Here is a 43,975-nt window from a genome sequence, read left to right on the forward strand (position 1 = left end):
GCTAATGCTATAGACGGTAATTTAGATACCTATTGGGAAACAAACACATATAATTCAAATGAGTTTACAAATGAAGTTGAAGTAGAATTTAATGAAACTGTAGAGTTAAATAGAATAGTATATGGAGCAAGAAAGTCTGATAATAAAGGATTTGCTAATGAGTTTGAGATATATGCTTCTACAACATCTGCAGGAGAGACATATCAACTTGTAGCAACTGGTAATCATGATAAAGTATCTGGATTAGTTGAAGCAAAGTTTAATCCAACTAAGTTTAGAAGAGTGAAATTTAAATTTAAAGATTCAGATCAGAATTGGGCTACATTATCAGAAATAGCATTTTACAAACAAGATAAAGTGGCTGATAAGGTTGAAGGATTATTTACTAATGAATTAAAGAATGAATTATCAGCAGAGTTTAATACTAAAGAAAAATTACAGGCTTTAGAAGAGGAAACAAAAACTCATCCTTTATATGATAGATTTAAAGAGAGCTTAGAGAATGCTAATGAATTATTAAATCAACAAAAGATAGAACCTACAAAAGCAGTTACTCAAAAGTTTGGCTATTATTCTAATGAAGAATACTCAAGCTTATTTAAAATGGATAATAGCAATATAAAAGGAATCAAAAATAATGGAAGGCATTATAATTCACAAGTAATAACTAATGCTATAGACGGTAATTTAGATACCTATTGGGAAACAAACACATATAATTCAAATGAGTTTACAAATGAAGTTGAAGTAGAATTTAATGAAACTGTAGAGTTAAATAGAATAGTATATGGAGCAAGAAAGTCTGATAATAAAGGATTTGCTAATGAGTTTGAGATATATGCTTCTACAACAACTGTAGGGGATACATATCAACTTATAGCAACTGGTAAACATGATAAGGTATCTGGATTAGTTGAAGCAAAGTTTAGTCCAACTAGGTTTAGAAGAGTGAAATTTAAATTTAAAGATTCAGATCAAAAATGGGCTACATTATCAGAAATAGTATTCTATAAACAAGATAAAATTGCGGATAAGGTTGATAGCTTATTTACTAATGGATTAATGAATGAACTATCAGAAGATTTTAATACTGAAGAAAAATTACAGGCTTTAAAAGATGAAGCTAAGGGACATCCTTTAGAGGATTTATTTAAAGAATCATTTGAATTAGCTAATAAAGTACTTAGAGGTGAAATAGAAACTGTAAAAGTTATTACAGCAGAGCAACATGGAGATATGGTTGCACATGCTAAAAATAACTTAAAGTTTGGATTTGGTAATAATAATCAACCAACAGGTATATCTGCAAAACCTGGTGATGAGATAATTGTTTATGTAGATGCAAATCCAACAGATCCCCTACCCAAATTAGTGTTCTCTCAACAAGAAGGTAGCTTTGGTAACTGGTCAAAAACTGTGGATTTAAAAGTAGGAGAGAATATATTAACGGTTCCAGACATTCCAGTAGATAATTGGTATAACCATGATGTAACTAGGGGAGGATCAATATATATAACAAATCCATATACAAGTGAAGAGCAATCTAAGGCTCCAGTTATAAGATTTGCATCAGGAGATAAGTTCCCATTCTTTACAGCAGATACTAATGTAGAAGAATTTAAGAATTTCTTAATAGAATATAAGAAAGCTATTGACGAAGATATAGAGAAACATCCTGATGTTTTAGATAGAGAGGTATTAGATGTTTTTGAATTTGTAAGTGATCATATAGTATGGACAGGTACAGCAACTGGTGCATATGAAGCATATATAGAGCAAGATGTAAATCCTATGGACACAATAGATATGTACAACACTCTTATGAAAGAGATTTTTAGATATTATGGATTAGATAGAAGCAATGAGAAAAATGATCCTAAGTATATAAGAGAAAATGTTAGATTGGCACAACCATTTGGATATATGTATGCAGCTTATGGACATATAGGGGTGCAAGGAGATACTATGACTGGCTTATTAGTTCATGAACCTGGTTGGGGATTAATTCATGAAATAGGTCATAAGATGGATGTATATGAAAGATTATATGGGGAAGTTACAAATAATATGTTACCTATTCATATGTCTGTATATTACAATAATTTAGATAACAGAACACCTTTTGAAAGTGAAGTTTATAAAAATGTTATAAGTGAAAATTCTAATAAATATTCTGAAGGTGGATTAGGTGAAAATTTAGCTGTATTCTGGCAGTTAGAAATGTATAAGCCTGATTATTGGGGGAAATTAAATAAAATATATAGAGAAAGACAAGTTACCTTAGATAATGAAAACCTTGATAATTCTAAGATGCAATATTTAGTGAAGTTTTCTTCAGAAGTATTAGGTGAAGACCTAAGTGAATACTTTGCTAGACATGGATTTGAAGTTAATGCTGAAACTAGGGAAGAAACTAGTCAATATCCAAAACCAGATAAGAAGATATGGTATTTAAATAATAGCAAGGTTGGTTATGAAGGAAATGGATTTACTCAAAATACTGATTTAGATGTTACATTAAGTAGAGTGGAAGATGGAATTAAGTTAGAATTTGCTGTAGATAGTAAAGTTAAATCAGATTTACTAGGATATGAAATATTTAGAGATGGTGAATTAATAGGATTTACTTCAACTAGTACATTTATAGATACTAATGCAGATATAACTAAAAATTCTAAGTATGAGGTAATACCTTATGATATTAACTTAGGAACAGGGGATTCAGTTTCGGTTGATTCATTTGCACCAAGTATTATGCTTCAACAAAGAAAGATAACTTTAAAATTAAGAGAAGAATTTAATCCTATGGATTATATAAAAGCATTAAGTTATGAAGGAAATGTTATAAGCTCAGATGTTAAGGTTGAACATAATGTAGACACTAGCAAACATGGGGTATATGAAGTTAAATACACAGTAATTGATAATGAAATGGAAGTTGAAAAGACTGTAGAAGTTGAAGTGGTAAGTGATTATGAGTACTTATCAGATAGAGAGTGGACATCAGCAGAATCTCAATGGGGAAATCCTAGAAGAAATACTACTATTAAGGGTATGGTAAATGGACAAGTTACAGACTTTGAAAAAGGTATTGGAATCCACGCAAATGGTACAATAACTTATGATTTATCAAATGAAGACTTTGATAACTTTGAAGCTTTACTTGGAGTTGACGGAGGAATAGAAGCCCAAGATACATCTAGTATAAAGTTTGAAGTATTAGGTGATGGAAAAGTTTTAACTACTACTGAGACTTTAAAATATAGCAACAATATGGTTTATATAAATGTACCAGTAAAAGGTGTAAAACAGTTAGTAATAAAGGTTACTGATAGCGACAATGGAAATACTTTAGACCATTCAGTAATTGTTAACCCTAAATTAACTACCAATAATGCAAAACCAGTTATTAAAGTTGAAGATAAAATTTATAAATTAGGTGAAGCTGTAGATTTTATGGCAGGTGTTGAAGCAATGGATGCCGAAGATTATGAGTTAACTCCTGCAATTGAAGTTGTTTCAAATAACTATGAAGAAGGCAAGATTGGTAGATTTGAAGTTGTTTATAGAGTAAAAGATAGTGATAACAACACAGTAGATAAGAAAGCATATGTTACAGTATACGAAGATTTCATAGTAAATAAATCTAAGTTTGGTCAATTTGATGGCTTAAATGAGTATAATGAAGAATTTAAGATACCAGTAGCTTCAGTAACTAATAATGGAGGTAATTACCCACATAGTTTTATAGATTATGCTATTGATGGTAATCCAAACACACACTGGGAAACTAATAAACCAAACAGTGATACCTTTAAAAATGAAGTTATATTTGATTTAGGTGAAAGTAAGGAAATAAGTAGAGTAGCCTATAAAGCAAGAAATGGTGGAAAAGGATTTGCTAGAAAATTTGAAATATATACTTCTAATGAAGCAGAAGGAAATGACTTTATATTAGCAGGGAAAGGTGATTATACTGGAAGTGTTAATGACGTTATTGAATTCAAAATTAATAAAACTACAGCAAGAAGAGTAATGTTTAAATTTATAGAAGCAAGTGAAAATTGGGCTAGTATAGGGGAAATGTCCTTCTATAAAGAGGATGTTTTAGCAAATAAGATGGAAAATTTATTCACTGATAGTACTAAAACAGAGGTAACTGATAGCTATAATACTTTAGAAAAGGTACAAGCTTTGAGAGAAGAGGTTAAAAATCATCCAGCAGCTAACTTGTTTGAAGAAGGTTTAGTCAAGGCTGAAGAAATTATAAGAGCTAAGTTCCCAACAATAGATGTTGAAAATATAACTTATATTAAATTAAACAGTGAGTTTGACTTAACTTCTGGCGTTACTGCAAATGACCAAGAAGATGGTAATATAACTAGCAAGGTTACTATAGATAAGGGTGACTTTAATGTAAGTAGACCAGGGGAATATACTTTAACTTACTCTATAACAGATAATGATGGAAATGTAACAACTAAAGATAGGGAAGTTGTGGTTTATAGTGAAAGTAATTATTTATCTGATTTAGAATGGGAATCTGCAGTATCAGGATGGAAGAATGTAAATAAAGATTCAGCAGTTAATTTAAGTGAAAAAATAAAGCTTAAGGTTAATGGCGAAATAAAAGAATTTGATAAGGGTATAGGAGCTGCAACAAATGCAGAAATAGTATATAAATTAGATGGAAATTATACTAATTTCTCAACATATTTAGGTACTGATAAAAACTACGATGATAATAGAACTACTATAATATTTAAAATATTTGCAGATGGAGAAGAAGTTTATTCTTCAGATGTAATAAGAAAAGATAGTGAAGCAGAATTTGTGAATCTAGATGTTACAGGAGTAAAAGAACTTAAACTAGTAGCAGATGATGCAGATAAAAATGGTCTTGGAGATTTTGCTTCATGGGCAGACACTAAAGTGTATACCACAAATGCAAAACCTAAGTTAACTATCCCAAAATCCTTATCAACTAAGCTTGGAGAAGAAATTGATTTAAATGAAGAATATAGTGCAATAGATGCTGAAGATGGAGATATAACTGATAAGGTTGAAGTATCTGGCAAAGTAAACTTTAATAAAACAGGAAAGTATCCAATAACTTATAAGGTAACTGATACTGATGGTAATGAAGTAGTTAAAACTAGAACTATAGCAGTAATTGATATGAATGATTATAGCTACTTAACAGACTATGACTGGAAAGCTGCTCAATATAACTATACTGTACCTAAAAAGGATATATCTATAAGTGGTAATGCTTTAAGATTAACAGATGAAAATGGAAAAGAAGTGTCATTTGAAAGAGGGGTAGGAGCTCACTCAACTTCAACAATAACATATGATTTAACAGATAAAGATTATGGATACTTCAGTTCATATGTAGGTGTAGATAGACAAATGCATAATACAGTAGGATCAGTTTCATTTGAAGTATATGTAGATGGTGCGAAGAAATTTGATAGTGGATTAATGACTTCAAAGGAACCAATGAAGTATTTAGAAGTTGATATAAATGGAGCTAAAGAATTGAAGCTTGTAGTAACTGATGGTGGAAATGGAAATGGATCGGATCATGCTACTTGGGGAGATGCTAAACTTCATTTTGCAAATGATGTACAAGGTAATTATGAAGAATTAGAGTCGTTAGTAAATGAAGTTAAGGATTATGAGCAAGATATATATAGTGAGGAATCTTTTAAGGTATTACAGGAGGCTTTAAAGAAAGCTGAAGAGATGTTAGCTGATAAAATAAGTACTCAAGATGAAATAAACTTAATGGTTGATGAATTAAAATTAGCTATATCTAACTTAGAGGAAAAGATAGATTTAAATGAGATTATAACTATTAAAGATAAGTCTTTAAAAGATAGTATCAAGAAAGAACTTAACTTATTAAGCGATAATATAACTATTGGTGATATGTATAAATTAACAAAGCTATCAGTGTCAAATGCATGGATTTCAAGCTTAGAAGGCTTACAATATGCTAAAAACTTAGAGCAATTAGATATATCATATAACGAAATTAAGGATTTATCACCACTTAAAAATCTTAAAAAATTAACTGATTTAAATGGAAATCCTCAAATAATAACAGAGGGTATGCTTTATGCAAAAGATAATACAGTAACTTTAGATTATAAGGTTTTAAACAGAAATGGTGAGAGATTAAAACCAAGAGAAATAATTATAAGAAGTAATGAAAACTTTGAAGTTGTTAATTTAACTTTAGAAGAATTAATAGATGAAAATGGAGTTATTTCTTTTGATGTTTCAACATTTGATAGGGCTGTTTATAGTATGTATCTAGTATATGAAGATAAAGAAGATAATTTCTTATCTCAATCACTTTATATGTTTGATGTAGAATAGTAAATATACAATCCCACTTAGATTATATAAGTGGGATTGTAGTTAATTGCGGTATGAATTAAAAAGTGACTTCTTCGCTAAAGGGTGGAGGGGTCACTTTTTTTATGATATTATAAAGTGAAAAATAAAGATATTTAAAATAAACAAAGGAGGAAGTTTGTTAATGGGAATAACAAGTTTTTTTAGACTAGTAGAGATTCAAACAAAGGTTGCAAGTGTAATCCCATATATTTTAGGTACAGTTTTTGCATTATATAAATTTGATAATTTTAATGCAAAACAAGCTGTGTTATTCTTTTTATCAATGATAGTTTTTGATATGACCACTACAGCAATAAACAATTATGTAGATTATACGAAAGCTATTAAAAAAGAAGGCTTTGGATATGAAGAGCATAATGCTATAACTAAGTATGGATTAAAGCCAAAAAGAGTTTTAGGAATTATAATAACAATGTTAATAATATCAGCTACTTTAGGAATAATGTTATTTTTAAATACTGATATAGCAATTCTTATAATAGGAGTAGTATGCTTTGGTATAGGGATATTTTATTCATTTGGTCCTATTCCAATTTCAAGAACTCCATTTGGTGAAATCTTTTCAGGCTTAACAATGGGATTCTTTATAACATTTTTAGCTGTATATATACATATATTTGATCAAGGTGTATTAAATATTAATATAAGTAATTGGAACTTCAGTGTATTAATTGATATAAAAATGATAATGTCTATTTTCATAATTACTATTCCAGCAATTACAGGTATATCAAATATAATGTTAGCAAATAACATTTGTGATATAGATGATGACTTCGTAAATAGAAGATTTACATTACCAATATACATAGGCAAAGAAAAAGCGTTAAAATTATTTAGAGCATTATATTACATAGGATTTATAGGTATAGTTGTTGGTGTTGTTCTTGCAATTTTACCAATAGTATCAATCCTGGCATTAGTAGCTATAAAGCCTGTTAATGCAAATATTAAAAGATTTTTTGAACTACAAACCAAAAAGGATACTTTTGTATTAGCTGTTAAGAATTTTGTAATAACTAATGTTATTTATATAGCTACAATAATTATAGGATGCCTAATTTAAAATAAATGTTGCTATTTGGAAAAGAACATGATATACTAAACAAGTAGCAAAGATGCTAACAAAAAAAGTTTTATATAGATAGATAGTTTCTCGAAAATTAGAGATTATTATATCCATGTACATTCTTTAATTTTAGGAGGAATATTTATGACAGATAAGACATTAGTATGTAGAGATTGTGGAAGTGAATTCGTATTTTCAGTAGGAGAACAAGAATTCTACAAAGAAAAAGGATTCGAAAATGAACCAACAAGATGCGTAGCTTGTAGAAGAGCTAAAAAAGAACAAAATAGAAGATAATTTTAGATTTTTCAGGTTGTAGTTTAAACTACAACCTTTTTTGTTTTTTAGAAAATTATAATTATAATTGAAATCACTAACTTTATTTAATCTATTCCTTCTCCTTATTTTTCTCTATTCCACATGAAACCCAAGGATAGTCAGGATTGCTTGGATCACATGGCTTTGATGTATCAGCCTTCTTTTCTTCTTCTAAAACTTGACCGTAAAAATTAGATTCATTTAAAGTTTCTTTATCCTTCATAAAAAACATCTCCATTCATTTAAAATCTAAATATATTTTTCCTTTAATAATATTATATTCAAAAGAATAATCGTTGATTAATAATTATAAAGTTTATAAAATACTTGTATTTATGAAGAACTGAATTACATCTTATTCCATAAAGTCATGGCTGTAGTTAATTCATATGAGCTACATATTAATTTATGTTTTATAATGATGGGTATAAATGCTTAAATTACTACAAAGACTAAATTAAGAAATTTAATGAAATGGAGTTGTATAGTGGATATGAAGAAAGTTCAATCAACTTGTAATTATTGTTCAATAGCTTGTAACATTGACTTCAATGTAGAAGATAATGAAATAGTCTCTGTAGTACCAACACAAGGATATCCAGTAAATAATGGTTTCTGTTGTATTAAGGGATTAAACTTAGATAAACAAAATACTAAATTTCCCAATCCTGTTTATCCTTTAGTAAGAGGAAAAGATGGAGAGATGGAACAAATATCTTGGGATGAAGCATTTAAGGTAATGGCTTCTAAAATAAAAGAACTTCAAGATAAGTACGGAAGAGAAAGTGTAGCATTTATAAGTACAGGTCAGCTTACAACAGAAGAAATGGCTTTGTTAGGTCATATAGGTAGAAACTATCTTGGAATGAATGGTGATGGTAATACACGACTATGTATGGCTACTTCAGTAGTTGCACATAAGCAAAGTTATGGTTTTGATGCACCACCATATACCTTTGATGATTTAGAATTATCAGATACTTTAATATTCATTGGAGCAAATCCAGTTGTAGCTCATCCTATCCTTTGGACTAGAGTTAGAAATAACAAGAATAATCCAAAGATAATTGTAATAGATCCAAGACAATCAGAAACTGCAATTAGAGCAGATGAATGGGTAGATATTAAGCCGAAAGCAGATTTAAGATTACTTTACACATTAGCTAATTATCTTATAGAAAAAGATTGGATAGATAAAGATTATATAGAAAAGTATACAGAAGATTTTGAAGGCTTTAAGGAGCATGTTAAAAAATATACTTTAGATGATGTAGAAGAAAAAACGGGAATATTAAAGGGAAGAGTTGAAAAATTAGCAGAAACAATCCATGAAGGAAAGAGAGTATCTTTCTGGTGGACTATGGGGGTAAATCAATCTTATCAAGCAGTTAGAACAGCACAAGCAATAATTAATCTTGCAATTATGACTGGAAATATTGGAAGGCCAGGAACAGGGGCTAACTCTATAACTGGTCAATGTAATGCTATGGGTTCAAGATTGTTTAGTAATACCACAGGTTTTTATGGTGGTGGAGATTATGATAATGAGAATAGAAGAAAGGCAATATCTAAAGCTTTAGATATGCCTGAAGAAATGCTTCCAACAAAACCAACAATTCCATATGATCAAATAATAGAAAGATGCATTACTGGAGAAATAAAGGGATTGTGGATTGTTGCTACTAATCCAATAGTTTCATGGACTAATAGTAGAAAGTTTAGGGAAGCTACTGAACATTTAGAGTTCTTTGTAGTTCAAGATATTTATGATAATACTGAAAGTGTTAAGATGTGCCATTTATTATTACCTTCTCAATCTGGACTTAAGAAAGAGGGCGTTTTAATAAATAGTGAAAGACGTTTATCAAGGGTGGTTCCAGCTTTAAGAAAGGAAGAGAATGAATATACTGATTATGATATTTTCTTAGGGGTAGGTAAGGCTCTAGGTATGGGAAAATATCTAGATAAGTGGAAAACACCTGAAGATGCCTTTAATACCATAAGGGAATGTACTAAGGGAATGCCTTGTGATTTCACAGGAATTGAGTATGATATGTTAAAAGACGGTGATGGAATTCAATGGCCATTTAAAAAGGGTGATGAATTAAAGAGTAATCAAAGAAGACTATATGAAGATAATAGGTTCTTTACTCCTAGTGGGAAAGCTAAGTTTATATATGAAGAGGTAGCAGAAGAAAATCCAAAGCCAAGTGAAGATTATCCATACTATTTTAATACTGGAAGAGGAACCGTTGGTCAATGGCATACACAAACAAGAACTAATGAGATTGAATTTGTAACTGCAATAGTTCCAGGGGAAGCTTATATAAATATTCATCCAGAACTAGCAGAAGAGTACGGAATTAAAGAGAATGATAAGGTTATTGTAGATTCACAAAATGGAGAAAGTGCTACATTTATAGCAAAGCTTTCTAGGACAGTTAAGAAAAATCATATATATGCTCCAATGCATTACATAGAATGTAATAAGCTTACTCCATCAGTTTATGATCCTTATTCAAAAGAGCCTTCATATAAATTTATTCATGTAAATATTAAGAAGGCAATATAGGAGGGAGAATAAATGAAAAGAATAAAAATAGATAGAAAGAAATGTATTGGATGTTTAACATGTACTACAGCCTGTATTGTTTCCCATGGAGGCCATGATACAAGAAATAGAATAGCTATTAATAGTGATGGAAGATATTCTCCTATTTTCTGTAGACATTGTGATAGACCAGAATGTGTTTATACCTGTATGTCTGGTGCTATGAGCAGGGATAATGAAACAGGATATGTTTTATATGATGAATCAAGATGTGCACACTGTTTTATGTGTATAATGGCATGTCCTTATGGAGTGCTAAAAACGGATGCTAGAACAAATCACGTTATTATGAAGTGTGATATGTGCAGAAATACTGAAGAAAAATATCCTCAATGTGTCGCAAGGTGTCCTACAAATGCTATTACTTTAGAGGAGGTACAAGAAATATGAGGTGTGTAGTAGTTGGTGCTTCAGCAGCTGGAATTAGCTGTGCAAAGACTTTAAGGGAATTAAATAAAGATGTTGAAATTACGTTGATTTCTAAGGATGAACATGTAGTTTCTAGATGTATATTACATCACTATATTGAAGATGTTAGAAGTATCGACGATTTGAATTTTGCTCCTTATGACTTCTTTAAAGTTTATGGTGTTAAGTGGATTAAAGGTAGAGAAGTAATAAAAATAGATCCAAAGGGGCATAAGCTTAGTTTAGACAATGGTGAAGAGGTTGAGTATGATAAAGTATGTCTTGCACCTGGTTCATCATCTTTTATTCCTCCTATTGAAAACCTAAGAGAAGCTAAAAATGTTGTAGGTCTTAGAAATTTAGAAGATGCTATTTTAATAAAAGATTTATTACCTAATATTAAGGATGTTATAGTTTTAGGTGGAGGGCTAGTAGGAATAGATGCAATAGCAGGTTTACTAAAGTATGATGTTAAAATTCATTTGGTAGAAATGGGAGATAGAATTCTTCCACTTCAATTAGATCATTATGCAGCAGATGCCTATAACAAAAGGTTAGAAGAAAGAGGAGTAGACTTAAGATTTGGTGTAAGAGCTGAGAAACTTATAGTTGATGAAGATAATAAGCCAAAGGAACTTGAGTTGAATACAGGAGAAAAAGTACCCTGTGATTTGGTAATTGTAGCAACTGGTGTTAGATCAAATGTAGGTTTCATAAAGGATGCAGGGATAGACTGTGATAAGTTTGGGTTAGTTATAAATGAAAAAGGTGAAACAGATACTAAAGATGTTTATGGTGCAGGTGATGTTACTGGACGCAATCCAATATGGCCAACTGCTGTTAAAGAAGGAATAATTGCTGCCAGCAATATGCTTGGTAGGGAATTATTTATGACAGACTTTTTTGGAAGCAAGAACACCATGAATATATGTAATTTAGCTACAATGTCTTTAGGTACAGTAATTAAGCCTGATGATAGTTATGAAGAAGTTATTGATGTTGAAGGTGAAGATTATAAGAAGATAATTCACAAAGAAGGAAAGATTTATGGAGCTATAATTCAAGGTGATTTATCTTATGCTGGTGTTTTAACCCAACTTATTAAAGAGAAAATAGATGTATCTAGGGTTAAGAAACCTTTATTTGATATTGATTATGCAGACTTTTTTAATATAAAAGAGAATTTGGAATTTACTTATTAAAAACTGGGCTTGCAATTAAAGAAATAAATTAAAAGTAAATAATATTGTGTTAAAAGGGAAGTTGTTAATAGCAATTTCTCTTTTTTTATGAATAGAAATATATGAGAGAAATAAGTTGGGGGAATTGGTATATGGATAAGTGTCAAAATGATTTAAATAGAATCCCTGTGGCAATAATTATTGAAGATAGGGCAGTAGAAGTAGAAAGATATATAACAGAAAAAATAATAGCCTTTGGAGGAGAAGTTATTAAGGAAGATAATTTATATAATAACTTTAATGGAACTATTATTTATACATCTAATTTAGATAAAGTAAGAAAAGAAGCAATTGATAAAAATTTTCATCAAGTTTTTTGGAAAAAAGATTTAAGTAAAACTGACAATATATTTATAGCTTTTGATTCAAAAAGATATATCTTAGGGCTTAGTGGGTGTTTAAATTCCCTAAAGAAAACTATGGATGAAAACTTAGAAAGTATGATAAAACAAATTAAATTAATGAAGGATGGTAAACATGTTGATAAAAAGGACTGCAATTATTCTATGTGGGGGAAAAAGTAGTAAAGGATATAAAAATAAAGCTTTTTTGAAGATAGGAGAGAAAAAGTTTTTGGACATTATTATAGAGAAAATATCAAATTTTGACGAAATTATAATTTCATGTAGTGATAAAAAATTATTTAGTAATTATAGTGGTATATCCAAAATAGTTGAAGATGATATTCAAGATATAGGTCCGATTTCAGGAATGTATAAATCTTTAAATGAAAGTAGAAACAGTAAGGTTGTAATACTTTCAAGTGATATGCCATTAGTACGGGAAGAATATATAAAAAAACTAGGTACATATGAATTTAATGAAGATGCTTTAATAACCTTTACTAATGGTTCATCTCAACCTCTTTGTGGAGTGTATGATAAAAAAGTAAATAATACAATAAGAACCTTAATTGAAAAGAAAAGTTATTCAGTAAAAGAACTATTAAAGTGTATAAGTGTTAGATATATATTTCCAAAGGAGAGTACTTTCTTTGGAAATGTAAACAATTTGGAAGATTACATAGATATTTGTTCTAAGAGTATGCAAATGAAAGGAATTAGGAATAATAGCTGATTTATAGTGAGATAATAGATATGTAACAGATATAATGATAAAAAATTAACATTTACAAATAATTATTTAAGATATACAATTAAGGAGAATTATTATTAATAGAAATAAATTATCCAAGGAGGAGAAACAATGAAAGTTGTAGTTGTAGGTTGTACTCATGCTGGAACAGCAACAGTAGTTAATTTAAAGGAAATGCATCCAGAATGTGATGTTACTATATATGAAAGAAATGATAATATTTCTTTTCTTTCTTGTGGAATAGCTTTACAAGTTGGTGGAGTAATAGCTGAACCGGAGAAATTATTTTATAACTCTCCAGAAAATTTAGCTAAGTCTGGTGTAGTAACTAAAATGAAACATGATGTCTTAGATATAGATTTTGATAATAAAAAGTTAAGGGTTAAGAATTTATTAAATGGAGAAGAATTTGAAGATTACTATGATAAACTGGTTTTAACTATAGGGTCTTGGCCAATAGTACCAAAGTTTGAAGGTGGAGATTTAGAAAATATAGTTTTATGTAAGAATCATGACCATGCAGAAGTTATTGTTAAAAAGACAGAACATGCTAAAAATGTAGTTGTTATTGGTGCTGGATATATAGGAGTTGAACTTGCTGAAGCCTTTGAATTAAAGGGTAAGAAGGTTACTTTAATTGATGCTGAAGAAAGAATAATGGCAAAATACTTAGATAAGGAATTCACAGATATAGCTGAAAATGAATTTAAGTCTAAGGGTGTTAAATTAGTTCTTGGAGAAAAGGTTGCAAGATTTGAAGGAGAGAATGGTAAAGTTCAAAAAGTTGTAACTGATAAGGGAAGTTATGAAGGAGATTTAGTAGTACTTTGTATTGGATTTGCTCCAGCAACTAAGATTGTTCAAGGTAAGTTAGATACATTAAAGAATGGTGCAATAATAATTGATGAATATATGAGAACAAGTAGAGAAGATGTATTTGCAGCTGGTGATTGCTGTGTTGTTAAATATAATCCTGCTAATGAAGAAAGATATATTCCTCTAGCTACAAATGCAGTTAGAATGGGGACTTTAGTAGCAAGAAATATTGAGAAGCCTACACTTAAGTATATGGGAACTCAAGGAACTTCAGGTATCAAAATATATGACCAATGTATTGCATCTACTGGAATGACAGAAGAAGTAGCTAAGGCTACAACTAATTTTAATGTTGCTTCTGTTTCCATTAAAGATAATTATAGACCAGAGTTTATGCCTACTTTTGAAGAAGCAATGGTTAAACTTGTATATAACAAAGATACGAGAGAAATATTGGGAGGTCAAATTATATCAAAGATTGATCTGACACAAATGATGAATACTTTATCAGTTGTAATTCAAAATAAAATGACAGTTGAAGAATTAGCAATGACTGATTTCTTCTTCCAACCACACTTTAATAAACCATGGAGCTTATTAAATGCTATTGCATTAGAAGCTTTATAAAATAAAAATAAATGGCTAGGATAAAAATCTTAGCCATTTTTTGTTATAATTAAATAAAAACTATGGAAGAGGGGGCTATTTATGATTAGGGAAGTGAAGTTGAGTGATGCAAAGGCGATAGTTGATATATACAATTACTATATATTAAACACAAATATAACCTTTGAAGAAAAGCAGTTAACGGTAGATGATATGGAAGAAAGAATAATTGAAAAGACGGCTAAGCATCCTTGGATTGTTTACGAAAGAGATGGACAAGTTATTGGATATGCATACTTAAGTGGATGGCATAGTAGATCTGCTTATAGATATTCAAATGAAGCATCTATTTATTTAGATAGTAATGAAAAGGGGCATGGGATAGGAAAGGAACTGTTTGGCCAGTTATTAGAGGTTTCTAAAGGTTATGGGGTACATACTATTGTTTCAGGAATAACAATTCCCAATACAGAAAGTATATCACTTCATGAAAAGTTTGGATTTAAAAAGATAGCAGAGTTTGAGGAAATAGGATTTAAAAATAATAAGTGGCTAAACGTTGGATATTGGCAAAAGCTTTTATAGAAAAGCGATGACGATAAAGAGAGAGCTTCAATTAGCTCTCTCTTTTAATATATTACGCTAGGAATCTGAACGTCCTATTACGCTATATTATAATTAAATTATATGCTTAAAAATAATAAAAAACAATAAAAAATAATAATAAACGATAATAAACAATAATAAACAATAAAATGTGATATAATTACATTAATACATTCAAGGGGATGATTAGATGTTTTTAGAAGAACGTTATGATAAAATAATCAAAATGGTTGAAGATAAAGGAAGGATGTCTGTTAAAGATCTATCTTCAATTTTTAAAGTGACGGAAGATTGTATCCGTAAAGATTTAAGAGAACTAGAAAAGCGCGGTAAAGTAAAAAGGGTTCACGGGGGAGCTATAACAAATAGAAGTCATAATGACATTAAACATATAAATGAGAGAAAAGAAATAAATAGTGGTAAAAAGCAAGAGATAGCCAAAAGAGCCTTTAATGAGATAGAAGATGGGGACATTGTATTCTTAGATGTTTCTTCAATAAATTTAGAGCTTTCCCAAATAATTGGGAGTGGCTCTAAAAAAGTAATTGTAGTATCTAATATGCCACAGGTAGCAACTGTATTAAATGATAGCAAAGATAATATTACTTTAATTATAGTAGGTGGAGAATTTAATAAAAAGGTTGGGGCAATGCTTGGGGCATTTACTAACCAATATATTAGTCAGTTTACCTTTGATAAGTCATTTGTAGGCGTTTGTGGAATAAATGAAGAGACAGGTTGGATGAGTACATTCAATATGGAGGACGGAGCTACAAAGAAAACCATAATAGATAATTCTAATAAGAGCTATTTAGTTATGGAAGAAGAAAAGTATAATTATGATGAATTCTATAAATTTGCTAAATTAGATGATGTTTCAGGAATAATAACTGAAGATAGAACTGTATATAATTTTTAATTAATAAAAGAAGACTGTATTAGAATTGCTACAGTCTTCTTTTCATGATTAAAAGCCTCGTTCATTACGATTTTTTCGTATATTACTAATAATTTTTTCTAAAACCTTATCTATGCATTCACCAATCATAATTAAAATAAATAGTCTTGGATACTTAAATAGTATATAAATAAATATACCGATAGCAACTAGGCAAAATGTAATTAAAAATATGGTGAATTTTCCTGCAGCTATAGATTCTTCTTCGGTTAAATCTTCATCTAAATCCTCATCAAGTAACTTTTCAATTTTCTTTCCCAAGAAAGGAGTTGTAAATCTTTCAACAACAAATAAAATCCAGAATCCATTCAATGAATTTTTATATAGATATATATATACAGGAAGTGTTAGAAGACATAATATAAAGGGTATGCTTGTCCTAATGTATTTCATCAATTTAACCATCTCCTACTAATAAGAAATACTAACACACAAGGTGATAAATAGGGAGTTACATTTGTAACTTCCTATTTATTTTTACTTAAATCTATTATAGTAATTGATCCACGGGAAAGTTTAACCATACCCTCTTTTTCAAAATATTTAAGCATTCTAGAAACAACCTCTCGTGCTGTTCCTAGGTCATTAGCTATATTTTCATGAGTAACTTTTATAACTTTTTTATTAAAGCTTTCAAGATATTTTATTAGCCTTTTATCAAAACTAGTAAAAACAATATCTTGCATAATCCACATAACTTCAGAAAATCTTGATTGAGTTAAATCTAAGATATATTGATTAAGTGACATGTTATTTTGAGAAAGCTTTTGCAAATATTCACTAGGGAATACTATTGCTTCTGTATGCTCTAAAGCATCAATATTTATATTAAACTGTATGTTTTTAAAAATACATGATGCTGATAATATACAGGAATAACCTTTTTCAAGTCTATATAAGGTTATCTCTTTACCTTCGTCAGAAGTTAAAAAGGCTCTAAGGGTACCACTTAATACAGTTATAAACCCATTACAATTTTTATCAGAAAAGTAAAGGGAATCATCCTTTGAATAGGTTACATGAATTGCTTTGGAATTAAAGAGATCTTTATCTTCTTTAGTTAATTTACTATAAAATTGTGTGTTTTTTTCTAAAAAGTCTATATCAAATTTATTTAGCATTATATTATCTCCTAATATTTAACTAATGTCATTATATGAATAAATAAGGAAAAACTCAAGCGTGAGGTTTGATATTTAACAGTAAAAACTATGATTGTATAGTAATTAAAGTTATAATACAAATAAGGGGGGATGGGAAATGGTTAAAAACATAATTTTTGATTTAGGTAATGTAGTTCTTAAATATGATAATTTAGCGTATTTGAAAAGTAAGATTGAAGATAGTGACAAGATAGACAAGCTACGTGAAATCGTATTTAGAGGACCAGAGTGGATTATGTTAGATGAAGGGACAATAACAGAGGAAACAGCTATTGAACAAATCTGTAGAAATAACCCTGAGTTAGAGGCGGATATTAGGAATGTTTTTGATAATTGGTATTCCTTGTTAGAACCAATAGAATCAACAGTAGAAATAATTAGTGAATTAAAAGAAAAAGGATATAAATTATTTTTTCTATCTAATTTTCATGATAAAGCATTTCAAGTTGTAGCTGAAGAATATCCATTTTTCACATTATTTGATGGTGGCGTAGCATCTTATAGAGAGAAAATAATTAAACCAAATTTAGAGATATATAGAATATTATTAGATGGATATAACCTAAAGCCTGAAGAATGTATATTTATTGATGATGTAAATGAAAATATTATTGCTGGAGAACAAGTTGGAATAAAAGGAATTCATCTTAGGGATGTAAGTATTTTAAGAGAAGAGCTAGAAAAATATTTAGTGGAATGATTAGGAGAAATGGCTGGGCCATTTCTCTTTTTGGTTAAGTTTTCTTATCTCTATTATTCCCAAAAATTATCTACACCACATTATAATGGCATCTTCGTTATTGTCTTTATAATATTTCTTACGTATACCTTCTTCTTTGAAATTATACTTTTTATAAAGATTTTGTGCAGGGGCGTTTGAAGCTCTGACTTCTAAAGTAAGAGAGTTACAACCCCAATTTTTACAATGTTCTATTAAAGAAGAAAGAAGTATGCTACCAATCCCTTTTCCTCTAAAGTTTGGGTGTACAGCAATATTAGTAATATGCCCTTCGTCAACAATAGTCCAAACACCAGCAAAACCAATAACCTTATTATTTTCTTTGGCAACAAGGTATTTAGCTAGGGGATTAGAAAGTTCCTTTTTAAAGGCTTCTTTGCTCCAAGATTCCTTTAAAGATAAAGAACTAACTTCTAAAACATCTTCTAAATCACATTCTTCCATTAAAGTAATAGATATATTACTCACTCATTCTCATCCTCTTTTCTAATTCTCTTTCAGCTTGAGGTTTCTTTAAATAAACAGGAGCAGAGTTTGGATCATCCTTAATTCCTTGTTTTAAAAGATTAAGGCCTAATTCACCTATAGATGAAGCTCTAGTTAAGCTTACATGGTTAGATGCAAATTTTGCATTAGGGAAGTTTGCCTTAATATATTCCTTATGCTTAAGTAATCCATCACCAGTAAATATAACTTCTTCATTTTTTTCTTTTAGCATTTCTAAAAGATCAGGAAGTTCCATAGGGGTTGGCTCCATTATATTTTTAAATTCTCCATCTTCATTTTTATAAAGAGCAGTATAAACATTTTCCCTTAATGCATCCATAATTGGACAAATGATTCCATTAAAGTAAGAAAGGCTATAAGCTAATCCATCAAGAGAAGAAAGGCTTATATAAGGCTTGTTTGCTCCAAAGCTTAATCCCTTAATTGTAGCCATACCTATTCTTAAACCTGTAAATGAACCAGGTCCTTTAGAAACAACAAATCCATCAATATCATTTATTGTTAATTCACAATCCTTTAAAAGATTTTCAATCATAGGCATTAATAAGACAGAATGTTCCCTCTTATCATTAATAACATATTCACCTAGTAAAGTATCATCATTAAGTAGTGCAACAGTAGCTACCTTAGATGAAGAGTCTATACTTAAAACTATCATATTTTTAGCTCCTTTACGTAATCATATCTATCTCCATAAGGGGTAACTTTAATGTTTCTAAAATCTTCCCCCTTAGATAAGTCCTTTGAAATGTGTATATGTATGTATTCTCTTGGTAATATTTCCTCTATGTAGTTAGCCCATTCTATAATAGAAACAGCATCTGAGAAAATATAATCATCAAATCCTATTGCATAAATTTCATCAGGATCGCTAACTCTATAAACGTCAAAGTGATTTAATTTTAAACGTCCACGTTCATATTCATTTACAATAGTAAATGTTGGACTAGTTATATTTTCGTTTATATCAAGACCTTTAGCTATTCCTTTTGTTATGTGAGTTTTACCTGTACCAAGGTCACCAGTTAAGCAAACAATATCACCAGGATTTAAAAGTTTGCCTAAGTTAAAACCAATTTTAGTAGTTTCACCTATACTTTTTACTTCAAAAATCATATGTAAAATCCCTTTCATAAACTATTCTATCTTATTATTCTATCCAAAAAGGAGATAAAAGAAAAGTCTTTATCCCCTTACCACATATTAAAGGTTGAAAATTTTTTGTGGAAAGTGTAAAATTTTTTTTATATGAACAGAAAATTTGTAGTAATTTTGTATACATTTTAATTTCATATGTTGATATAATATATAATAGGGAATTAACTGGTAAGTACCAGGGGGTGATATATTGAAGAAGGTTACCTTTGGAATGTTATTAATAACATTTCTACTATTTTTGGGGATAGGAGTTTCTTCTAATCCACTAATAGCGAATACTGTTGATAGAGAAGATACAAGCAGAGATGTTTATTTAAATATTATCACTTGTAATAAGATACAATATGAAATGGTAAAAGATATTGTTGGAAATAAACACAATGTTCAATATATGTTTAATGATGAACAAGCATCTAAGGATTTTAAATATACAGATGAAACCATAAGTAATATTTCAAATATGGACTTGTTCTTTTATAATGGAAATATAATGGAACCTTGGCATGATGAGTTGATTTCAAATCTTAATAAAGGTAACTTAGGAATTATTAATTCTTCTAGAGGAATTAGAACAGTTAATTTTACTGGAGAAAACTCAGGGAAGGAAAATCCATACTATATGGTTGGATATGATGAGTATAAGATAGCATTATATAATATAAAAGTTGCTATTCAGGAGAAAGACCCTAAAAATAGGGAGCTTTATGAAGAGAATTACAATAAGGTTATTAAGAGTATAGATGAAGTTTTAAAAACATATGATGATAAAAAGTCAGTTATAAAGGAATATAGCTATATTGCTTTAGATGATAAGTTAGATTATTTCTATAGAAATATAGGAATATCTCCAATAAAACTTAATGGTAAAACTATAAACCAGGTTATTAAGGAAAATAGGATAGATCCAGCTAAGGTTATAGTTTTAAAGGACAAGGAAACAGTTTTTGAAGATATAAACTTTAATACTATTGAATTAAATGGATATAGTGGAGCTGATTCGGCTAGGAAAGTATTATTAGATAATTATAATGCATTTTATAATAATTTTTCAGTTAAAGAGAATAATAGTGGGCATGAATAGATTTTATTCATGCTCTATTTTTACAGTTTTAAGGAGTAAAAGTTGTGATAGACTATATAATCACCTGATAATTTAGAAAGAAATATTTTTTTGAACAAAAAAGTTGATTTTTGAATAAGATTATTATATAATCAAACTTGTCTCGAAGGGGTATGGCTCAACGGTAGAGTAGTGGTCTCCAAAACCATTGGTTGTGGGTTCAAATCCTACTGCCCCTGCCACAAAGATCGTAAGCGAAATGCTTACGTTTTTTTTTATTTTGGTATTATTGTAAGTATTAAAGAAATTATTAAATTATATTGAAGACTAGGATAAAATAAGTATCCTAGTTTTCTATTTTATTCATAAAAGGATAAAAAACTATTCTTGCGTGATAATTAATATTGTCTTGGTAAAAGTTATATATATGTAATTATTGTTACAATTTAATTACAAAAATAAAATTATAAGAATGAAAAAATATCAAATTTTAAAATATTTACGTGAAATAGTTTAAAATTATCAAATGAGTATTATTGTAACTATTAATAAAGTAAACAATAACGCTTACATAGTAAAAATGTATAAATTATAATTATAAGCAAAAGTTGACTAAATATTCCATATAAATATAATTAATACTGATAAACTAAAGGAGGATGAAGATTTAGATGGATGAGATCCGAGAAGAATTAGGTATAATTGTTGGGGACCTATACATCAAATATGGAGGGACAGAAGAAATTTTAAAATTAAATAGTATTTTAGATACTCTTGTATTATTAGAGATGAAAGAAATTAATAAGAACATTTGTGAGCTACAGACATCCGTTTAAGATATTTGTTTAGAGTTAGTTAGTGGGTTCAATCTACTGGCTAGCTCATTTTTTTTATAATAATTAAGTTGACAATATTACAAGGCAAGTATTTAATAGTGTTTATAATAAAAAAATGTAGAGTTTTTTAGATAAGATGAAGAGGGAAATTTATATTTTTAATATATCCCATCCTCATATGAGAGAATGGGGTGGATATTTGTTTTGATGTGACTTGGAGCCAGCGACGGAACAAGCAAAATAAATATCTACCCCACCTTTTTTATTTATTAAATAAAAAAGGTGAATTAAATATATGAAATGGTACAAGATAAATTGTAATGGGTTTTAATCTATAAGTAATAAGGAGGAAAAAAAGTGAAATATAGAGTAAGGCGATCTTTATTATTTTCTTTAGGTATGCTTGTTTTAATCTTTATGCTTGGTGCAAGTGTTCCTAGTGTTAAAGTTTTTAATATAGAGGAACAAACTTATAATGAAGATTATGCTAATAAAAAAATTATATATCTAACTTTTGATGATGGACCAAGTTCTAAGGTAACGGATGGGGTGTTAGATGTATTAAAAGAAAAGGATGTAAAAGCAACATTTTTTCTTATTGGAAATCAGATAAAAGATAGAGAAGATGTAGTAAAAAGAATTCATAATGAAGGTCATGGTATAGGTTTACATACATATAATCATAAATTTAAGTATGTTTATCGTAATGAGGATACATTTATAAAAGAGATGGTAGAATGCAGGAATGAGATAAATAGAGTAGTTGGAGTCTCTCCTAATATAATTAGATTTCCAGGAGGCAGCTACAAACACTTAAGTAAACAGTTTTTATCCAAGTTGCATGATAATAACTTTAAAGTTTATGATTGGAACTTAGATAATACAGATGGAATGAATCAAAAGCTTGACCCTAATGTTTTATATAAGAAAGCTATTAAGGGAAGCGAAAACTTACATCCTATAATACTGCTTATGCATTGTACAGATATGAATAAAAATACTTATAAAGCTCTTCCAGATATAATAGATTATTATAAAAATGAAGGATATCAGTTTAGAATTATAGATGAAAACACACCAGAGATGTATTTTAGGATTAAATAAGATAAAAGGAAAGTACCACATTATTAAAGAATATGTGGTACTTTTTATTATTTAATTTAAATTCTTAATTTTAAATAAAAGTATTACCCCCAATATTGAAACTAAGCTCTCAGTAATAGGGAATGCTAGCCACACCCCAGTTAAGCCTACTAATGCAGATAGTATAAAAGCCATAGGAATTATAACAACTAATCCTCTTAATAAAGAAATAATTTGAGCTAGGAAGGCTTTTTCCATAGAGCTAAAAAGCATAGGAAGAATAATATTAAATCCTACAAATATTACAGCCATAAAATAAAGCTTTAATCCATTTGTTGCAATACTCTGCAATACAATGTTATTTTCACTATTAAATATTTTAGCAATTGGGTCTGCTAAGAAAAATATAATTAGATAGAGTATGAATGAAATAATAGACATAGTTATCATTGCATATTTAAATATTAACTTAATACTTTTTATATCATTACCTCCATAAGATTTGCTTATAAGTGGTTGAATTCCTTGAGCAATACCAGTATATACTGCTACAACTACAAGAGATAAATTTGCAACTATTCCATATGCAGCAACACCTACATTACCTATGAGATTAAGTATAATCATATTAAAAACAATAATTACAATTCCAGAGGAGACCTCTGTAACTAAGGATGGAAAACCTAATGATAAAGTATTGCGTGCTATCTTAATGCTAGGTTTTATTTTTATAAAATGAAATTGATTTTTTCTCTTTATGCGGTGTAGGGATAGTATAAGCATACTAATTATAGGAGCTAGTCCTGTTGCAAATACAGCTCCAAATATTCCAAGTTGTAATGGAAATATAAATATATAATCTAAAATTATATTAGATAAGCTTCCACCAAGCATTGCATACATTGATAATTTAGGGCTGTTATCATTTCTTACAAAGCAAATTAGTACATCATTCATAATGAAAGCAGGAGCAAATATAAGGATGAATTGTAAATATGTATTTGTCATTTTAAAAACATCAGAATCTGCCCCTAAAGCAGTAGTTAAAGATTTAGAAAGAAAAATACCAATTAGTACAAATCCAATAGATAGAACAGTAGCTAAACATAAGGTGTTTGTAAAGATGGTATTTGCATTTTTATTTTCTTTATTACTTTTAAAAATTGAATACTTTGTGGCACCACCTATTCCTAGCATTAAGCCACTTCCATGAATAAAGCTATATACAGGTATAGCTAAGTTAAGTGCTGTTAAACCATTTTCGCCTAATCCCCTTGAAACAAAAAATGTATCTGCTAATATATAGCATGATAAGCCAATCATACCTAAAACATTTAATGTAGAGTAGCGGGCGAATTCCTTAAATTGAGATTTATTTTTCATATAGTCCTCCTAAAAAATAAAGCGCCAGAATGTCCTATCTCCAAAAGGCCTACGGATAGGATAACTGACGCTTAACATATTTACCCGGCGGCAAACATGTATCTTGTATTTACTTACCAGAAATTGTAGCATAACCTTTGAAAAAAGGCAATGTCATCTAGGTGACTTGTCTTTATACAAAAATAAAAGTTCTTATATTTATATAATTATATATTTCATCCACTGTATTGAAGATTTTTATAAACTTTTTAAAAAGTTAGCTATATATTCTTTTGATTTAAAATTATCTGGTGTATTTAAGTATGTATTCTCTAGTAAGAGTGAAACGGAATTAACTAAAGGAGTATTAGTGGTAAATTTAGAATCTAAAAAATTATTATTATTATTAACAAGTAAAAATTCATTTTTTTTGCACCAGCAGTAGAATAAATTATTATTAAATTTGGATATGTCGGGAATAAGACAAATATTATAAGAGTCAGTATTTAATAAATAATCTATTAAGCAAGATATATGACTTTTAAATTGTTCTTTAGTAAGGATTAGGTTTGGCGCTATGTCTGACATACTTTCATATATAATAGATTCTTTATTTGAAAATTCTATAAGATCATTAATAGAATAAAAATCTATATTAAAAAAGTTAGGATTCTTATGTAATGAATTCTTAATAGATTTAAAACAATTGAAATAAAATTCCCTATCTATTTCATTATCAACTGAATTACAAAGTATTTCGTAATATAATTTATCAGACATTATAGATGTTAGAGGAAAAGAACCATAGTTATAATAAGAATTTTTAATAGAATCTTTATTAGGTAGTTGAATGTTATTAACCTCAAATTTATCTAATACTTCAGAAATACTTACATTGTAGAAAGTGGGATATGATCTAGAAAGAATATTTTTACCCCATCCTGTATAAAATTTTATGCTGATTGGATCCTTAAATAAAGTACTGTAAAACTGTGTTTCATTATCAACTATTTGGCTTGAAGACATAAAGACTCCATTATGTTCCATTATGTGAAAACAATAATTGTAATAGTTATCAAGGGAATCAATAAAATATAAAAAATTACAATTTTTATGATTTATTAATGGAGATAAATATAATCCGAGCTTTAAACTATTGCTATTTGAATATACAAAATTCAAATTACATCCCATATCTAAGAGCATTAAAGTTTTATTTATCCATTCATTTCTAAAATCTTTATTATCCATCATTAAATCTAATGACTTACAAAATACAAATAATAAATTTTGAGGTTTTCCATATGAAATAGCGGAGTTCAGAAAATTAAGAATTCCTAAAAGTGCGTTCTTTTCATCATCATAAATTGAGATGTTAGCTGAATATATAGAACCATTATTAATAAAGTTATCAATAATTTGTTGGTAGTTATTAATATCATCAAAGATGAATTTTTTTATTGAAGTTATTAATGAAGAAGTATTACCTAATGAATTATTAGGTATATGATAAATTGATGAAAATAATTTTTCAAGGAATTCAATTTCTAACTCTTTATTTCTTTCAATTAAAAAATCAATAGCATTATCAAAGTAAGCAGCATTAGTATCTATTTTTCTCGAACCATTTTTCCATTTGCTTACCAAGCTTCTATCTACATTTAAAGCTTGTGCCATTTTTGATGGAGAAATTTTCAAGCTTTTTAATAAGTAGCTAAATCCATTAGAGTACATTTTATCTCCTCCGTTTTCAAAATAATTAATAATATATTATAAGACAAGCTGTAAATATTATCAATAATATAGAGAGACAAGAGTTGATAAAGCACTTTTTTGTTAATATAAATAAGAATATGGAGATAGAAATATTAATATATTAAAATTCACAAAGTGTCACAGTGAATAAAAATGACAAAGGTTTAATGAAAAGTCTATTTCTAATATAATTTTAATAATTATAACAATTATTTAATAAGTTTGTTGTATTTTGGGAAGTTGCTTTGTTGCGGTAAGGAGAATATTATGAAAGAGCTTAATTTATTTTATATAGATGATTGCAAAATTAATCATGATGTTATTGCTTCGTTTTTGAAGGACATGGAAGTTAATATTAAATACTTTTATTATGCAATAACAGCTCTAGATTATATGAATTTGAAAAAACCGGATATTATTATTGTTGACTATATAATGCCTAAAATGAATGGACTAGAATTTATTAAGAAGTTTAGAAGTTTTGATAGAAAGGTACCTATTATTTTAATTACTGCCGCCAGTGATGAGGCTATAAAGTTGAAAGCACTAGAAAGTGGAGCTACAGAGTTTTTGTACTTACCATTTAATAAATATGAATTTATTATGAGAGTAAGAAATTTATTGGAGTTAAGAAAATATCAAAGAAGAGTTGAAAATAAAGCGATGGTATTAGCTCATGAGATTAAAGAAGCTACTAAAAGTATTACAGAGCGTGAAAAAGAAACTTTAGAAGTGTTAGTTGAAACGGCTAAAAAAAGGGATTCAGATACAGGAAATCATGTAATAAGAGTAGCTAAATACTCAAAAGTATTAGCAAAAGCATTAGGTATGAGTGAAGAAGAGCAAGAAGAAATATATTATGCAGCTAAACTACATGACTTGGGTAAAGTTGGAATAAGCGATCAGCTAATTAATAAAAGTGGACAATTGACCTTAGAAGAGTTTGAAGTAATGAGAACTCATACAACAATAGGATATGATATATTGAAAAATAGTAGAAGTAAATATCTAAAAAAGGGGGGGATAGTAGCCTTATCTCACCATGAAAGATATGATGGGTTAGGGTATCCCAATCAATTAAAGGGAAATGAAATACCTATAGAAGGAAGAATAGTAGCTATAGCAGATGTATTTGATGCATTATTAATGAAAAGGAGCTATAAGGATAGTTGGTCTATTGAAGAGGCAACGGATTACATAAAAGGGAAAAGAGGAACTCAGTTTGATCCTTATTTAGTTGATATATATATAGATAATATTGAAGAAATAAGGAGAATTAGTTATGAGTTTAAAGATTAAATCCAATAATTATTGGACGAAAGGATTTTTTTTTATTGGAGCTTTTTCAATTCTAATACTAATTTCTATATCTTATATATCAATAGTAAAATTAAACTTAAATTTCAATCGAAAAAAATGTATAAGGTCTATATCTGAAGCACAACTTAGTTTAGTAGAAAACAAACTTGAGACAAGCGTCCAATTGTTATATCTTTTATCAGATTTTATGGATATATATAGTCAAGAAACTAATAAAGATAAAAAAAATAATCTATTGAATGATGTATTAATTGATACTAAATTTTATGATATTGGATTTATTAATTTAAATGGAGATGTAGTAACTGCTAATAACAATTATTATGATGTTAAAAATAAAAAGTTTTTCTATGAGATTATAAGTGGAAAAAAATATTATTTTGAATATGAATTTGATGAACAAATTAATGAATATATATTTTACATAGCTATACCTACATACCAAGATAAAAAGATTACAGGAGTTATTTTTGCCAAAGAGGGAGCTAGTGAAGTAGTAGGGTATTGTGATCATCAGGAAAATATAGGTGAAATGGACAAGTATATTTTACATTCTGATGGAACGATTATTTGTAAAAATAATTCTAGTGGATTTAATATTGGAGAAAATTTCTTTAATGAATTAAATGACTACAATAAGAATAATAAAATTTTAGATATACAAAATAAAATAAAAAATAAACAAAGTACAATTAACTTGTTAAATTATAAAGATGGATCCCAAATAGTGTCTATTTATCCTATTAAATATACAGAAGATTTTTATTCTATTACTTCTGTTGATTCAAAACTTATTAAGCAGAGTGTAGCTAGTATTGAAAAAGGAAGTTTTATTTTGATAGTACTATTTCTATTTTTAATAGAATTTAGTTTGTTTTTATTGTTAGTATATAGAGAAAAAAATAAAAAATTAAAAGAAGAAAATTATAGAAAGAAAAGATTTTTATCTAATATTAGTCATGAGATAAGAACACCAATGAATGGAGTTATTGGTTCTGTAGAGCTAGCTTTAAAGAATAAAGATAATCAACAAAAATTACAGTATTATTTGAATAATACACTAATTGCATCTAATAATTTATTAAATTTATTTGATGATTTATTAACCATGACTAAAGGAAAATTAGGTGAACTTAGACTATATGAGGAATGTGTAAGTGTTAGAGAAATAATTCAAAAGGTAAACTCAATAGTTTTACCAATTTTAGAGCAAAAGAAAAAAAGATATACCATAGATATAAGTTCTTTAGAAGATATTAGCGTAATATGTGATAAAAATAAGATAGTACAGATATTAATTAATTTAATTATTAATTCATCAAAGTTTACTGAAGAGAATGGAGAAATCCATTTATCTATTAAACTTATAAAAATTAAATCTAATAACATCGGCCAATTTGTATTTTCAGTAGAGGACAATGGAATAGGAATGACAAAAGAATTTATGCATAAGATGTTTCGTCCTTTCACTCAAGCAGATGAGTTTAACTCTAAGCATAATGGTGGAGCAGGTTTAGGGTTATCAATAACAAAATCAATTGTGGATTTAATGGGGGGAGAAATTGAAGTAGAAAGTGAATTAGCCCATGGAACTAGGTTTGATATTACATTACCATTAAAAATTATAGATTCTAATCTTATAAATGTAAGTTGTTACAAAAATTTTTCTAATATAGGACAAGGTAAAAGAGTACTACTTGCTGAAGATGATGAGATAAGTAGAATTATAGAATGTGAACTTTTAAATAGCCTGGGATTTGAGGTTGATGCTGCTATTAATGGAAAAGAGGCATATAAAAAGTTTATTGATTCAGATAAGGATTATTATGATCTTATACTAATTGACCATATAATGCCAGAAATGAATGGCTATGAGTGCTGTAATAAAATACGTAATAGCAATCATTGGAATGCAGAAAGTATTATAATACTTGGTATGACTGCAGGTTCATTAAATAAAAGTGAGAAATTAATTAGTAAATCTGGGGTAAATGATTGTTTAACTAAGCCAATTAATAAGAGTGTATTTATAGAAAAGTTAGAAAAAGTTTTTTAATAAATATTTAGGTATAATTGAGGGGAATGAATAATGAAATTTAGATTTATATGTTATAAAGATGCAATGATAAGATTACAAGGAGATAATGTATTGTTTTTTAATTTGTTGAAAAAGTTTAGTGAGAGTTATGGGGAGTATATTAAGAGGATAGAATCTTTAATTAATAATTCAGATTATATAGAGGCATATGAAGTGACCCATTTAATTAAAGGAACTGCTGCTAATTTAAGTATGAAAAATTTAGAGGTGGTAAGTGACAAACTTTGTTATGCGTTAAGTGATGCAGATGAAGTTGCTATTGAAAGTTATTTAGTTAAGTTTAAAAGAGAGTTTGAGTATGTTTTGGATGAAATAAAGGAGTATTTAAGTGTTGGAGGTGACTTATGAAGAATGTTTTGTTTTTGCTAAATAACTTACATGGGTATGTACATATAATTCGTGAATTAATGGACTCCAATATTAATGTTAATATAATTAGCGCTTATAATACTCAGATTATTTCAGCTTTACCTAAGGATTTTTATGAAATAATAATTGTTGAAGATATTAATGAAAATAATTTTTCGCTTAACTGTGCCAAATTATTAAAAAGAACATGTAAAGAAAGTGATATAATACTAATTTCTGATAATAAGGAAGCTTACTTAGATACAGAAATATTAAAAATAATATCAAAAAAGTTTTTTTTAGAGAGGTATAGAAAAGTACTAGAGTCATGTAAAGTTAAATGGATAGAGAAGATGAATAATCCTAAGGTAGAAAATAATAATTTTATTGAAGAAGATAAGAATATTATTATAGTTGATGATGATTCAATATCATTAGCCATATTAGACAATATTCTAACTATAGAGGGATATAATGTAGAGCCTTTTGATTCAGCAAATGATGCTATAAGACATCTAAGTTTTATTGAAAATAGTGAAAAGAAAGTAAGTTTATTTATATTAGACTTAATTATGCCTAATATAGATGGATTTAAACTATTAAGGAAAATACGAGAATATAATAATTTTAGAAATGTTCCAATATTAATTGTTTCGTCAATAAGTGATAAAAGAGTGGTAGCACAAGCAGCTAAATATGGAGTAAGTGGATATATATTAAAACCATTCAATAGAATTGATGTTAAAAATAAAATAAAGTCAGTAATAATTCAATAGATTTAATAAAAGGAGTAGTTTATACTGCTCCTTTTATTGTAAGTATATAAATGATATAATCTCTATGTAAATATTTACTTTGTGTTTACAGCAAAAGATAATAGGGGGAAGTAATATGAGAGAAAAAACTAGTGAAGATAGTATATATAATTTTATTACTAACGTCTGTAGAGAACAGGAAAGAAAAAATGGAATTATAACTGGTTGCGATACCAATTATATTGCAGAGGGTATGAAGTTAAAAAGATCCAATGTAAGTGCGGTTTTAAATAAGTTATGTAGAGAAGAAAAACTAATAAAAATAAAAGGGAAACCTGTTATCTATAAAATAACTGAAGAATTATTAATTGAAAATAAGTTAGATGAAATTCAGGTAGATGAAGTTTCTGTATTTGATGAATTAATTGGAAGTGAAGATAGTTTAAAGGGATGCATTTTACAAGCTAAAGCAGCTATAATGTATCCTCCAAGGGGATTACATACTTTGTTGCTTGGAGAAACAGGGGTAGGGAAGACACTATTTGCAGAAACAATATATAAATATGCTAAATCAACTAAAGTATTAGATGAAGAGGCTCCTTTCATTTCGTTTAACTGTGCTGATTATGCAAACAATCCTCAATTATTACTTTCTTATTTATTTGGTGTAAAAAAAGGAACATATACAGGAGCGAATGAAGATAGAGAGGGGATTGTAGAAAAGGCAAATGGAGGAATATTATTCTTAGATGAAATTCATAGATTACCTCCAGAAGGACAGGAAATTCTATTCTACCTAATTGATAAAGGGGAGTATCGTCCCTTAGGAGAAGTAGAAAAATATAAAAAGGTTGATTTACTAATTATATGTGCAACAACTGAAAAGAAAGAGAAAGTTTTATTAAGTACGTTTAGTAGAAGAATACCTATGACTATTTCAATACCATCTCTTACAGAGAGAACATATAAAGAAAGATTTAAGCTAATAAGTGAATCATTTTATATGGAAGCAAAGAGAGTAAATAGGGAAGTAGTAGTAACGCCTGAAGCTATAAAAAGCCTTTTATTATACAATTGTACAGGAAATGTTGGACAACTTATGAATGATATTCAGCTTGGTTGTGCCAATGCCTTTTTAAGCAGTATGGTAAATAGAAATAAAGAGATAGTAGTAGATATTAATCAATTCCCTGATTATGTTAAAAGGGGAATACTAAATTATAAATCAAATAAAAAAGCGATAGATAAAATAGTAATTGAAAAGAGCTTATTTAAGTTTACAGGGGATAAAGAAAAGCCAATTGAATCTATAAGAGAATCAGAAAATAGTCTTGTTACATTATATAATAGCCTTGAAAATCGTATGGAGCAGCTTAAGAATAGAGGATTAAATAAAGATGATATCTATATGATTATGAGCATGGATATAGATAAATATTTTAAAAATTATATATATAAAATTTCTACAGATATTAATAAAGAAGAAATATCTAAGATTGTAGATGGTGTTCTGATAAAAATGGTAGAAGATTTTATGGAATGTGTAGGAATAAGATTGAAGAGGGTATTTACAAAGCAAATATTCTATAGTCTGTGTCTTCATATTAGTACCTCTATTGAAAGAATTAAGCAAGGAAGATTTATTGTTAATCATAAGTTACAAGAAATACAAACTAATCATAGTAAAGAATTTGAAATATGCTTAGAGTTGGCGCATAACATAGAAAAGGTATATGAGATTAGTATTCCTAAGGATGAAGTTGGTTTTATAACAATGTTCATAACTGAAGAATATACAAATAGTAATGAATATGTAGATAATAAGCCAAGAGTGCTTATTGCTATGCATGGTGATAGTACAGCAACATCTATGAAGAATGTTGTAAATAGGTTACTTGGAAGCAATAATACTTATTCATATGATATGGATTTAGATAAATCTACAAAGGAAGCTTATGAAGATATAAAAGAAATAGTTAAAAATATTGATGAAGGTTCTGGAGTAATTCTTTTAGTAGATATGGGATCTTTAGATAGGTTCGGAGATTTAATTTATAGTGAAACTGGAATAAAGATTAAAGTAATAAATATGGTAAGTACTCTTATTGCCATAGAAGTTGCAAGAAAAGCACTAATTAATAACGATATTGAAGAAATATATAAAGATACTATTGATAATATTAAATATACATTTAGTTATGATGACACAAATTATAATAGGCATGAATATAAAAAAGAGAATATAATAGTTACTTTATGTATTACTGGCGAAGGTGCTGCAGTTAAGCTTAAGAGTATGATAGAAAACAATAAAGTGGTTAATGATAAAAACATTGATATTTATGCTATGTCTATATTAGATAGAGAAGATATGTTAATTAAGATAAAAAGACTTTCAAATGAAAAAAATATTATAGCTATTGTGGGCAGTGTAAATCCAGATATATATGGAATACCATTTGTTCCATCAAGTGAATTATTTAGTAATGAAGGATTTAATAAAATAGAAAAACTTATTGAGATGGAGTCTTCTAAGTTTACACCTATAAATAAAGGTAAAGACGATACAGAAGATATGTGTGGCAAAATAATTGAGGCATTTAAAGGGGAAATAAAAACTTATGATTTAGCTTCTACTAAAGATGAGTTGATTCAATTTATTTATAATGTTGAAGAAAAGTTTGGATTAACTCTGAATTTAGATACTATAGTAGGTGTAATAATGCATATGATATCTAGCATTGATAGAATTAAACTTGGGGAACATGTAGAAAAGCATATAGATAGAGATAAGCTTACAATAGATAAGGAAGGGATAAGTAAAATAAAAGAAGTTTTAAAGCCAATAGAAAAGAAATGCGATATGGAATTTGTTGATGATGAAATTTGTTATGTATACACATTAATTAAAAACCTATAGTATATGTGTATAAAACAATGTGTATATTTGGAATCATGATGTGTATATTTTAGATTTGATCAGTATAATTAGAAAATACACATGAAATTAATAAAAAATATTAATATTTAGAGATGCTGTAAATACAGGGTTTACAGCATCTTTTTTGTTTTTTATATAAGAAAAAATAAAGTTGTAGAAGTGTATGGCATGGATATTGCTATATAAAAATAATGTAAATGATATCATTAATGTTTTGTTTGGAGGAATTATAAATGAAAATTTTATTGATTTGCGCAGCTGGAATGTCGACAAGTTTAGTAAAGAAAAAAATTGTAGCTGCTTTTGGTCCAGAAGAAGAAGGATGGACAATAAATGCAGAAGCATATGAAAAATTAGAATCAGTAATAAAAGATTACGATGTTATATTACTAGGACCACAAATTGCTTATAAAAAAGATCAACTTTTAGAAATAGCTAATAAGTACAATAAACCACTTAGTACAATAAACCCAGTTGATTATGGTATGGGCAATGGAGCTAATATATTAGAACAAATTAAGAAAATGATTAATGAATAGTCTTAAATGATAGGAGGAAATAAAATGAATAGTTTTATGGAAAAGTTAGAAAATGGGTTAAACTAAATATTTAATGCCGCTAGCAGACAAAATAAATAGAAACAAAGTTATGACAGCAATAAAGGAAGGTATGATGTCTTCACTTCCTGTAACGTTAATAGCATCAGTAGCACTTATTTTAAGTAACTTCCCATTCTTAAGTGATTTTGCGCCAAGCGTAGATGCTATATTAAAGAAGATATTTTCACCAATAAGTCCTATTACATTGGGATTACTAGCTATATATGTAATTATAGGTACAGCAAGAAGTTATTCTAAACAAAAAAATATAGATCCACTTTATGGTATTATGTGTGCTTTAGCTTCATTTTTATTAGTAACTCCATTTACAGCAGTTACAGATGTAATTGTAAATGGTGAAACTATTAAAGGGGCAATTGTAAATGGACTTATTCCAACTAATGTATTAGGGGCATCAGGGGTATTTCCAGCATTATTAGTTACTTTTATATCAATAAGTGTTTTAGCATATTTACATCACAAAGATTTTACAATAAAAATGCCAGATTCAGTTCCTGAAAATGTAGCAAAACCATTCTTATCAATTATTCCATTTGGTGGTGCTATATTAGTTGCACTTGCTATTAGATTAATATTTGAAGTGACTCCATTTGGTACATTACAAAACTGTGTTGATACAATTATTACAAAACCATTCTTAAGTTTTGGTAATAACATATGGGTATTCTTATTCATACTTATCGTAGCGCAAGTACTTTGGTTCTTTGGAATTCATGGAACAAATTTAGTTTTAAATACTGTATGGCAACCAATTGCAATGGTAGCAATGGCAGCAAACTTAGAAGCATTTAATGCAGGAGAACCATTACCATATGTTTTAACAGCAGCATTTACTTGTTTTACAGGACAAGCTAAATTATCAGAGATAGTTGCTTTATGTGTTGTTGGTAAGTCAAAACAATCAAAGGCTATAGGTAAATTATCATTAGTACCAGCACTATTCAATATACACGAACCATTTGTATTTGGTTTACCAGTAATCATGAATACTACATTAATGCTTCCATGGATATTTGTTGAAGCACTACAAGCTGGGTTAGCTTACTTATTAGTAATTTTAACAGGAGCAATTCCAATATTCCAAGCACCATGGACTTGTCCTCCAATTATACAACAATTAATTGCGACTAACTTCAATCCTTGGTCTGTAGTTATAACAATAGCCACTTTTGTATTAGGATTTGTTATATGGGTACCATTTATGAAATTATTAGATAAGCAATACTTAGCAGCTGAAAAAGAACAAGAAGCTTCAGGAGACTCTGTATAAGCATAAAAACTGTTTAGAACAAGGAGAAAAGACAATGGATCAAGAATTAATAGCACTAAATTTAATATCAAACTCTGGAACAGCAAGAACAAAAGCGTTTGAAGCACTTCACAAGGCAAGAGAAGGAAAATATGAGGAAGCAAAAATGTTGTTAAAAGAATCTGAAGAAAGTTCTTTACTTGCCCATAATGCACAAACAGAGTTATTACAAGCAGAAGCGAATGGAGATAATTCTAATTACAGTATTATTATGGTTCATGCTCAAGATCATTTAATGACATCTATTTTAGCTAAAGAGTTAATAGAAGAGATGGTAACAATGTACAAAGAATTGAAAAAATAAAATTAACTTTAAGGGGTAGAAATACATTAATGTAATTTCTATTCCTTAAAGGGCTATATAAATAAATATTAAGGCGGTGTAGCAATGAATAAAGCAGAATTACAAAAAATATTTGATGACTTAACATTAAAAGAAAAAATATACCAACTAGTTCAATTATCAGGAGAATTTTTTAAGTCAGACGCTTTAGCAGTAGGGCCAAAACAAAAGTTAGGAATAGATCAAGAAGTAGTAGATAATGTGGGATCAATATTTAATGTATTTGGAGCAGAGCAATTAATAAAGATACAAAAAGAGTATTTAGAAAAGAGCAGACATAAAATTCCGCTATTATTTATGGCTGATATTATAAATGGATATAAAACAACATATCCAGTACCACTTGCTTTAGGATGTACATGGAATCCTAAATTAGTAAAAGAAGGTATGAGTAACACTGCAGAAGAAGCAGCAGTTACAGGAATTCACATAACATTTTCACCTATGGTTGACTTGGTTAGAGATGCTAGATGGGGAAGAGTAATGGAATCTACAGGTGAAGATAATTATTTAAACTGTGAATTTGCAAAGGCATTTGTTGAAGGATATCAAGGTGATTTAAATCCAGATAAAAATATAGCATCTTGTGTAAAACACTTTGCAGCTTATGGTGCACCAGAAGGTGGAAGGGAATACAATACCGTTGATATGTCTGAAAGAAGATTAAGAGAAGATTATCTGCCAGCTTATAAAGCAGCTGTTGATAGTGGATGTGAGCTTGTTATGACATCATTTAACACAGTTGATGGCATTCCAGCATCAGGTAATAAGTGGCTTATGAGAGATGTGTTAAGAGAAGAATGGGGCTTTAATGGAGTAATAATTTCAGATTATGCTGCAATTCAAGAACTTATAGCTCACGGAGTTGCAGAAGATGATAGAGAAGCAGCAAAGCTTGGCATTGAAGCTGGTGTTGATATAGATATGAAGACACCTGTTTACTCAAATCAGCTTGAAGGCTTGGTTAAAGATGGGGTTATTAGTGAAGAACTTATTGATGAAGCAGTATGGCGTATTTTAAATCTTAAAAATAAGCTTGGATTATTTGAAAATCCATATAGAGGAGCGAATATTGATAAAGAAAAAGAAGTAATCTTATCACCAGAAAAGCGTAAGCTTGCTAGAAAAATTTCAGGTGAGTCAATAGTATTACTTGAGAATAATGGTGTATTACCACTTTCAAAGGATAAAAAGGTTGCTCTTATAGGACCATATGGTGAAAGTAGAGTGTTATCTGGTTCGTGGGCTATTAATAGTAATCCGAAAGATGTTACACCGCTAATGGATGCAATAAAGGAAAAGATATCAGAAGAGAATTTCACATATGCAAAAGGGTGTGAAATGATTGAAGATAAATCTATATTAGGTGGGTTTGGTAGAGCTGTAGAAGAAGAAAAAATAGAGTTTGATCCACAAAAAGATATAGATGAAGCAATTGAAGCTGCAAAAAAATCTGATGTTGTTATTATGGCTTTAGGTGAACATCCTCTTCAAAGTGGAGAAGGTGGTAGTAGAACAGAACTATCCATAGAAAAGATACAGTTAGAATTATTAAAAAAAGTAAGAGCATTAGGAAAGCCAGTAGTATTAGTGATATTTAATGGAAGACCACTTGTGTTAACTAATGTAGTAGAGAAAGTTGATGCAATTGTAGAAGCATGGTTCCCAGGAACAGAAGGGGGAAATGCAGTTGCAGATGTTATATTTGGAGATGTTAATCCATCAGGAAAATTAACTATGAGCTTCCCAAGAAGAGTAGGGCAAGCACCTCTTTACTATAATGAATTTAATACAGGAAGACCTGCAAAAACTTCTATTCACAATTCAAGATTTACTTCTAGATATATAGATGTAGAAAACAGTCCATTATATCCATTTGGATATGGATTATCTTACACTAAATATGAGTATGGGGATATTAACTTAAATTCAGATAAACTAACTAATGATGGTGAAATAATAGCTACTATAAAGGTGAAAAATGTAGGTAGCGTGGCAGGATTAGAAACAGTTCAATTATATATTCAAGATATAAAGGGTAGCGTAGTAAGACCAGTTAAGGAACTTAAAGGATTTATGAAGGTTGAGCTACAACCAGGTGAAGAGAAAGAGGTTAAATTCACAATAAATGAAGAAATGTTAAGATTCTATACTGCTAGTATGGAATTTAAATCAGAACCAGGAAAGTTCAAACTATATATAGGATGTAATTCATCAGAAGTTAAAGAAACTAACTTTGAACTACTTTAATTAAGGGGGAGTTAATATGAGTTTTCCAGAAGGATTTTTATGGGGAGGAGCAACAGCTGCAAACCAATGTGAAGGAGCATATAACGAAGGTGGAAGAGGACTAGCAAATGTAGATATAACACCACATGGAAAGAATCGTTTTAAGGTTATGCTAGGTTTAGATAATACATTAGACTTTCATGAAGAAGAATACTATCCAGCTAAGGTTGGTATAGATATGTACCATCATTTTAAAGAAGATATAGCTTTATTTGGAGAAATGGGCTTTAAGGTTTATAGAATGTCTATAGCTTGGTCAAGAATTTTTCCGAATGGAGATGAAGAAACTCCTAATGAAGAAGGGCTAAAATTCTATGAAGACCTATTTAAAGAATGTCATAAATACGGAATTGAGCCTTTAGTTACAATAACACATTTTGACTGTCCTATTCATCTAATTAAGAAATATGGTGGTTGGAAAAATAGAAAGCTTGTAGGCTTCTATGAAAATTTATGTAGAGTTTTATTTACAAGATATAAAGGATTAGTAAAGTATTGGTTAACTTTCAATGAAATAAATATGATACTTCATGCACCATTTATGGGAGCAGGATTATTAATTGAGAATAAAGAAACAGAAATGAAGGATAAATATCAAGCTATTCATCATGAGCTAGTGGCAAGTGCTTTAGCAACAAAGATAGCCCATGAAATTGATCATAATAATATGGTTGGATGTATGCTTGCTGCAGGAAACACTTATCCTTATACTTGTAAACCAGAGGATGTATGGAAGGCAATGGAAAAGGATAGAGAAGGTTATTTCTTTATAGATGTACAAGCAAGGGGACAGTATCCTAATTATGCTCTAAAGAAGATGAAAAGAGAAGATACTATGCCTGCAATGGAAGAAGGAGATTTAGAGCTATTAAAGAATAATACTGTAGACTTTGTATCATTCTCATACTATTCAAGTAAAGTTGCAAGTACTGAAGAAATGGCTCCAACCACTGAGGGAAATGTATTTGCATCTGTTAAAAATCCATATTTAAGTGCTAGCGAGTGGGGATGGCAAATAGATCCACTTGGATTAAGAATTACATTAAATTCTATTTATGATAGATATCAAAAGCCATTATTTATTGTAGAAAATGGATTAGGAGCTAAGGATATAATTGAAGAGGATGGTTCAATTAATGACGATTATCGTATTGAATATATAAGAGAACATATTAAAGCTATGCATGATGCTATTGAAATAGATGGAGTAGAATTACTTGGATATACAACTTGGGGATGTATTGACTTAGTTTCAGCTTCTACTGGAGAAATGTCAAAACGTTATGGTTTCATATATGTGGATAGAGATGATGAAGGAAATGGAACATTAGAAAGAAGAAAGAAAAAATCTTTTGATTGGTATAAAAAAGTTATTTCATCAAATGGTGAAAGCTTAGAATAATATAGAAAGTAGTTCATAAGCTCTTAAGCTTATGAGCTACTTTTTTTATTCTTTAGGAAAATATAAAATTTTAATTAGCTATAAATTAAAGTTATAATTACAATTTCATATTAAAAAATATAAAATTAGTGATAATAATTTTATAATTTCCTTACATTTAGTAGGAGTGGGGTGAGATATTTGTTTTGGTGTGACTTAGAGCTTACGACGGAACGAGCAAAATAAATATCCCCTATCTTTTTTTATTAGCGATGTTTTTATATTTATTTGTTAGTAGTGGCAAAAAGTTTGGGAGTTAAGTTACATTTAAGCTTCAAGTATATTGTAGAAATTAATGGATTTAATGTAAAATAAATATAAAATGAAAATTATTATAATTTATATGTGTCGAAAAATGCTTATTTATGTTGGGAAAAATAAATAAAAATGATATAATTATGTAAAGAATATTTAAGTGTTCACAAGGAGTACCTATGATTGGGAAAATAACAAAAAATATAGTTTGTTACATAACAAAAGGAAACCATTTTACAAAAGAGCAGTCAGAAGAAATGGAGTATACTTTAAAAGTATTACTATATGAAATAATAAAAATTATTTTTGAAGTTTTATTATTTTATATCATTGGATATAGCGAAGAAGTAATAATGATTATTTTAGTTATGGTATTTATAAAGCCATTTATAGGAGGATACCATGAATCTACACAATTTCGATGCTTTATTGTAACAGTTATAATAGAATTATTCATAATAATTTTAGCTATAACTAACCAACTAAATTTTATCAGCAAATTAATTTTAGGAGTTATAAATATATTCTGTATATATCATAGGGCACCTATTATTAATGACAAAATGCCCATGAAAAAGGAAGAGAGTATAAAAAGAAATAGAAAAATAGGGATTACTAACGTATTTATATTAACTTCTTTAGCCATTATTTTTTTTAACGATAGGTTATCCTCTGTAATAATGTGGACAATCACTGTATTAACAATGTTGATGTTTAATAAAAAGTAATATAAGTTTGCAAAGGAGGGAGAGTTTTGAAGATTAGAAAGAATATAGGAAGTTTAATTTTACTTTTAGCTACTGTAGTTATATCAGGTTCAGCATCTATGTTCGGTATAGGTGTTGAAGATATGCCAGACTCTATGAAAAATAAAAGATAAAACAAGTTTAGGAGAGATTAATTTTGACTTTAATTATAGCTGACATAATAAATAGTATTCTTCAAGCATTAGTATTTATAATATTACCTAATTATTGTGTAAAGGATAAATATAAAAATAAAAGTGGTAGTGTTATATTAGCTGTTATTTTAGTATGGCTAGGATTACAAATAGTAATGAAATTTCTGGGTAACTCAAGCATAAGTATTATAATGAGTCATTTAGTCCCTTTTGTTATTGTATTGATGTTTTACAGAAGGGATAAAATTAGTGTAACCATATCCTATAGTATTTTATATTTAGTAGGTGGATTATCAGCCCTAATTAGTAGTAAGCTTTATTGGGCCTTTATTCAACCTATGTTACCTAAAGGGTACACAGAACTAGGGTTAGTAGTGTTTATATACGGTATAAATTATATACTTTTTTTATTAATTCTTATGAATAAGAAAATATTCTATAAATTATATAGAGTAATTAAAAGTAGAAATATTTCAATCATATTTTTAGTTTTATTGACAGTATTATTAGATTTACTTCTGTCTTTTGATAAGATAGTTAATTGGAGTGATGATCCTATGTATAGAGGCTATGTGTTTACAATAATAGTATTAGCTTTTGTAGGTGCAACATTGTATTTTGCTTCAATAGAAAAAAGGTCAAGAGAGATAAGAAATTTAAATGATGCATTAGAAGAAAGAATAAAAGAGCTAAATAAGATAAAACATGATTATGGAGCACAAATTTCATATTTATATGGATTACACTTAATGAAGCGTTATGAAAGAGTAGGAGAATTGTTAAAGGATATAATTAATGGACATAATAGTATAGATACAGCAATAGAAGTATCAAATAATTCGGATTCAGTAATAGCTATAATTACTAAAGGAATTAGGCATACAGGAATTAAGGTTATATTAGATGAACATGCAGATTTAAATGATATTGAGATGACAGAATTTGAATTGCAAAAAGTTCTCTCTAATATTATTAGTAATGCAGTAACAGCAATGGATGGACAAGGTATATTAGCTATTAGAACATTTGAAAAATTTAATGATATAGTTATATGTATTCAAAATAATGGACCTATGATAGAAGATGAAGTAATAGATAAAATTTTTCAATCAGGCTTTTCTACTAAGGATAATTCAAATAGAGAGCATGGGTTTGGGTTAGCTATAGTTAAAGAAACTATAGAGAAATGTAAAGGTAAAATATCAGTAACTAGTGATATTGAAAAAACAGAGTTTATTATAACTATACCAAGAAAAGATAAATAAGTTTATTGGAAATCGCTTTGCGATTTCTTTTTTTATGTCTAGGAAAGTATAAAATTTTAATTAGTTATAAATCAAAGGAGTTACTATAATTTCATATTAAAAAATATAAAATCAAGTATAATAATTTCTTTACCTTTAGTATGAGTGGGATGGATATTTGTTTTGATGTGACTTGGAGCGCAACGACGGAACAAGCAAAATAAATATCTACCCCACCTTTTTTATTTAAGAAGATATTAAATAAATTTATATAAAAATAGTGTAAGATTTAATTAGGATATTCGTTATTAATAGTAGAGGCCTCTTGAAAGGAGTTTTTGTATGAAAATAAATGAAGAAAATTATTTAATAGAGCTCTGCAAGAAAAATGAAAAGGCATTAGAGTACATCATAGACAAATACTCTGCTATTGTAAACGGAGTTGTAAGAAAGGTATTACTTCCTTTAGAAAACAATGGGTTAATAGAAGAATGTATATCAGATATTTTCTTTAGTGTTTGGAACAATATAGATAAGTTTAGTGGAGAAAATGAAAAATTTAAGAATTGGATAGCAGGAATTAGTAAGTACAAGGCCATTGATTATTATAGAAAGTATAGTAATGAAAAGTATAAGACAAGTGATATAGATAAACATACTTTAAAAGATAACAAGTCTATAGAGGAAGATATAATTATAGGAATTGAAACTAGAAGGGTATTAGATTTAATAAATCTTCTTAAGGAACCAGATAAAAGTATATTTGTTATGAAGTTTTTATTTGGATATAGTTCTAGAAAAATATCAGAAAAGTTAGGTATAGGGGAAGGGACTATAAACACTAAAGTGAGTAGGGCAAGGAAGAAGCTTAGAGCTAAGTATAATACTACTTTAGAGGAGGTAGAAAATTATGAGTAATGATAAGGATATATATGAAGTGTTAAATGATATAGAATTTGATATAACCTCAGAAATGGAAATACCTATGGATGATATTCAAAAGAAAAGGCTTAAGAAGCAGCTAAAGAATAGGGTAAGAAGCACAAGAAGGTCAAAGAGATTAAAGATTGCTTTAGTAGCTAGTTTGGCAGTTGTATTTATGTTGGTTTCACCAATGGGAAGGGGTGTAGTAGCTAAGATAAAGGAAGCTTTGTTCTTTAATCCAGGATTAGGACTAGTTAGTACAAGTGAGGAAGTATACGTATTAAAGGAGCCTATAGTAACTAATATTGATGGAAAAGAAGCCTTGATAAAGAGTGTAATGAGCAAAGAAAATGAAGTAAGTATAGGGATTTGGATAGAATGTGGTTTTAATAATTCAAAAATAGAAGAAGAAAAGTATATAAACTCTTTAAAAGATAAGTTTAGTATAAGGCTTCCTAATGGAGAGTTAGTAAAAACAGATGTGTATTCAATAGGAAGTGATGGAATAAGGAGTTCCTTTAATCAAAGCTATAAAACTGAAGGGATAGTTAAAGAGTTTACTTTGGTAAGTGATAATAAAGATATTATTAGTATTTCATTAGTAGAAGGAGATAAGTTATATAAATATAGTGATGTTGGAGGAAATAGTAAAGATAGTGGCATTATGATTGGAGGTAATAAGTATATTTTTGAAGGAGACACTTATGTATCTCTATGGAATAAGGAAAATATTAATATTCAATCCAATATTTTTTATCCTAAAGATTACTTTTCAATTTCAGATGATAAAGGTAAAACTTATAATGTAAATTCTTCTACCTACTCAGGACAAGGAAATGAGTTTGTAATAGATGGAGAAGTAAGATCAAATTTAAATATTAATATAAATAGGGTAGAGGTAGACTATAACTTAGTAAACATGCCAAAGATAAAAGTTAAGATTCCTGAAAAGGGAGAAACAATAGAGATAAATAAAGAGATTTATTTAGAAGATATAGATGAAAAGATTTTATTAAAGTCCATAAAAGGAACAGAAAAATCAGTAGAACTATATTTTGATGTAAAGAAATTTAAAAAGGAAGATTCACAGATAGTCTTATTAAATGCAAGTTTCCGTAACCATGGTTGTATTGGTTCAGAGGATGGTTCTCCTATAATTATGAGTTTTGATTATGAAGACTTAAAACTATCAGAAAGAATAACTAGAAGGTTAGATTTCCAGCTTAGTGGAGTAGATTTATATAAGGCTGGAGATTGGAACTTTACAATAAGATAGTTTTTTAGTAACAAAAAGGGGCTGTATCAGATTAAGGTTTTTTACCTTAGGCTGATACAGCCTTATTTTTATAATTTTAAATTTTATTCAT

The 43,975-nt window shown here is 28.6% G+C and carries 38 protein-coding genes and 1 tRNA gene; 31 read left to right on the forward strand and 8 right to left on the reverse strand.

Annotation, left to right across the window (positions count from 1 at the left end; translation table 11 throughout):
• From I4V16_RS14755 to I4V16_RS14765, 3 genes are all read left to right on the forward strand, one after another.
• On the forward strand, positions 1-6,387 hold a 6,387-nt coding region (locus I4V16_RS14755), incomplete at its 5' end, for an NPCBM/NEW2 domain-containing protein (RefSeq protein WP_195966920.1).
• A 163-nt stretch (positions 6,388-6,550) separates the two neighbouring features.
• Positions 6,551-7,495 (forward strand): 1,4-dihydroxy-2-naphthoate polyprenyltransferase, encoded by a 945-nt coding sequence (gene menA / locus I4V16_RS14760; protein ID WP_111937366.1) that lies wholly within the window; start codon positions 6,551-6,553, stop codon positions 7,493-7,495.
• A gap of 147 nt (positions 7,496-7,642) precedes the next feature.
• Positions 7,643-7,795, forward strand: coding sequence for a zinc-ribbon domain-containing protein (locus I4V16_RS14765; protein WP_027097005.1), 153 nt, complete (start codon positions 7,643-7,645; stop codon positions 7,793-7,795).
• A gap of 91 nt (positions 7,796-7,886) precedes the next feature.
• Here I4V16_RS14765 and I4V16_RS14770 read toward each other — a convergent pair whose 3' ends face one another.
• On the reverse strand, positions 7,887-8,039 hold the full coding sequence (locus I4V16_RS14770) for a hypothetical protein (protein ID WP_165438810.1): 153 nt from the start codon (positions 8,037-8,039) through the stop codon (positions 7,887-7,889).
• 270 nt (positions 8,040-8,309) lie between these two features.
• Here I4V16_RS14770 and I4V16_RS14775 point away from each other — a divergent pair, with 270 nt between their 5' ends.
• The 8 genes from I4V16_RS14775 (at position 8,310) to I4V16_RS14810 (ending at position 16,118) form a co-directional block, all read left to right on the forward strand.
• Positions 8,310-10,388 (forward strand): nitrate reductase, encoded by a 2,079-nt coding sequence (locus I4V16_RS14775; protein WP_195966923.1) that lies wholly within the window; start codon positions 8,310-8,312, stop codon positions 10,386-10,388.
• A 12-nt stretch (positions 10,389-10,400) separates the two neighbouring features.
• Complete coding sequence (locus I4V16_RS14780) at positions 10,401-10,817, forward strand: 4Fe-4S dicluster domain-containing protein (protein ID WP_049179531.1); 417 nt, start codon at positions 10,401-10,403, stop codon at positions 10,815-10,817.
• A complete protein-coding gene (locus tag I4V16_RS14785) occupies positions 10,814-12,037 on the forward strand; it encodes an FAD-dependent oxidoreductase (RefSeq protein WP_099328823.1) in 1,224 nt (407 codons plus the stop codon). Before I4V16_RS14780 ends, I4V16_RS14785 begins: the two co-directional genes overlap by 4 nt.
• Before the next feature lie 131 nt (positions 12,038-12,168).
• Positions 12,169-12,600 (forward strand): hypothetical protein, encoded by a 432-nt coding sequence (locus I4V16_RS14790; RefSeq protein ID WP_049179529.1) that lies wholly within the window; start codon positions 12,169-12,171, stop codon positions 12,598-12,600.
• Positions 12,601-12,625: 25 nt separating this feature from the next.
• Positions 12,626-13,153, forward strand: coding sequence for a molybdenum cofactor guanylyltransferase (locus I4V16_RS14795; protein WP_242979713.1), 528 nt, complete (start codon positions 12,626-12,628; stop codon positions 13,151-13,153).
• Between the two features lie 129 nt (positions 13,154-13,282).
• Complete coding sequence (locus I4V16_RS14800) at positions 13,283-14,614, forward strand: FAD-dependent oxidoreductase (protein WP_049179527.1); 1,332 nt, start codon at positions 13,283-13,285, stop codon at positions 14,612-14,614.
• An 81-nt stretch (positions 14,615-14,695) separates the two neighbouring features.
• Positions 14,696-15,178 carry a GNAT family N-acetyltransferase gene (locus I4V16_RS14805; protein WP_195542131.1) on the forward strand — a complete coding sequence of 161 codons (483 nt, stop codon included), beginning with the start codon at positions 14,696-14,698 and terminating at the stop codon, positions 15,176-15,178.
• A gap of 211 nt (positions 15,179-15,389) precedes the next feature.
• Positions 15,390-16,118, forward strand: coding sequence for a DeoR/GlpR family DNA-binding transcription regulator (locus I4V16_RS14810; protein ID WP_195542132.1), 729 nt, complete (start codon positions 15,390-15,392; stop codon positions 16,116-16,118).
• A gap of 48 nt (positions 16,119-16,166) precedes the next feature.
• Here the strand turns inward: I4V16_RS14810 and I4V16_RS14815 are convergent, their stop codons facing one another.
• On the reverse strand, positions 16,167-16,550 hold the full coding sequence (locus tag I4V16_RS14815) for a hypothetical protein (RefSeq protein WP_049179524.1): 384 nt from the start codon (positions 16,548-16,550) through the stop codon (positions 16,167-16,169).
• A gap of 74 nt (positions 16,551-16,624) precedes the next feature.
• Positions 16,625-17,278, reverse strand: a complete 654-nt coding sequence (locus I4V16_RS14820) for a Crp/Fnr family transcriptional regulator (protein ID WP_049179523.1) — start codon at positions 17,276-17,278, stop codon at positions 16,625-16,627.
• A 139-nt stretch (positions 17,279-17,417) separates the two neighbouring features.
• On the opposite strand from I4V16_RS14820, the gene I4V16_RS14825 reads away from it, so the two are divergent.
• Positions 17,418-18,020 carry an HAD family phosphatase gene (locus tag I4V16_RS14825; RefSeq protein ID WP_053089754.1) on the forward strand — a complete coding sequence of 201 codons (603 nt, stop codon included), beginning with the start codon at positions 17,418-17,420 and terminating at the stop codon, positions 18,018-18,020.
• A gap of 66 nt (positions 18,021-18,086) precedes the next feature.
• Here I4V16_RS14825 and rimI read toward each other — a convergent pair whose 3' ends face one another.
• From rimI to tsaE, 3 genes are read right to left on the reverse strand one after another with little or no spacing between them, the layout of a single operon-like run.
• Complete coding sequence (gene rimI / locus I4V16_RS14830) at positions 18,087-18,503, reverse strand: ribosomal protein S18-alanine N-acetyltransferase (protein ID WP_049179532.1); 417 nt, start codon at positions 18,501-18,503, stop codon at positions 18,087-18,089.
• Between the two features lie 16 nt (positions 18,504-18,519).
• Positions 18,520-19,224, reverse strand: a complete 705-nt coding sequence (gene tsaB / locus I4V16_RS14835) for a tRNA (adenosine(37)-N6)-threonylcarbamoyltransferase complex dimerization subunit type 1 TsaB (RefSeq protein ID WP_195616778.1) — start codon at positions 19,222-19,224, stop codon at positions 18,520-18,522.
• A complete protein-coding gene (gene tsaE, locus I4V16_RS14840; protein WP_049179521.1) occupies positions 19,221-19,682 on the reverse strand; it encodes a tRNA (adenosine(37)-N6)-threonylcarbamoyltransferase complex ATPase subunit type 1 TsaE in 462 nt (153 codons plus the stop codon). Before tsaE ends, tsaB begins: the two co-directional genes overlap by 4 nt.
• 232 nt (positions 19,683-19,914) lie before the next feature.
• Here tsaE and I4V16_RS14845 point away from each other — a divergent pair, with 232 nt between their 5' ends.
• The 4 genes from I4V16_RS14845 (at position 19,915) to I4V16_RS14860 (ending at position 22,724) form a co-directional block, all read left to right on the forward strand.
• A complete protein-coding gene (locus I4V16_RS14845; RefSeq protein WP_049179520.1) occupies positions 19,915-20,805 on the forward strand; it encodes a zinc ABC transporter substrate-binding protein in 891 nt (296 codons plus the stop codon).
• Between the two features lie 146 nt (positions 20,806-20,951).
• Positions 20,952-21,026: transfer RNA gene (locus I4V16_RS14850), tRNA-Trp, on the forward strand.
• A gap of 429 nt (positions 21,027-21,455) precedes the next feature.
• On the forward strand, positions 21,456-21,620 hold the full coding sequence (locus I4V16_RS14855; RefSeq protein WP_153246658.1) for a hypothetical protein: 165 nt from the start codon (positions 21,456-21,458) through the stop codon (positions 21,618-21,620).
• Between the two features lie 357 nt (positions 21,621-21,977).
• Positions 21,978-22,724, forward strand: coding sequence for a polysaccharide deacetylase family protein (locus tag I4V16_RS14860; RefSeq protein WP_049180090.1), 747 nt, complete (start codon positions 21,978-21,980; stop codon positions 22,722-22,724).
• A gap of 51 nt (positions 22,725-22,775) precedes the next feature.
• Here I4V16_RS14860 and I4V16_RS14865 read toward each other — a convergent pair whose 3' ends face one another.
• Complete coding sequence (locus I4V16_RS14865; protein ID WP_049180089.1) at positions 22,776-24,086, reverse strand: MATE family efflux transporter; 1,311 nt, start codon at positions 24,084-24,086, stop codon at positions 22,776-22,778.
• A 237-nt stretch (positions 24,087-24,323) separates the two neighbouring features.
• Positions 24,324-25,799, reverse strand: a complete 1,476-nt coding sequence (locus I4V16_RS14870; protein WP_049180088.1) for a helix-turn-helix transcriptional regulator — start codon at positions 25,797-25,799, stop codon at positions 24,324-24,326.
• 288 nt (positions 25,800-26,087) lie between these two features.
• Between I4V16_RS14870 and I4V16_RS14875 the strand changes: the two genes are divergently transcribed.
• From I4V16_RS14875 to I4V16_RS14940, 15 genes are all read left to right on the forward strand, one after another.
• Positions 26,088-27,119, forward strand: coding sequence for an HD domain-containing phosphohydrolase (locus tag I4V16_RS14875; RefSeq protein WP_049180087.1), 1,032 nt, complete (start codon positions 26,088-26,090; stop codon positions 27,117-27,119).
• Positions 27,103-29,196: an ATP-binding protein gene (locus I4V16_RS14880; protein WP_195966921.1), complete on the forward strand. Its 2,094-nt coding sequence runs from the start codon at positions 27,103-27,105 to the stop codon at positions 29,194-29,196. The genes I4V16_RS14875 and I4V16_RS14880 overlap by 17 nt, the downstream gene beginning before the upstream one ends.
• A gap of 33 nt (positions 29,197-29,229) precedes the next feature.
• Complete coding sequence (locus I4V16_RS14885) at positions 29,230-29,586, forward strand: Hpt domain-containing protein (protein WP_049180084.1); 357 nt, start codon at positions 29,230-29,232, stop codon at positions 29,584-29,586.
• Positions 29,583-30,362, forward strand: coding sequence for a response regulator (locus I4V16_RS14890; RefSeq protein WP_049180083.1), 780 nt, complete (start codon positions 29,583-29,585; stop codon positions 30,360-30,362). Before I4V16_RS14885 ends, I4V16_RS14890 begins: the two co-directional genes overlap by 4 nt.
• A 115-nt stretch (positions 30,363-30,477) precedes the next feature.
• Complete coding sequence (locus I4V16_RS14895; RefSeq protein ID WP_099329750.1) at positions 30,478-33,261, forward strand: sigma-54-dependent transcriptional regulator; 2,784 nt, start codon at positions 30,478-30,480, stop codon at positions 33,259-33,261.
• A gap of 254 nt (positions 33,262-33,515) precedes the next feature.
• Positions 33,516-33,821 carry a PTS sugar transporter subunit IIB gene (locus tag I4V16_RS14900; RefSeq protein WP_049178345.1) on the forward strand — a complete coding sequence of 102 codons (306 nt, stop codon included), beginning with the start codon at positions 33,516-33,518 and terminating at the stop codon, positions 33,819-33,821.
• A gap of 73 nt (positions 33,822-33,894) precedes the next feature.
• On the forward strand, positions 33,895-35,172 hold the full coding sequence (locus I4V16_RS14905; protein WP_207745437.1) for a PTS transporter subunit EIIC: 1,278 nt from the start codon (positions 33,895-33,897) through the stop codon (positions 35,170-35,172).
• A gap of 34 nt (positions 35,173-35,206) precedes the next feature.
• Positions 35,207-35,515, forward strand: coding sequence for a PTS lactose/cellobiose transporter subunit IIA (locus I4V16_RS14910; RefSeq protein ID WP_049178347.1), 309 nt, complete (start codon positions 35,207-35,209; stop codon positions 35,513-35,515).
• Between the two features lie 84 nt (positions 35,516-35,599).
• Positions 35,600-37,804: a beta-glucosidase BglX gene (bglX, locus tag I4V16_RS14915; protein ID WP_195542134.1), complete on the forward strand. Its 2,205-nt coding sequence runs from the start codon at positions 35,600-35,602 to the stop codon at positions 37,802-37,804.
• A 16-nt stretch (positions 37,805-37,820) separates the two neighbouring features.
• A complete protein-coding gene (locus I4V16_RS14920) occupies positions 37,821-39,245 on the forward strand; it encodes a 6-phospho-beta-glucosidase (protein ID WP_111937361.1) in 1,425 nt (474 codons plus the stop codon).
• 473 nt (positions 39,246-39,718) lie between these two features.
• Entirely contained in the window at positions 39,719-40,267 is a 549-nt protein-coding gene (locus I4V16_RS14925) for an accessory gene regulator B family protein (RefSeq protein ID WP_065423182.1), read from the forward strand.
• Positions 40,268-40,293: 26 nt separating this feature from the next.
• Positions 40,294-40,419 carry a hypothetical protein gene (locus I4V16_RS17605; RefSeq protein WP_271819503.1) on the forward strand — a complete coding sequence of 42 codons (126 nt, stop codon included), beginning with the start codon at positions 40,294-40,296 and terminating at the stop codon, positions 40,417-40,419.
• Between the two features lie 23 nt (positions 40,420-40,442).
• Complete coding sequence (locus I4V16_RS14930; protein WP_049178350.1) at positions 40,443-41,705, forward strand: ATP-binding protein; 1,263 nt, start codon at positions 40,443-40,445, stop codon at positions 41,703-41,705.
• Between the two features lie 321 nt (positions 41,706-42,026).
• Entirely contained in the window at positions 42,027-42,602 is a 576-nt protein-coding gene (locus tag I4V16_RS14935) for a sigma-70 family RNA polymerase sigma factor (protein WP_049178351.1), read from the forward strand.
• Positions 42,595-43,884: a hypothetical protein gene (locus I4V16_RS14940; protein WP_049178352.1), complete on the forward strand. Its 1,290-nt coding sequence runs from the start codon at positions 42,595-42,597 to the stop codon at positions 43,882-43,884. The genes I4V16_RS14935 and I4V16_RS14940 overlap by 8 nt, the downstream gene beginning before the upstream one ends.
• The last annotated feature ends 91 nt before the right edge of the window (positions 43,885-43,975 follow it).

The organism is Clostridium sp. 1001283B150210_160208_E6, assembly GCF_015669365.1.
GTDB lineage: Bacteria > Bacillota > Clostridia > Clostridiales > Clostridiaceae > Clostridium > Clostridium paraputrificum.

What these genes read in the sequence shown, in the direction of transcription:
- menA (WP_111937366.1), top strand. Translation starts at nt 6,551, where the DNA reads ATGGGAATAACAAGTTTTTTTAGACTAGTAGAGATTCAAACAAAGGTT.
- I4V16_RS14765 (WP_027097005.1), top strand. Translation starts at nt 7,643, where the DNA reads ATGACAGATAAGACATTAGTATGTAGAGATTGTGGAAGTGAATTCGTA.
- I4V16_RS14770 (WP_165438810.1), bottom strand. Translation starts at nt 8,039, where the DNA reads ATGAAGGATAAAGAAACTTTAAATGAATCTAATTTTTACGGTCAAGTT.
- I4V16_RS14775 (WP_195966923.1), top strand. Translation starts at nt 8,310, where the DNA reads ATGAAGAAAGTTCAATCAACTTGTAATTATTGTTCAATAGCTTGTAAC.
- I4V16_RS14780 (WP_049179531.1), top strand. Translation starts at nt 10,401, where the DNA reads ATGAAAAGAATAAAAATAGATAGAAAGAAATGTATTGGATGTTTAACA.
- I4V16_RS14785 (WP_099328823.1), top strand. Translation starts at nt 10,814, where the DNA reads ATGAGGTGTGTAGTAGTTGGTGCTTCAGCAGCTGGAATTAGCTGTGCA.
- I4V16_RS14790 (WP_049179529.1), top strand. Translation starts at nt 12,169, where the DNA reads ATGGATAAGTGTCAAAATGATTTAAATAGAATCCCTGTGGCAATAATT.
- I4V16_RS14800 (WP_049179527.1), top strand. Translation starts at nt 13,283, where the DNA reads ATGAAAGTTGTAGTTGTAGGTTGTACTCATGCTGGAACAGCAACAGTA.
- I4V16_RS14805 (WP_195542131.1), top strand. Translation starts at nt 14,696, where the DNA reads ATGATTAGGGAAGTGAAGTTGAGTGATGCAAAGGCGATAGTTGATATA.
- I4V16_RS14810 (WP_195542132.1), top strand. Translation starts at nt 15,390, where the DNA reads ATGTTTTTAGAAGAACGTTATGATAAAATAATCAAAATGGTTGAAGAT.
- I4V16_RS14815 (WP_049179524.1), bottom strand. Translation starts at nt 16,550, where the DNA reads ATGAAATACATTAGGACAAGCATACCCTTTATATTATGTCTTCTAACA.
- I4V16_RS14820 (WP_049179523.1), bottom strand. Translation starts at nt 17,278, where the DNA reads ATGCTAAATAAATTTGATATAGACTTTTTAGAAAAAAACACACAATTT.
- I4V16_RS14825 (WP_053089754.1), top strand. Translation starts at nt 17,418, where the DNA reads ATGGTTAAAAACATAATTTTTGATTTAGGTAATGTAGTTCTTAAATAT.
- rimI (WP_049179532.1), bottom strand. Translation starts at nt 18,503, where the DNA reads ATGGAAGAATGTGATTTAGAAGATGTTTTAGAAGTTAGTTCTTTATCT.
- tsaB (WP_195616778.1), bottom strand. Translation starts at nt 19,224, where the DNA reads ATGATAGTTTTAAGTATAGACTCTTCATCTAAGGTAGCTACTGTTGCA.
- tsaE (WP_049179521.1), bottom strand. Translation starts at nt 19,682, where the DNA reads ATGATTTTTGAAGTAAAAAGTATAGGTGAAACTACTAAAATTGGTTTT.
- I4V16_RS14855 (WP_153246658.1), top strand. Translation starts at nt 21,456, where the DNA reads ATGGATGAGATCCGAGAAGAATTAGGTATAATTGTTGGGGACCTATAC.
- I4V16_RS14865 (WP_049180089.1), bottom strand. Translation starts at nt 24,086, where the DNA reads ATGAAAAATAAATCTCAATTTAAGGAATTCGCCCGCTACTCTACATTA.
- I4V16_RS14870 (WP_049180088.1), bottom strand. Translation starts at nt 25,799, where the DNA reads ATGTACTCTAATGGATTTAGCTACTTATTAAAAAGCTTGAAAATTTCT.
- I4V16_RS14875 (WP_049180087.1), top strand. Translation starts at nt 26,088, where the DNA reads ATGAAAGAGCTTAATTTATTTTATATAGATGATTGCAAAATTAATCAT.
- I4V16_RS14880 (WP_195966921.1), top strand. Translation starts at nt 27,103, where the DNA reads ATGAGTTTAAAGATTAAATCCAATAATTATTGGACGAAAGGATTTTTT.
- I4V16_RS14885 (WP_049180084.1), top strand. Translation starts at nt 29,230, where the DNA reads ATGAAATTTAGATTTATATGTTATAAAGATGCAATGATAAGATTACAA.
- I4V16_RS14890 (WP_049180083.1), top strand. Translation starts at nt 29,583, where the DNA reads ATGAAGAATGTTTTGTTTTTGCTAAATAACTTACATGGGTATGTACAT.
- I4V16_RS14895 (WP_099329750.1), top strand. Translation starts at nt 30,478, where the DNA reads ATGAGAGAAAAAACTAGTGAAGATAGTATATATAATTTTATTACTAAC.
- I4V16_RS14900 (WP_049178345.1), top strand. Translation starts at nt 33,516, where the DNA reads ATGAAAATTTTATTGATTTGCGCAGCTGGAATGTCGACAAGTTTAGTA.
- I4V16_RS14905 (WP_207745437.1), top strand. Translation starts at nt 33,895, where the DNA reads ATGCCGCTAGCAGACAAAATAAATAGAAACAAAGTTATGACAGCAATA.
- I4V16_RS14910 (WP_049178347.1), top strand. Translation starts at nt 35,207, where the DNA reads ATGGATCAAGAATTAATAGCACTAAATTTAATATCAAACTCTGGAACA.
- bglX (WP_195542134.1), top strand. Translation starts at nt 35,600, where the DNA reads ATGAATAAAGCAGAATTACAAAAAATATTTGATGACTTAACATTAAAA.
- I4V16_RS14920 (WP_111937361.1), top strand. Translation starts at nt 37,821, where the DNA reads ATGAGTTTTCCAGAAGGATTTTTATGGGGAGGAGCAACAGCTGCAAAC.
- I4V16_RS14925 (WP_065423182.1), top strand. Translation starts at nt 39,719, where the DNA reads ATGATTGGGAAAATAACAAAAAATATAGTTTGTTACATAACAAAAGGA.
- I4V16_RS14935 (WP_049178351.1), top strand. Translation starts at nt 42,027, where the DNA reads ATGAAAATAAATGAAGAAAATTATTTAATAGAGCTCTGCAAGAAAAAT.
- I4V16_RS14940 (WP_049178352.1), top strand. Translation starts at nt 42,595, where the DNA reads ATGAGTAATGATAAGGATATATATGAAGTGTTAAATGATATAGAATTT.